General features: G+C 66.4%; 53 protein-coding genes and 3 pseudogenes (2 of these 56 only partly in view). 14 read left to right on the forward strand and 42 right to left on the reverse strand.

Annotation, left to right across the window (positions count from 1 at the left end; all coding sequences use genetic code 11):
- Window positions 1–229 carry the final stretch of a GH3 auxin-responsive promoter family protein gene (locus OJF58_RS17850; RefSeq protein ID WP_300779061.1) on the forward strand. Its footprint begins 1298 nt before the window's first position, so only the last 229 of its 1527 coding nucleotides appear in the window; the start codon falls outside the window, past its left edge; its stop codon occupies window positions 227–229.
- 34 nt (window positions 230–263) lie between these two features.
- Here the strand turns inward: OJF58_RS17850 and OJF58_RS17855 are convergent, their stop codons facing one another.
- Window positions 264–392: a hypothetical protein gene (locus OJF58_RS17855; RefSeq protein WP_300779062.1), complete on the reverse strand. Its 129-nt coding sequence runs from the start codon at window positions 390–392 to the stop codon at window positions 264–266.
- A gap of 203 nt (window positions 393–595) precedes the next feature.
- On the opposite strand from OJF58_RS17855, the gene OJF58_RS17860 reads away from it, so the two are divergent.
- The gene (locus tag OJF58_RS17860; protein ID WP_300779063.1) at window positions 596–1006 is read left to right on the forward strand and encodes a response regulator; all 411 of its coding nucleotides are present in this window, start codon (window positions 596–598) and stop codon (window positions 1004–1006) included.
- 184 nt (window positions 1007–1190) lie between these two features.
- On the opposite strand, the gene OJF58_RS17865 is transcribed toward OJF58_RS17860, so the two are convergent.
- Complete coding sequence (locus OJF58_RS17865) at window positions 1191–2129, reverse strand: serine/threonine-protein kinase (RefSeq protein ID WP_300779064.1); 939 nt, start codon at window positions 2127–2129, stop codon at window positions 1191–1193.
- A 177-nt stretch (window positions 2130–2306) separates the two neighbouring features.
- A complete protein-coding gene (locus tag OJF58_RS17870) occupies window positions 2307–3770 on the reverse strand; it encodes a hypothetical protein (RefSeq protein ID WP_300779065.1) in 1464 nt (487 codons plus the stop codon).
- A gap of 207 nt (window positions 3771–3977) precedes the next feature.
- Between OJF58_RS17870 and OJF58_RS17875 the strand changes: the two are divergent.
- Window positions 3978–4151: pseudogene (locus OJF58_RS17875) on the forward strand (transposase); the annotation flags it as partial.
- A 24-nt stretch (window positions 4152–4175) separates the two neighbouring features.
- On the opposite strand, the pseudogene OJF58_RS17880 reads toward OJF58_RS17875, so the two are convergent.
- The 3 genes and pseudogenes from OJF58_RS17880 to OJF58_RS17890 all read right to left on the reverse strand — a co-directional run.
- Window positions 4176–4300 (reverse strand): annotated as a pseudogene (locus tag OJF58_RS17880) (NAD(P)/FAD-dependent oxidoreductase); the annotation flags it as partial.
- An 85-nt stretch (window positions 4301–4385) separates the two neighbouring features.
- Window positions 4386–4859 (reverse strand): isoprenylcysteine carboxylmethyltransferase family protein, encoded by a 474-nt coding sequence (locus OJF58_RS17885; protein WP_300779066.1) that lies wholly within the window; start codon window positions 4857–4859, stop codon window positions 4386–4388.
- Between the two features lie 22 nt (window positions 4860–4881).
- Window positions 4882–5775 carry an NAD(P)/FAD-dependent oxidoreductase gene (locus OJF58_RS17890; protein WP_300779067.1) on the reverse strand — a complete coding sequence of 298 codons (894 nt, stop codon included), beginning with the start codon at window positions 5773–5775 and terminating at the stop codon, window positions 4882–4884.
- A 114-nt stretch (window positions 5776–5889) separates the two neighbouring features.
- Between OJF58_RS17890 and OJF58_RS17895 the strand changes: the two genes are divergently transcribed.
- Window positions 5890–6540: a TetR/AcrR family transcriptional regulator gene (locus OJF58_RS17895; protein ID WP_300779068.1), complete on the forward strand. Its 651-nt coding sequence runs from the start codon at window positions 5890–5892 to the stop codon at window positions 6538–6540.
- Window positions 6541–6674: 134 nt separating this feature from the next.
- Here OJF58_RS17895 and OJF58_RS17900 read toward each other — a convergent pair whose 3' ends face one another.
- From OJF58_RS17900 to OJF58_RS17920, 5 genes are all read right to left on the reverse strand, one after another.
- Window positions 6675–8123: a hypothetical protein gene (locus OJF58_RS17900; protein ID WP_300779069.1), complete on the reverse strand. Its 1449-nt coding sequence runs from the start codon at window positions 8121–8123 to the stop codon at window positions 6675–6677.
- A 128-nt stretch (window positions 8124–8251) separates the two neighbouring features.
- On the reverse strand, window positions 8252–10525 hold the full coding sequence (locus OJF58_RS17905; RefSeq protein ID WP_300779070.1) for a peptidoglycan-binding protein: 2274 nt from the start codon (window positions 10523–10525) through the stop codon (window positions 8252–8254).
- A gap of 181 nt (window positions 10526–10706) precedes the next feature.
- Window positions 10707–12632, reverse strand: a complete 1926-nt coding sequence (locus OJF58_RS17910; RefSeq protein WP_300779071.1) for a serine/threonine-protein kinase — start codon at window positions 12630–12632, stop codon at window positions 10707–10709.
- 206 nt (window positions 12633–12838) lie between these two features.
- Window positions 12839–13729: a hypothetical protein gene (locus tag OJF58_RS17915; protein ID WP_300779072.1), complete on the reverse strand. Its 891-nt coding sequence runs from the start codon at window positions 13727–13729 to the stop codon at window positions 12839–12841.
- 200 nt (window positions 13730–13929) lie between these two features.
- Window positions 13930–14154 (reverse strand): hypothetical protein, encoded by a 225-nt coding sequence (locus tag OJF58_RS17920; protein ID WP_300779073.1) that lies wholly within the window; start codon window positions 14152–14154, stop codon window positions 13930–13932.
- Window positions 14155–14591: 437 nt separating this feature from the next.
- On the opposite strand from OJF58_RS17920, the gene OJF58_RS17925 reads away from it, so the two are divergent.
- Complete coding sequence (locus OJF58_RS17925; RefSeq protein WP_300779074.1) at window positions 14592–15236, forward strand: hypothetical protein; 645 nt, start codon at window positions 14592–14594, stop codon at window positions 15234–15236.
- Between the two features lie 36 nt (window positions 15237–15272).
- Here the strand turns inward: OJF58_RS17925 and OJF58_RS17930 are convergent, their stop codons facing one another.
- From OJF58_RS17930 to OJF58_RS17940, 3 genes are all read right to left on the reverse strand, one after another.
- A complete protein-coding gene (locus OJF58_RS17930; protein ID WP_300779075.1) occupies window positions 15273–15611 on the reverse strand; it encodes a DUF1330 domain-containing protein in 339 nt (112 codons plus the stop codon).
- 311 nt (window positions 15612–15922) lie between these two features.
- Window positions 15923–16696: an ABC transporter ATP-binding protein gene (locus OJF58_RS17935; RefSeq protein WP_300779076.1), complete on the reverse strand. Its 774-nt coding sequence runs from the start codon at window positions 16694–16696 to the stop codon at window positions 15923–15925.
- Entirely contained in the window at window positions 16686–17558 is an 873-nt protein-coding gene (locus OJF58_RS17940; protein ID WP_300779077.1) for an ABC transporter permease, read from the reverse strand. The genes OJF58_RS17935 and OJF58_RS17940 overlap by 11 nt, the downstream gene beginning before the upstream one ends.
- A 214-nt stretch (window positions 17559–17772) precedes the next feature.
- Between OJF58_RS17940 and OJF58_RS17945 the strand changes: the two genes are divergently transcribed.
- On the forward strand, window positions 17773–18480 hold the full coding sequence (locus OJF58_RS17945) for a phosphatase PAP2 family protein (protein ID WP_300779078.1): 708 nt from the start codon (window positions 17773–17775) through the stop codon (window positions 18478–18480).
- A 58-nt stretch (window positions 18481–18538) separates the two neighbouring features.
- Window positions 18539–19303: an FkbM family methyltransferase gene (locus OJF58_RS17950; RefSeq protein WP_300779079.1), complete on the forward strand. Its 765-nt coding sequence runs from the start codon at window positions 18539–18541 to the stop codon at window positions 19301–19303.
- Here OJF58_RS17950 and OJF58_RS17955 read toward each other — a convergent pair.
- The gene (locus tag OJF58_RS17955) at window positions 19269–20492 is read right to left on the reverse strand and encodes a hypothetical protein (RefSeq protein ID WP_300779080.1); all 1224 of its coding nucleotides are present in this window, start codon (window positions 20490–20492) and stop codon (window positions 19269–19271) included. The genes OJF58_RS17950 and OJF58_RS17955 overlap by 35 nt on opposite strands.
- A 124-nt stretch (window positions 20493–20616) precedes the next feature.
- Between OJF58_RS17955 and OJF58_RS17960 the strand changes: the two genes are divergently transcribed.
- Genes OJF58_RS17960 through OJF58_RS17975 form a run of 4 tightly spaced genes read left to right on the forward strand, consistent with a single transcriptional unit; the run spans window position 20617 to window position 25308 of the window.
- Window positions 20617–21777, forward strand: coding sequence for a glycosyltransferase family 4 protein (locus OJF58_RS17960; protein WP_300779081.1), 1161 nt, complete (start codon window positions 20617–20619; stop codon window positions 21775–21777).
- A gap of 19 nt (window positions 21778–21796) precedes the next feature.
- Window positions 21797–22888, forward strand: coding sequence for a GDP-mannose 4,6-dehydratase (gene gmd / locus OJF58_RS17965; protein ID WP_300779082.1), 1092 nt, complete (start codon window positions 21797–21799; stop codon window positions 22886–22888).
- Window positions 22860–23822, forward strand: a complete 963-nt coding sequence (locus OJF58_RS17970) for a GDP-L-fucose synthase (protein WP_300779083.1) — start codon at window positions 22860–22862, stop codon at window positions 23820–23822. The genes gmd and OJF58_RS17970 overlap by 29 nt, the downstream gene beginning before the upstream one ends.
- Before the next feature lie 25 nt (window positions 23823–23847).
- Window positions 23848–25308 (forward strand): lipopolysaccharide biosynthesis protein, encoded by a 1461-nt coding sequence (locus tag OJF58_RS17975; RefSeq protein WP_300779084.1) that lies wholly within the window; start codon window positions 23848–23850, stop codon window positions 25306–25308.
- 12 nt (window positions 25309–25320) lie between these two features.
- Here the strand turns inward: OJF58_RS17975 and OJF58_RS17980 are convergent, their stop codons facing one another.
- Together OJF58_RS17980 and OJF58_RS17985 are read right to left on the reverse strand one after the other, a co-directional pair.
- Entirely contained in the window at window positions 25321–26169 is an 849-nt protein-coding gene (locus tag OJF58_RS17980) for an FkbM family methyltransferase (protein WP_300779085.1), read from the reverse strand.
- Window positions 26170–26380: 211 nt separating this feature from the next.
- Window positions 26381–27346: an acyltransferase gene (locus OJF58_RS17985; RefSeq protein WP_300779086.1), complete on the reverse strand. Its 966-nt coding sequence runs from the start codon at window positions 27344–27346 to the stop codon at window positions 26381–26383.
- A 238-nt stretch (window positions 27347–27584) separates the two neighbouring features.
- On the opposite strand from OJF58_RS17985, the gene OJF58_RS17990 reads away from it, so the two are divergent.
- Window positions 27585–28796 (forward strand): hypothetical protein, encoded by a 1212-nt coding sequence (locus tag OJF58_RS17990; RefSeq protein ID WP_300779087.1) that lies wholly within the window; start codon window positions 27585–27587, stop codon window positions 28794–28796.
- A gap of 31 nt (window positions 28797–28827) precedes the next feature.
- Here OJF58_RS17990 and OJF58_RS17995 read toward each other — a convergent pair whose 3' ends face one another.
- The 10 genes from OJF58_RS17995 to OJF58_RS18040 form a co-directional block, all read right to left on the reverse strand.
- Window positions 28828–30054: a glycosyltransferase family 4 protein gene (locus tag OJF58_RS17995; protein WP_300779088.1), complete on the reverse strand. Its 1227-nt coding sequence runs from the start codon at window positions 30052–30054 to the stop codon at window positions 28828–28830.
- A 122-nt stretch (window positions 30055–30176) separates the two neighbouring features.
- On the reverse strand, window positions 30177–31598 hold the full coding sequence (locus tag OJF58_RS18000) for a hypothetical protein (RefSeq protein WP_300779089.1): 1422 nt from the start codon (window positions 31596–31598) through the stop codon (window positions 30177–30179).
- On the reverse strand, window positions 31532–32728 hold the full coding sequence (locus OJF58_RS18005; RefSeq protein ID WP_300779090.1) for a glycosyltransferase: 1197 nt from the start codon (window positions 32726–32728) through the stop codon (window positions 31532–31534). The genes OJF58_RS18000 and OJF58_RS18005 overlap by 67 nt, the downstream gene beginning before the upstream one ends.
- A gap of 19 nt (window positions 32729–32747) precedes the next feature.
- Window positions 32748–34160 carry an undecaprenyl-phosphate glucose phosphotransferase gene (locus OJF58_RS18010; protein ID WP_300779091.1) on the reverse strand — a complete coding sequence of 471 codons (1413 nt, stop codon included), beginning with the start codon at window positions 34158–34160 and terminating at the stop codon, window positions 32748–32750.
- A 79-nt stretch (window positions 34161–34239) separates the two neighbouring features.
- A complete protein-coding gene (locus OJF58_RS18015; RefSeq protein ID WP_300779092.1) occupies window positions 34240–35490 on the reverse strand; it encodes a glycosyltransferase in 1251 nt (416 codons plus the stop codon).
- Between the two features lie 93 nt (window positions 35491–35583).
- Window positions 35584–37893 (reverse strand): polysaccharide biosynthesis tyrosine autokinase, encoded by a 2310-nt coding sequence (locus OJF58_RS18020; protein WP_300779093.1) that lies wholly within the window; start codon window positions 37891–37893, stop codon window positions 35584–35586.
- An 11-nt stretch (window positions 37894–37904) separates the two neighbouring features.
- Window positions 37905–38540, reverse strand: a complete 636-nt coding sequence (locus OJF58_RS18025; RefSeq protein ID WP_300779094.1) for a polysaccharide biosynthesis/export family protein — start codon at window positions 38538–38540, stop codon at window positions 37905–37907.
- Window positions 38541–38628: 88 nt separating this feature from the next.
- Entirely contained in the window at window positions 38629–40098 is a 1470-nt protein-coding gene (locus OJF58_RS18030; RefSeq protein ID WP_300779095.1) for a mannose-1-phosphate guanylyltransferase/mannose-6-phosphate isomerase, read from the reverse strand.
- Window positions 40099–40171: 73 nt separating this feature from the next.
- Window positions 40172–41560, reverse strand: a complete 1389-nt coding sequence (locus tag OJF58_RS18035) for a HAMP domain-containing sensor histidine kinase (protein WP_300779096.1) — start codon at window positions 41558–41560, stop codon at window positions 40172–40174.
- A gap of 121 nt (window positions 41561–41681) precedes the next feature.
- Window positions 41682–42497, reverse strand: a complete 816-nt coding sequence (locus tag OJF58_RS18040) for a response regulator transcription factor (protein ID WP_300779097.1) — start codon at window positions 42495–42497, stop codon at window positions 41682–41684.
- A gap of 167 nt (window positions 42498–42664) precedes the next feature.
- On the opposite strand from OJF58_RS18040, the gene OJF58_RS18045 reads away from it, so the two are divergent.
- Window positions 42665–43249, forward strand: coding sequence for a hypothetical protein (locus OJF58_RS18045; RefSeq protein ID WP_300779098.1), 585 nt, complete (start codon window positions 42665–42667; stop codon window positions 43247–43249).
- Here the strand turns inward: OJF58_RS18045 and OJF58_RS18050 are convergent.
- From OJF58_RS18050 to OJF58_RS18060, 3 genes are all read right to left on the reverse strand, one after another.
- On the reverse strand, window positions 43231–43815 hold the full coding sequence (locus tag OJF58_RS18050) for a glutathione S-transferase family protein (protein WP_300779099.1): 585 nt from the start codon (window positions 43813–43815) through the stop codon (window positions 43231–43233). The genes OJF58_RS18045 and OJF58_RS18050 overlap by 19 nt on opposite strands.
- A gap of 124 nt (window positions 43816–43939) precedes the next feature.
- Window positions 43940–44500 (reverse strand): VOC family protein, encoded by a 561-nt coding sequence (locus OJF58_RS18055; protein WP_300779100.1) that lies wholly within the window; start codon window positions 44498–44500, stop codon window positions 43940–43942.
- Window positions 44501–44512: 12 nt separating this feature from the next.
- Window positions 44513–45787: an MFS transporter gene (locus OJF58_RS18060; RefSeq protein ID WP_300779101.1), complete on the reverse strand. Its 1275-nt coding sequence runs from the start codon at window positions 45785–45787 to the stop codon at window positions 44513–44515.
- 135 nt (window positions 45788–45922) lie between these two features.
- Between OJF58_RS18060 and OJF58_RS18065 the strand changes: the two genes are divergently transcribed.
- Window positions 45923–47353, forward strand: a complete 1431-nt coding sequence (locus tag OJF58_RS18065) for an MFS transporter (RefSeq protein ID WP_300779102.1) — start codon at window positions 45923–45925, stop codon at window positions 47351–47353.
- A gap of 184 nt (window positions 47354–47537) precedes the next feature.
- Here OJF58_RS18065 and OJF58_RS18070 read toward each other — a convergent pair whose 3' ends face one another.
- The 12 genes and pseudogenes from OJF58_RS18070 to OJF58_RS18125 all read right to left on the reverse strand — a co-directional run.
- Entirely contained in the window at window positions 47538–48263 is a 726-nt protein-coding gene (locus OJF58_RS18070) for a glutathione S-transferase N-terminal domain-containing protein (RefSeq protein WP_300779103.1), read from the reverse strand.
- Window positions 48264–48340: 77 nt separating this feature from the next.
- A complete protein-coding gene (locus OJF58_RS18075) occupies window positions 48341–48670 on the reverse strand; it encodes a DUF3175 domain-containing protein (RefSeq protein WP_300779104.1) in 330 nt (109 codons plus the stop codon).
- Between the two features lie 34 nt (window positions 48671–48704).
- Complete coding sequence (locus OJF58_RS18080) at window positions 48705–49406, reverse strand: hypothetical protein (protein WP_300779105.1); 702 nt, start codon at window positions 49404–49406, stop codon at window positions 48705–48707.
- 120 nt (window positions 49407–49526) lie between these two features.
- Window positions 49527–50276 (reverse strand): alpha/beta fold hydrolase, encoded by a 750-nt coding sequence (locus OJF58_RS18085; RefSeq protein ID WP_300779106.1) that lies wholly within the window; start codon window positions 50274–50276, stop codon window positions 49527–49529.
- Window positions 50277–50362: 86 nt separating this feature from the next.
- Entirely contained in the window at window positions 50363–51415 is a 1053-nt protein-coding gene (locus OJF58_RS18090) for a phosphotransferase (RefSeq protein WP_300779107.1), read from the reverse strand.
- Window positions 51416–51494: 79 nt separating this feature from the next.
- Window positions 51495–51758 carry a hypothetical protein gene (locus OJF58_RS18095; protein ID WP_300779108.1) on the reverse strand — a complete coding sequence of 88 codons (264 nt, stop codon included), beginning with the start codon at window positions 51756–51758 and terminating at the stop codon, window positions 51495–51497.
- Between the two features lie 58 nt (window positions 51759–51816).
- Window positions 51817–52191, reverse strand: a complete 375-nt coding sequence (locus tag OJF58_RS18100) for a hypothetical protein (RefSeq protein ID WP_300779109.1) — start codon at window positions 52189–52191, stop codon at window positions 51817–51819.
- A 71-nt stretch (window positions 52192–52262) separates the two neighbouring features.
- Window positions 52263–52967, reverse strand: a complete 705-nt coding sequence (locus OJF58_RS18105; protein WP_300785317.1) for a glutaredoxin domain-containing protein — start codon at window positions 52965–52967, stop codon at window positions 52263–52265.
- A gap of 119 nt (window positions 52968–53086) precedes the next feature.
- Window positions 53087–53472, reverse strand: a pseudogene (locus OJF58_RS18110) (VOC family protein).
- 84 nt (window positions 53473–53556) lie between these two features.
- A complete protein-coding gene (locus OJF58_RS18115; protein WP_300779110.1) occupies window positions 53557–53703 on the reverse strand; it encodes a hypothetical protein in 147 nt (48 codons plus the stop codon).
- A gap of 7 nt (window positions 53704–53710) precedes the next feature.
- Window positions 53711–54634: a LysR family transcriptional regulator gene (locus tag OJF58_RS18120; RefSeq protein ID WP_300779111.1), complete on the reverse strand. Its 924-nt coding sequence runs from the start codon at window positions 54632–54634 to the stop codon at window positions 53711–53713.
- Between the two features lie 99 nt (window positions 54635–54733).
- Window positions 54734–56042, reverse strand: the 3' portion of a protein-coding gene (locus OJF58_RS18125) for an ABC transporter ATP-binding protein (protein ID WP_300779112.1). 2276 nt of this gene lie beyond the right edge of the window; the window shows 1309 of its 3585 coding nt (coding positions 2277–3585); its start codon lies beyond the right edge, outside the window; the stop codon is at window positions 54734–54736.

A 56042-nucleotide genomic window follows, 5' to 3' on the forward strand; every position in this document is an offset into this window, starting at 1 on the left:
CGGGCAGACGATCGACCGCACGCTCGCCGTCCTCAACCGCGACTATGCCGACCATCGCTGCGGCGACTTCGGCATGGGACCGCCGGAGCTGCGGGCCGTGCCGGCCGGCGGCTTCGCGCGCTGGATGAGGGCGCGCGGCAGGCTGGGCGGTCAGAACAAGGTGCCGCGCGTCTTCGCCGATCCCGCCGCCTTCGCGCGGGTCGTGGCCGAAATCACCGGCGGCGGCTGAAGCCCGGAACTGCGCTGCCGCGTGAAAGTCGACGTCACGGCGTGCCGATCAGCTTCTCGACGATCAGCCAGACGAACAGCCCGACCAGCAGGAAACAGGCGCAGGCCACGCCTGCACAGGCCAACTGGTCGATGGTGGGGTGTAGCACCGATCTTGGAATCACGGGCCACCTCCTGATGTCTGTACCGTCAAAGCATCATGGGCGCATCACGCCGCCGCTTCATGGCCGTTTGATGGACGATCCACGAATGCCTTTGGCCGAATCGCCACGACCGGCGAACGGGCGGGCATATGCAATTCACATGCAAATCGCGGGGGTGGTTGTGCATAACTCGAAAGCCTACGAGCAATAGGGCGACCTCCGCATTGCGGCCGGCCAGGCGGGCGCGCATCGTCGTTTGCATGGGTGGAGGGAAGAAACTGGCCGGCGTGCGGGTGCTGATCGTCGAGGACAATTTCCTCATCGCCGAGCAACTCAGCCGACTTGTTCAGGACGAGGGAGCAGAGGTCGTGGGGCCGGTCGCTACCTCGCAAATGGCGTGTGCGCTGATCCGCAGCCGACCGCTCGACGGCGCGCTTCTCGATGTCAGCCTGCAGTGGGAAGAGTCGACGCAGATCGCTTCGCTCCTCGAGGAGAGGCATGTTCCGTTCGTTGTCGTCACCGGTCACGAGCGCGAGTTCATCTCGGATCGCTTCCCGGCGGCGCCCTATGTCAGCAAGCCGTTCAGCGAGAAGAACCTGATTACGCTCGTGTCGGAGACATTCGTCGCCGCCTGACGGCTGTCGGGCGGCGGACAACCGCTTGGGTGAGGGGAAGGGCGATGGCGCCGGCGACAGATCAGTATGTCGCCGGCGCCGCTGTCGGCACAAGGTTGGGGTGTGTGTCGGGCAGCGCGTGCAAGGTGATCTTCCATCGCTGCGTTGGCCAGTGACCAATCGGAGAAGCGTGCTGCGCCGATGACTATCGTCGTGGCGTGACCGCCGCAGCGGCGGCCGTCCAGAGCCGGCTGAAGCGCGACTTGCTCGCCAGGCCGGATCGTGCGCCCGCCCTCGATCGCAGGAGCGCGCGCAAGACCCGGATCGATTGCGGCCGGTCGCCGGGATGGAGCGTGAGCGCCCGGTCGATGCCGGCGAGCATCTCGCGGGCGAAACCCGCCGGTGCCGCGACGGCCAGCGGTTCGTATCGATCGGACTGCAGCCGCCGGGCGGCATCGGGCGGCGCGCGGCCGGTGATGGCGTAGTGGATGGTGGCGGCCAGCGCATAGATGTCCGTGGCGGCGCTCGCCGGCTCGCCGCGCAACAGCTCGGGCGCTGCGTAGCCCGACGGAGGCGGCGGCGCCAGGCCGGGCAGCCGCTGCGCCATCGCAGCACGCGCATTGCCGAAATCTATCAAGGTGGGCCGGCCGATCAGATCGACCATCACGTTGGCGGGCCGGATGTCGCCATGGAGCAGGCCTTCGCCGTGCAGATGGGACAGCGCCTCGACGAGTGAGCTCAGCAGGCGCTCGACGGTTGCCGGGCGCATTATGCCGCCGGTGCGCACGCGCTGCTGGAGGCTGATGCCGGGCACGACGTTGAAGACGATGCAGGAGGTGCCATTGGCATCCAGCAGATCGATCGCGCGCGCGACGAACGGGACAGGCGGCAGGTCGCGAAGCCTCGCGCCTTCCTCGACGAAGCGCGTGCGCATCCAGTCGAGATCCGCTGCCGCCGACGAAGGCTCTGCGACCACGTTGATGCCGTCCGGCCTGAGCGCCAGCATCCACGGCAGGAATTCCTTGATGACGACGTCACGGCCCAGCGTACGGTCACGCGCGCAATAGGTGGGACCCAACGCGCCGCAACCGAGAAGGGACATGATCTCGTAGCGGCCGATAGTCTCGCCCGGCCACAGCGTCACGAAGGCGGCATCGCTTAGATGCCGCCTGCGGCCGGCCGGCTCGCTTGCCGCTGTCCGGGAAGAGCCGGGCGATGTGTCGGCACGGAGGGCGACCATTGCACATGACCATAAGTGGCCGCGGCAAGGCCGGCAGTGACAAAGCTGAGCTTTCCGCAGGCGGCCGGATGGCTGTCCGGATCACGATCGGTCGATGGCCGAGCGCCACGACGGCGCGCGGCGCTGGGGCGAATCGCCTGGCAGCGATCCGATGCGGGCCAGCCGGTCGCCGACGCCGGCAAAGCGCGCCTCGTGCGGACGCCGCGCAGGCTCCGCGGCACGTTCGTACAGGATGGCGGCCGCGGCGGCCATGAACAGCACGGCCCAGCAGGTCGGGCCGACATAGGCGCCCGCCGCCTGGCCGAGGATCGACCACACCAGCCAGCAGAAGGCGGCACTCGGCACGCCGAGCGTGAACAGCCAATAGGTGAGCGCCGCGCCGACGATGACGCCGAAGAACAGGCCGAGATAGATCCAGTGCAGCCAGAAGTAGTTGATCAGCAGCTCGGTCGCCGGCGAGACGATCTGCCACCCTGTCGAATAGGCGGGAGACTGCACGTAGATGTTGACGACGCGCTGCTCGATATAGGGCTCGCCGGTCAGGCCGGCACCCGCGATCGGAAAATCGCGTAGAATCTCCCGTCCGGCGATCGCCGGTCCCTGCACGCGGTAGAAGAAGCTGGGGTCGTTGCCGTTCGAGATCTCCTTCAGGCGCGCGGAGAAGATCGACTGGCCCAGTACGACAGAGGCGCCGAGGAAGACGAGCGCGACTGCGGCCACCCTGAAGAGCCTTGCAAAGTCCAGGCGGCCGTTGCGGCGGCTGGCCAGGAACATCATGTAAGGCAGGACCATCACCAGCATGAGCAGCAAGGTGGGACCCGGCATGGCGAAGATACCGAGGCCGACCATCGCGACATAGAGGAAGAGCTTCCAGCGCCAGCGGCTGACGACGAACCAGACGAAGGTGAAGATCGAGAAGCAGAAGGTGACGCTGGCCGGCTCGGAGGCGAAGAACTTGGGCCGGATGCGGTTGTAGAGCAGCATGTCGCGCAGGTCGTTCTCGTAGACGCCGCGCTGGTAGATCACCGCGCGCACCCGGTCGCTGACCTCGCGCAAGCCGGTATAGTCCTCGAGCAGGCAGCCGATCAGGATGATCACGGAGATCGTCAGGAACAGGCCCGCCACCTGGCTGCGGCGGGCCTGCACCAGGGTGAGGAACAGGGCATAGCCGATGGTGATCGAGTAGGTGAGCTGGATGAGGCCGTTCAGCCGTCGCGGCAGAAAGGCGAGGTCGGGCGCGACGAGGATCGACACGACATAGAGGAACAGGATGACGAGATAGCCGACGAAGGCCTTCTCGGTGATCTGATGGCGCCGCCGCCACAGCAGGATCAGGCCGGCCACGCCCGCCGGCATGGACGGGAACGGCACGCTGGCCGAGATCATGATCGTGTAGTGCGTGTACAGGCCGATCAGGAACACGCAGACCAGCCCCAGGTCCAACCAGCCGATGCCTTGCGCCTGCGCAGTGCCGGTGGAACCGGCCCTTGTCTCGAACCACTCCGCCTGGGCAATGCCTTGCCGGTAGTCCAGCGCACGCGCCATCCTCTGGGTCCTCTTCAGATCCCCGGTTCAATCTCCCGCTGTTGTCGATTCGGACCTGAATGACACGGACCGAACCCTTGGGGCCGGACCGACGTGACGACGACTAACGTCGGACGACCGACATCCGATGCGGCGCCGTCCGTGTCATTGATGTGGCGCGCGCGTGCACGGCTCGTGCAACTTATCAGCCAACAAGCGAGCTGACCGGTGCGTCGTTATGGATTGCGGGACGATCAATGGGATCGGATCAAGGACATGCTGCCGAGGCGCGAGGGCCATGTCGGGGTCACGGCCAGGAACAACCGGCTGTTCGTGGAAGCCGTGCTCTACCGATACCGAGCGGGCCTCCCATGGCGCGATCTGCCGGAGCGCTTTGGCGATCCGATCAAGATCCACACCCGCTTTTCCCGCCATCGCGCCGTGCGATGATGCTGTGGTGACCGAGGGCATGAGGGGGTTGGCGAGGTCGCCGGCGGCGTGGATGCCGGGCGGCTGGTTTTGCGGCGCTCGTCGACCTTGAGGGCGATGCCGCCGCGACGGCTCGACGAGACGCTCGCGGCAAGGAAGCCGGTGCTGGTTTATCAGAAGGCCCCGCAGGCGGCAGCGGCGGAATAGTCAGAGCCAGCGGCGAACCTCGGCCTTGTAGCGGCGGTAGTCGTCGCCGAACTTCGCTTCGAGATAGCGCTCCTCGCGGGCGATCACCTGCGTCTGGATCGCGATCAGCACCAACGGGAGCAAGGCGAAGGCGATCGGCCCGTCAAAGCCGATCGCAAGGCCGGCATAGACAAGCGCCATGCCGAGATACATGGGGTTGCGGGTCCACCGATAGGGACCGGTCGTTGCGATGAGGGTCGTTGGCTGCGACGGCGGAATGTTGGTGCCCAGCCGCCGAAACAGCCCCGCCGCCGCAAGCATCATCGCCGCGCCGGCAACGAACAGCAGCGCGCCCGTCGCGACCAGCAACCGCCAGTCGATGCCGAAAGAGCGCAGGGTGACGAACCGCTCCGCCGCCAGCCCCAACAGCAGCGCTCCCAGATAGACGAAGGGCGGAGGGAAGCGCACACCCGCGCTGTCTGATTCGACGGCCATGCTCATCCTCCAATCTTTGCTCTCAAACCAGCATCGACTGCTGGGCGAAGATACCCGCCATCGCGCCGTGCGATGATGCTGTGGTGACCGAGGGCATGAGGGGGTTGGCGAGGTCGCCGGCGGCGTAGATGCCCGGCATGCTGGTTTCGCGGCGCTCGTCGACCTTGAGGACGATGCCGTCGGGCCTATCGACCGTGGCGAGGCCAAGTGATTCATGCAGGCTTGCGGATGGCTTGTTGCGCGGATGGGAGAACAGGATGTCGACCGAAACCTTGGAGCCGGTATCGAGCTGGACGGTGGCCTTATGGCCCCCGTGATGGGCGATTCCGGTGATCCGGCCCTCGACGACAGGTATCTTGCGGCGCGCCAGATCGGCCCGGATATCGGGCGGAATGTCATGACCATCGGCGAAGACCGTCAACCTGTCGGTCCAATCGTGGTACAGCCTGACATAATTGCGCGACTGCGGGCCGGACCAGACGAGGCCCCAATGCTGGCCGGCGACTTCAAAGCCGTCGCAATAGGGGCAGGGCACGATGGACGTGCCCCAGCCTTGGGCAAAGCCCGGAACATCAGGCATCTGGTCGACGACGCCATAGCTCAGGATCAGGCGGCGCGCCCCAAGGCTTTCGCCATCGGCAGTGAGGACGGAAAAATCGTCGATGGCGCCGGAGACGCTGTCGGCCCGGGCATTGACCAGCCTGATCGTGGGATAGCGCGCCAGCTGCTGCCGCGCCTCGGCCAGGATGTCCAGCGGTGGCTTGTGATCGTGGCCGAGCAGACCATGCGAGTGGCCGGCGAAGCGGTTGCGCGGCAGGCCGGTATCGAGAACGGTGACCTTGCGGCGGGCACGGCCGAGCTGCAGGGCGCCGGCGAGACCGGCAAAGCTGCCGCCGATGATAATGACGTCATCCATGGTGATGGGCTCCGTTGGAGGACGGGTTGAAACCTACCCAATGGCTTGCATATTTTAGATACTACGTAGTATCGTAATGCAAGAATTAGGATACTGTCAAGGACTAGAATTGTCGTGAACAAAAAAAGACAGGGCCGGCGCGGCCGGCCCGCCAACGAGGCGCTTGGCCAAACGATCGTCGACGCCGCGAGCGAACTCTTTGTGGAATTGGGCTTTCAGGCGACGACATTGGACAAGGTCGCCCAGCGGGCGAAGATATCGAAGCTCAGCATCTATCGGCACTTCGAGAACAAGGAGGCGCTGTTCAGCGCGGCTATCGCGGCCGGCTGCCATCGGTTGTTTGCACCACAGGCCCTTCTTGAAGGTGTCGACGGCTCGGTCGAAGATCAGCTCATGGCGGTGGGAACATCCCTGCTTCGCACGCTGTTGCGCTCGGATGTCCGCAGTGTCGAAGCCATGGTCATGGCCGATAAGACGAATCAAAACTCGTTAAGCAAGCTCCACTACGAAGCCGGCCCCGCCCATGTCATCGCCCAAATCGAGGCCCTGTTGCGTCAGTTGCACGCGAAGGCGCTTCTGAACGTGCCCGATCCTCTCCGGTCCGCCCGCTTGTTTGCCGCGCTTTTCAAAGGAGCCGATCTCCTGATGATCGCGCGCTTCGATCAGGCGAGAGCAGAGGACGACATCGAAATCGAATCCTATTGCCGGTCGGCCGTCGCCATGTTCATCGCCGCGCACGGTGGCAACGACCACGCGGGCGGATAGCCTAGACGCCACAACGGCAGAGGCAATCCGTCGAGCAATACAGAATAGTCAAGCGAGCCTGAGGACCTTGGCCAGCCGCTACGGCATCAACCAGAAGACCGTATCCGCTCCAGCAAAATGCCGGGACTAAACATCTAGTCTTCGTGCGTCAGCAGCCGCGCGTCGTCGGTGGTGGTTCGCGGGCGCAGCACTTCCAGCCGAGCCTGGAGCGTGTCGAGAGTCGGCGCCGGCTGAAGCCGGACCTTCTCCGCCTCCACACGCTGATGCAGGACGGCGGCGGCGCCGGCCATGAACAGCACGGCCCAGCAGGCCGGCCCGACATAGGCGCCCGCCGCCTGGCCGAGGATCGACCACACCATCCAGCAGAAGGCGGCACTCGGCACGCCGAGCGCGTAGAGCCAGCCGGTAACGGCCACGACGATAATGCCGCCGAAGAACAGGCCGAGATAGATCCAGTGCAGCCAGAAATAGTTGATCAGCAGCTCGGTCGCCGGGGAGACGATCTGCCAGGCCGTCGAGTAGGCCGGCGATTGAGCGTAGATGTTGATCACGCGGTCCTCGACGAAGGGTTCCCCGGTCAGCCCCGCGCCGGTGATGGGAAACTCCTTCATGATCCCCAGCCCCGCGAGCGCCGGTCCCTGCACGCGGTAGAAGAAGCTGGGGTCGTTGCCGTTCGAGATCTCCTTCAGGCGCGCGGAGAAGATCGACTGGCCCAGTACGACAGAGGCGCCGAGGAAGACGAGCGCGACTGCGGCCACCCTGAAGAGCCTTGCAAAGTCCAGGCGGCCGTTGCGGCGGCTGGCCAGGAACATCATGTAAGGCAGGACCATCACCAGCATGAGCAGCAAGGTGGGACCCGGCATGGCGAAGATACCGAGGCCGACCATCGCGACATAGAGGAAGAGCTTCCAGCGCCAGCGGCTGACGACGAACCAGACGAAGGTGAAGATCGAGAAGCAGAAGGTGACGCTGGCCGGCTCGGAGGCGAAGAACTTGGGCCGGATGCGGTTGTAGAGCAGCATGTCGCGCAGGTCGTTCTCGTAGACGCCGCGCTGGTAGATCACCGCGCGCACCCGGTCGCTGACCTCGCGCAGGCCGGTATAGTCCTCGAGCAGGCAGCCGATCAGGATGATCACGGAGATCGTCAGGAACAGGCCCGCCACCTGGCTGCGGCGGGCCTGCACCAGGGTGAGGAACAGGGCATAGCCGATGGTGATCGAGTAGGTGAGCTGGATGAGGCCGTTCAGCCGTCGCGGCAGAAAGGCGAGGTCGGGCGCGACGAGGATCGACACGACATAGAGGAACAGGATGACGAGATAGCCGACGAAGGCCTTCTCGGTGATCTGATGGCGCCGCCGCCACAGCAGGATCAGGCCGGCCACGCCCGCCGGCATGGACGGGAACGGCACGCTGGCCGAGATCATGATCGTATAGTGCGTGTACAGGCCGATCAGGAACACGCAGACCAGCCCCAGGTCCAACCAGCCGATGCCGACTTTGCGTTCCGGGACGGCCGCATCGCTTGCCGCGTGGCTCCAATCGTGGGCTGGCGTCGCCTGCCATTCATACGGCGCGAAGGTCATGATCGATTCGTTTATCATCGCGATGACCGCATCGGCGGTGTTCTTGGTGTGGCGGGTCGCCTGTCATGCGTGATCGGCCTCGTCGCAGAAGGATTCATCCGGCGTCGCTTTGACGCAGTCGTGTCCCTTCAGGGTGTGGCGTCGATCGTAGGAGCGCCGCGTGTCGGCGTGACGACGGTGTCCTGATTGTCATCCGACTTTGCTGTGGCCGCGCTGCCGAGGAGCATCGGCACTTCCGGATCCGTCAGGAAGCCACTCGCGGGTCGTTTCTGCGCCTTTTGCCACGCCGCAATCATCTGCCGGGTGCGCGGACCGAAGCGACCGTCGGTACCCCATGTGTCGAAGCCCTGCGCGGTCAGCGCCGCCTGCAAGCGGCGGCGATCGGCCGGCGACAGGTTCAGGGCTGCTTCGCGTGCTTCGGCGCGCGTGGGTTCGAGCGTATCGTCATAGGCGCCGATTGCGCCCGAGGCGTTCTTGAAGAGCGCCTCGACCTGTGTCGCCGTGACGAAGCCGGTCGGCGCCTCCCCATGGCTCGCCTGCCAGACTGCGATCATCTGGCGCGTGCGCGGCCCGAAGATGCCGTCGATGTCGCCGGCATCGAATCCCAGCGAGGCGAGTGCCACCTGCACATGACGGCGGTCGAGCAGCGAAAGAGCCAGCGCCGCTTCGTCGGCCTCGGCGCGCTGCGGATCCTGCAGGGCGTCGAACTGGGCGATGGCTTGGGGCGGCGCGTTCTTGAGGATGGTGTCGATCTGTGCCGCCGTCAGAAAGCCGGTGGGCGGCTGTCTGCGGATGCGTTGCCAATCGGCGATCGCCTGGCGTGTTCGGCCGCCCATGGAGCCGTCGAAGCTGCCGACGTCGAAGCCGAGCGCATTGAGCGCGACTTGCACGTGCTGCCGCTCGAGCCGCGACAGGCGGAGCGCCGCCTCCGCCGCTTCCGCGGCCTTCAGATCGAGCGTCGCCACCTGGCGCCTGGCCTCCGCTTCGGCCTGCCGCTTTGCTTCGATATCCGCCTCGGCCTTTTGCTTGGCGGCCGCCGCTGCGTCGGCCTGGCGCTCGGCCTCGGCTTCGGCCTCGAGCTTCTTCAGAATGGCCTGCTCTTCCTGCCGTCGGCGGCGCAGCGCGGCGGCGGCAGCGTCGGCCTGCTCCTTCTTGCGCAGTTCCTCCTGTTGGCGCATTTCGTCCTCGACCGACGCGAGGGCAATCTTGTCGGCCTGGCGCTTGCGCCTGATCTCCTCGACCGCCGCCTGGCGCGCCTGCGCCTCGGCGCGCTCGAGCGCGAGCTTGGCGCTTTGGTCGAGTCCGGCGGGCCGGTGTGGCTTCGGCGGTGGGGAGAAGGCTTCGACGAGAAGCTTCGTCCCGCCGAGCAGGTGGACGCCGCCGGCGACCGCAACCCCGACGACGACCGCCGCCAAGGCTGTGATCCAGAAACGGGCCCCGCGGCCTGGTGCCAGGCGACGCGCTTCACGATAGAGCGCCTCCACTTGCGAGGGCGCCGTGGCCGCAAGCGCACGCACTCCTGCCGGCCAGAGCATTGCCTGCCATGCCGCGACCGACTGCGGGCGGTCGCCTGGAGCGAGCTCGAGCCCCCTGTCTATCCCGGCCAGCAGGGCGGGCGGGAAGTCCGGCAAGGCGAACGTGGCGAGCCGCCGGTAGCTGTCCCAGCGCAGCCTTTCGACTGCATCGGGCGGCGGACGTCCGACGATGGCGCAGTGGAACGTGGCGGCGAGACTGTAGATGTCGGTCCATGGTCCCGACGTATCGCTGCCGGGCCGCTCCGGCGCGGCATAGGCGGAGCGCGACCGAGCACGGGATGGCCGCGTCGCCACGGCCATTGCCGCTCGTGTACCGGCGACGTTGACGAGCGTTGGCCGGCCCGACATATCGAGCATGACGTTCGCCGGCGTGATGTCGCCGTGCAGGAGATTGGTATCGTGGAGCTGCTGCAGTGCCTCAAGCAGCGCCCGCATCAGGCGGTCGACCTCGTCTGGTCGCAGTGACTTGCCGCCGTGCAAACGATCGTCGAGCGAGATGCCGGCCACGAGGTCGAGGACGACGTAGAAGGTGCCGTTCGCTTCGACGAGGTCCACCACCCGCGTCAGGAAGGGCGCACGCTGCAGCGTTGAAAGGCTGCGTGCTTCCTCGACGAAGCGCTCGCGGGCGCCTTCGAGCTCCGCGGCGAGCTCGGGGGTGCGCGGCATCATGGCCATATCGTCGGACCGTACCGCCAGCGTCGCCGGCAAGAACTCTCTGACCAGGACGTCCCGCCCGAGCACGCTGTCGCGACCGCGGTAGGTCGGGCCAAGTGCCTCGTGACGCAGCAGTGCCACGATCTCGTAGCGTCCGACGGTCGCGCCAGCCGGCAGCGCGGCAGGCTCGGCCTCGACCGAAGCGCGCGCCACCTCGCGCTCAGGTCGCGATTGTCCCTGATCGCCGGACGGGCTGTCCCCCGGAATCGAAGCCTCGTCGGAAAGCGCCATGACGACGCGAGTGTACGAAGCCGATCCCGGGCTTCCAGCAACCCCTCGGTGACAAACCTAAGGCTAGGTGGTGACCGAACGGCGCCGGCAAGGGAGCGCGCCGCTATTCCTGCCGGGTGAGCGTCAGGCTGCCGGTCGGGTCTCCGCTGCTGTTGAAGATGAACTGGATCGTGTTACTGGCCATCTGGCCGTCGTAGTGGTGGTTCAACGGCTCGCATTGCAGAGTGTAGCCATTGACGTCGAGCGCCGCCGCGCCGTCGGGAGCGATCGACAGGGTGAAGCTGGCCGTGCCGCATCCATCGACCTTCCACCGGCCGGACCCTTTGCCGGCGGCGATGCGCACCGAGACGGGATGGTCGCCCGTCGAGATGGCCGCGGTGCCCACATACTGCCCGTCGAACGGATTGTCCTCCTTCGCCGTCTCCGCCGCTTTCTTCTGCTTGTCGTCGAAAGCAGCGACGGCGGCGGCGCCGTCCTTGAGCAGCGCCGCCTTCTGAACGGCGGTGAGAAAGCCGGTCGGCGCGTCGTTGCGATGCTTCTGCCAAGCGGCGATCATCTGGCGCGTGCGTGGCCCGAAAACACCGTCCACCCCGCGCGTATCGAAGCCGAGGCCGCCCAAGGCGGCCTGCAGATGCTGCCGGTCGCGCGGCGTGAGCTTGAGAGCAGCCTCCGCCGCCTGGGCGAGCTTGGGATCGGCGGCCTCGGCCTTGCGCCGGGCTTCGGCCGCCGCTTCCTGCTTCTTGCGAAATTCCGCTTCCATCTCCCGGCGAAGGGCCGCCTTCTCGGCTTCGATACGCTGACGCTCCGCCTCTGCCTCCCGCCGGGCTTCGGCCTCGGCGGCAGCCCGCTGCTGCGCGGCCTGCTCGGCACGCTGTCGTTCCAGGGCGGCGGCGCTGGGAGCGGCGGGCGCGACCGCTTCGGTCGGCCCTGCCGAGGGAATGGCGAAGAGGAAGTAGGTGAGGCCACCCAGTGCCAGCACCGACGCGGCGGCAACGCCAAGCCACTGCAGACGGCCGCGCGGCGATGCCGTTTCGGATGCTGGGCCGCCGCCGGCCGTCTCGTTCGAAGGCCGCGGACGCGGCGAGCGAAAGGCTGCGACGGACGGCGCTTCCGGCTGGCCGGTCGAGGTCGGCCACGCCGCCGCCTCCGGTTGGGCCGCCGCATTCGATCCGCCGAACTTTCCGGTGCGCCAAAGGATCGATCGCCACTGCGCAATCGACTGCGGCCGGTCGGCGACGCGCAGCGCGAGGCCCTTGTCGATGCCTTCCAGCATCGCGGGGGGGAAGCCCGCCGGCTTGAGCACGGCGAGCGGGTGGCAGCTGTCCTCCGGCAGCCGGTCGCGGGCGCCCGGCGGCTGGTGGCCGAGCACGGCATGGTAGAGCGTGGCGGCGAGGCCGTAGATGTCGGTCCATGGCCCTTGCCGGCCGCCGCTTATCTGCTCGGGCGCGGCATAGGCCGGGGTGAAAACCGACGTGGCGGGGGTGCGGGCGGCGCCGAAATCGATCAGCGTCGGCTTGCCGACTGCATCGAGGACGATGGTCGCAGGCGTGATGTCGCCGTGAAACACGCCGCGCGCGTGCACCCGCTCCAGGCTCTCGAGCAAGGGCCAGAGCATGCGGTCGAGATCGGCTTGGGTCAGGCGATCGCCTTCTCTCAGCCGATGCTCGAGCGTGACGCCCTGGACATGCTCCATGACGATATAGGCCGTCTCGTTGGCCTCGATGCAATCGAGCACGCGCACGACGCACGGGGCGAGCTGCAGGGCAGCCAGTATCCGGCCTTCGTTCAGGAAGTGTCGCCGGCCGCGGGCGAGCTCATCGGCCGCCTTGCCGGTGCGCGGCGCAACAGTCCCGTTCGCCTCGCGCCGCGCGAGGGCCGGCGGCAGGAACTCCTTGACCGTCACCTCGCGCCCCAGCCGCATGTCGCGGGCGCGATAGGTCAGGCCTACCGCGCCTCCGCCGAGGACCGCTTCGATCCGGTAGCGACCCACGACCTGTCCAGGCCGCAGTGCGACGTCGGCTTCGCGCACGCCCGGTCCTATCTCATCTGGAGGAGTCATTGCTGGCGGGAGTGTAATGAGCGGCCGTCGTGGTGCCAGCGGCGTTGCCGGATATCCCGTGACAAAGTTGGGTCAGGCCCATTCCAACCCCTTGTTCCACCGCGCCATTGCGTCGCGTCGGGGGTGGAGCGGTCGCCTGTGACAAGAAGCCGGCGCCGCTGCGGTCGGTCGCGCGGCTACCGCTCGCGCTCGGCCTCCCATGCCGCCAGGATCCCGGGCTGCCGCAGCGGCTCGAAGAGGCGAAGGAGGCTGGTGTAGTTGAACTCCAGCAGAGCCATGATCTCGGGGCGCTGGACATAGGCGGCCGCCACGATCACGCCGCCCTTGCGCCTCAGGCATCGGCCTTCGCGGACCAGCCGCGTCAGTCGCCGTCCGACGGTCGCCTCGCTGAGCTCCAGCATGGCGGCGATCGTGGCGGTGCTGGCGGGAACCTTGAGGGCATCCGGCATCAGCCCGGGGCTTACGACAGCGGACGGCAGGTCGGCCGTGTGCTCGGCATTCTCGCGCAGCGTCGCCAGCAGGATCAGCGCGGTCGTGAGATCGCCGATCGCGCGCACCAGCCCCGCCATCATGCGCAGAAAATGGCTGAAGGCGAGCCGGACGACGGTGCGGACCGGCGGCGTGCCCGCGAACGGCGGGATGCTCCTGTCCACCAGCTCCCCGAGGCAGCCATTGTTCCTGAGCTGCAGGTAGAGCGCCCGCGTCAGGCCGCAAATCTCCATCAGCGCGGCGTCGTTCTCGACACGGGCGACGACCCGCGTGGGAACGCGCACGCCGGACGCGTCGACCTCGCAAAGCCCTTTCTCGGCGAGCTGCCGGATGCGGCGCCGGATCGTCTCGAAGGCCATGCCGGTCTTCGCCGCCACCGCGCTGACGCTCACGGGCTGCCGCATCTCGTCGGGCGGCGGGGCGCCGAGCGTGCTGTAGCGGCAGGACAGATCCGGGTCGCTCGCCACGGCGGCGACATTGGCCTCGGCGATGGCGATCAGGATGATGCGATCGAGCGGATCGTCGCCAAAAGCCATCTCGGTCAGTATGTCGAGCAGCAGCGCATTGGACGCCCGCATTGCAGCCGCGATCCTCGACAAGGGAACAGCAGTCGTCATCGGCCGTTCGAAGACTCTCCAGCACCCAAATCGACAGAATATCACGAATTGTTGCCGGCGGCCCAAAGCAGGGCGAGGGAGGCCCCCTGACCGAGGATCAGCCCGCATCTCTGCGGCATGAAGCGTTCGTCAGTCGGTCGGCCGCCTGCATGTCGTGACTCTCACTGGTCGTTCTCGTCGCGGGCCTCGAGGAAGGCGTGACCGCGCGGAGTGAGCTCGACCATCCGGCCCTTGCGCGCGACATAGCCGAGGTCTGTCGCCTCCTCCCAGACCGGCAGGCGCGGGCAGGAGGTGCGCCAGCTCTCGAGGACGTCGGCCTGCGTGCGCGGCGCCTTGGCGATCCACTGGAGCAGGTCGCGGATCAGCGGCGTGAGGGTGTCGGTCATCGGCGCCTCCGGGATAATTGTCCGGCACAGTCTCTGTCCGCAGCGATCATCCTTCCAATATATGGATTGAGCGCGTCAGATATCTCTGTCGTATGGGGCGCCGCAACGCCGCCAGCAGAGACGGCTCACCGGATGGGTCCTGATGCTCCAGTCGAACGCCAGCCGGAGGCGCGATTTTGATGGTTTCTATTCACACGCAGTGCAACAGGCTCGTCAGTCCACGATCCTATTTGCACCTGCTTTGCGATATGCTACAAAGGCACACACTAATAACAAGAGTAGGCCATAGTTGCCGAAATCATTGATGGCTGGGGTGATTTTTCTGTGACCTCTGCTTTTACTTTCGTGACCCATCGGTTTTTCTGAAGTCTCGCAATTTCTCGTCCCGGGCCAACGGTTGCCCCATTTCGAATGCTCTTTGAACCAAAGGTATAGTCATGAAGCGCGATATTTTGTTGATTGAAGGCGACGACCAGCAGCGTGTCGCCATGGTGCGGGCGCTGTTGAAGGCCGGCTTCCGTGTCACTGTCTGCAGTTCGCTCGAAGAGGCGGACGAAGTCTTGCGCTACGTCGATTGTGCCGAAGCGGCGCCGGATACGGTTTTGTTCGGCAGCCGGCTGCCGCATCGCGCGACGGCGCGGTTCGAAAGGGCCTTGTTCGACCGGTTCGGCGCGGTCCGGGCCGTCCGGATGCCACGGCGCTATGAGCCGCAGGCGTTCGTCACCATGCTGTCCGGGGCTGCCGTCACGGCTCCACCGGTCGGTCTCAAGGAAAGCCAGGCCGCGGCGCGCGCACTGAGCGTGCTGCTGATCGAAGGCAACCGCAGTCATCGCGTCGCCATCGAGGACGGCCTGCGCCTGAACGGCGACGATGTCGTGGGCTGCGAGTCGGTCGGCGAAGCGGCGGTCGTGTTCGACCATTTCGTGGCGCGGGGATTGCCGGTCGATGCCGTGGTCTCGGCGACCGAAGCGCTGGATGCCGATGGTCTGCGCTTCTGCGCTTCCGCCACCAGCCGCATGCCCGATCTGCGCTGGATCTTCCTGAAGCAGCCGGCCCTCGTCGGCCAGCCCGCGATGCCGTAGGGCCCGACGGAAGGATAGCGGCCGGGAAGACCCGGTTCATTTCCGGCCAATCTCCTCGGGAGGCAAGCCTTCGACGGCGTAGATGCGGAAGTCGGCGGCATGATCGCCGCTATCCTTCACCTGCTTGTAGGCGGGCGAATTGAGCGCAGCTTCCGCCTTCGCGAGGCTGTCGAACCTGATGATCGAGATGTGCCTGGGGGGAACGCCGTAAAGCGACTCGGCCTTGCCGTCGCGGGCGATGAAGGTCCCGCCGGCGGCAACGAGGGCTTTGGCGGCGAACGGCAGGTAGCCCTTGTTGAACGATGCCACATCCATGACGTCGGCCTCGCTGACGACATAGGCCGGAGGCTTCGCGGCGGCGTGAAGGGCTTGCATGGCGCCGGCCCCGAGGGCCGAACCCGCAAGCAGAGACAACGCGACGCTGTGATACGTTTTCAAAGACCTCTCCGCTGCTCGATCTCGTCGCAGCGTCCCACTTTCCGACGCCTCTTGCCATATGGTCGAGGCGGCGGCACGAACGCGCGGTCACAGGTGGGACCCCAACAAGGTCACTGGCTCGTGGCGGAAGACAGCGGAAGGCTTTGTCCGCCGCGAGCCTTCCTTGACCGTTGCAAGCGCGGTGCGGCGCCGGCGAGGGTCGGGTGTGGGTCCTCCAGGCGCCGCCAACGGCGATCGCGCCGAGCCCTTCAGACTGCCGAGAATCGCTTCATGTCGTCGTGCTCGACGCGCAGCGCCTTGCCGTAGGCGCGGGCGACGTCCTGCGTATCGCCTTGCGCCCGCACGCGCCCGTCGTCGATCCACAAGGCATGATCGCACAGCCGTACGACCTCGGCCGTGGAGTGGCTGACGAAGAGAAGCGTGCCGCGTTTGCGGAAGCTGTCGATCCAGTCCGTGCACTTGCGCTGGAAGGCGGCGTCGCCCACCGCGAGCGCCTCGTCGACCACCAGGATCTCCGGATCGATGTGGGCGCAAATCGCGAAGGCAAGCCGCACGCGCATGCCGGCCGAATAGAGCTTGACCGGCTGGTTGATGAAGTCGCCGATGCTGGCGAACTCGGCGATCGAGTCCATCCGTGCCAGGATCTCGTGTCGTTTCAGCCCCAGCACTGCGCCGCCGATCAGCACGTTCTGCCGGCCCGTCGATTCCGAATCGAACGTGCCGCCGAGCGCCAGCACCGGCGCGATGCGGCCGTTGACCCAGATCTCGCCGCCCGTCGGTCGCAGCATGCCGCAGACGATCTGGAGCAGGGTGGACTTGCCGCAGCCGTTGCGCCCGAGGATGCCCACGGATTCGCCGCGGCGCACCTCGAAGCTGATGTCCTTCAGCGCCCAGAAGGAGCGGTAGTAGGTGCGCCAGGATCCGAACAGGACCTGCTTCATCCACTGCTGCTCGTTGGCGTAGAGACGATAGGCCTTGCTGAGATGGCGGGCGCGAATGACCACTTCGGGTTCAGATGACATCGGCGATGCTGTCCCGCTGCTTGCCGAAGAACCAGAAGCCGAAATAGAAGGTCACCACCGAGCAGAACAGGACCCACAGGCAGACCCACGGGTTGGGAAGCTGACCGAACACCACGAGATAGCGCAGGACCTCGATGAAGCCGGTCAGGACATTGACGTAGAAGACGAGCTTCAGGGTCGGCGAGAAGGTGTCGGTCGAGAAGAACACGGGTGTGGCGAACATCAGGAGCGGCGCCACGGTCATCATCAGATAGGCGGTGTCCCGGGTGAAGGCGCCCGCGGCCGAGAGCGTCCAGGTGAGGCCGATCAGGAAGGCGACGAACGGCACCAGCCAGAGCGGCAGCAGCAGTACGGTGAGATGCAGCGTGCCGCTCAGGGCGAACTGGGCGATCAGCATCAGCACGAGGCCGATCGTGGCATAGAACGTCGCGCGCAGCGTCGAGATGATCGGCAGCATCTCCGCCGGAAAGATGGTCTGCTTGATGAAATGCGCATATTCGTGCAGCAGCGATGGCGCGCGGTAAGCCATCTCGGTGAAAAGATTGAACGCGATCAGACCGCCGAAGATGAAGAGCGCATAGTCGAACTTGGAGGGCGACTGGCCGCCGCCGGGCAACGTCACCGGGCCGCCGGCAAAGGCGATGGTGTAGACGATGAGCGACAGCAGCGGGGCGGTGATCGCCCAGACCCAGCCCGCGGCCGATCCTTTGAACCGCTCCGCAAGCTCACGCCGCAGGACGGCGTCGATCAGATCACGGTGTCGCCAAGCCGAGGTGAAAGGGCTGGAAAGAAAATCGGCAAAGCGCGCAAGAATCGTTCGTTTCCCGGGCGCGACAGTCTTGCCATCAACTATGTGCAACAACGGCAATGCTACTCACCTCGCCGGAAGGGCCTCCGAAAGGCCGACCTATCTATAGTACCACGCCGGCGACGCAACTGTTTCGCTGTCCCTCTGCCAGACCGGCATAGGGTAGCGTTAAACGACCGACTATACGAAAGTGACGGTTTTCCGAGCATCGATGTTACAGTGGCACTGTGGCCGTCAGGTTACGGTTTCGTGACGGCCGGGGAGAGCAATGACGCACTGGCTGGACTGGGACCGCTATCTCCTGCTCTGGATCAACCATCCGGCCGGGCAGAACGCGGTCATCGACAAGTTCGTATACGACCTCAGCGATTCCAATTTGGTGAAGGGCGGAGTTTTCCTTGCGCTGTACTGGTGGCTCTGGTTCGACCGCAACGCCGTGCAGCGGCGCGACGTGGTGGTGGCACTGTTCGCCGCCATCACCACGGCCATCCTCTCGCGCGGCCTGCAGGTTGCGCTGCCGTTCCATCTGCGGCCACTGCATACGCCCGGGCTCGGCGTGCACGTGCCCCAGGGCGTCGATCCGTCGATCCTGAACACTTTCAGCTCCTTCCCCAGCGACCATTCGATGCTGTTCTTCGCACTGAGCGTGCCGCTCTGGCGGCGTTCACGCTGGCTCGGCGTGGCGGCGATGCTGTGGACGGTGCTCGTGATCGACCTGCCGCGAGTCTATCTCGGCTATCACTTTCCGAGCGATGTCATCGCCGGTGCCGTGCTGGGCGTCGTCGTGATGGTCGTTCTTTGCCGCCTGATCGGCCGCATGCGCCTTCCCGATCGGGTGGTCGGCTTCTCCAAGACGCATCCGGCCGCTTTCTATGGCGTCGCCTTCCTGGTCACCTTCGACCTTGGCATGCTTTTCGCCGATCTCCGGCATTTCATCCTCGATGTCGTGCACATCGCCAAGATGCTCGTGGCGTGACCGGAGAGCCGAGGAAAAACGCGCGCAAGAACACCGTGCTCTGGCAAATGCTCATGCGATGCTGAAGATCGTCAAGGATTCCGTGCTGAAGGTCAGTCGTGCATTGGGCTACGAGATCGTCCCCTTGCGCGAGGTGAAGGAGCGCGACTTTGCCCTTCATCTCCGGGCCCTGCTCGATTTCCTGAAGGTCGACTGCGTGCTCGACGTCGGCGCCAATGTCGGCCAGTACCACGACTTCCTGCGCGACAAGGTGCTGTACGGCGGTCCCATCGTCTCGTTCGAGCCGGTGAACCAGAACGTCGAGCTACTGCGCGAGCGCGCCCGGGCCGACGATACCTGGTACATCGAGGGCTATGCGCTGGGCGCCCGGGATGGCAGCCTTCCGATCAACGTCATGGTGTCGGGCCAGTTCAGCTCCTTCCTGCAGCCCGACAACAGCCGCCTGCACGACTATGATGGGCTGAACGTGCCGTGCCGTGTCGAGCATGTCCCGGTCCGGACGCTTGATCTTGTCGTGCCGGCGCTGCGGCGGAGGCTGGGCTTCGAGCGTCCCTATCTCAAGCTCGATACCCAGGGGTTCGACATGGAGGTTCTGCAGGGCGCGCGTAACACCCTGGGCGAGATGCGTGCGCTGCAGACCGAGGCCTCGGTCATCGGCATCTACAAAGGCATGCCGGGCTACATGGACACGATCCGCCATCTCAACGAGCGTGGCTTCGACATCACCGGTCTTTACCCGGTGAGCCGCGACCGCTCCCTGCGGCTCGTCGAATTCGACTGCGTGATGGTCAATCGCGCGGCGACCGCGGCAGCCCTTCCATGAGCGTGCAGAGCCGGGTCGCGTCGTCGCTGGCCACGAACATCTCCCGCGGCACGGCGCGCAGTCGGGCCCGTATGTGCTCGTAGTCGCCGATTGTCAGGGTCTCGAAGAAATGCACGAGCTGATCCTCGAGCGGCCGCTCGAAGGTGAAGCCGATGCGATGGCGCTCCAGCACGGAGCCCACCTCGAAGCTGCGCACGGCGAGGCAAGGCACGCCGAAATAGCCCGACTCGTAGAAGCGGCACGGCATCAGCCAGCGCGAATTGTGGTCCGTATGCTCGAGGTCGAGCGCCCAGGCAAAGTCGACGTCGCGGTAGAGGGCCGCCAGATCCTGGTGCGGCAGATAGGGGCCGCCGAACTCCATGTTGGGCAAGCGCGCGATGGCGGTGTGGAACTTCGCGGCATCGACCGTCGTGAGCGCGCCGCGGAACCTGAAGACGACGCGCCCCTTCAGCCGTTCGGCAAGCCGCGTCATGAGGTCGAACGTGCCCTGGCCGCGGATCAGGCCGAAATAGCCGACGACCCAGGGGCGGCCCCTCTCCCGCGCCGGCGCATCGGCGGCCGGCCGGTCGACCGCGGCGATGGAGGGATGAAGCTTGTTCTCGAGCAGGAACCACGGCCCGCGATATTTTTGCGTCGCCGCGTAGTACTGACGATGGAATGCGGGCGAGGAGAGCACGAGAAGCTTCACGCCGTGAAGGCACAGGCGCTCGATCCAGCGCAGCAGCATCGAGCCCGGGCTGCGTCCGGCGAGGAACGGCGGAATGTCGAGCACCTCGTAGACGATGGGCGCGCGGCTCAGTGCGACGAGCCGGGCGAACAGCGCCAGCACAAGCTGGTCGAGGTTGCGCGCATAGAAGACCGCCGCGCCCTTGACGCGGCGGCGATTGGCAAGAATGGCGGGCAAGGCGCCGATCATCGCGCGCAGCCGGTGCCAATACCGTCCGTCGACCGTGAGCCCGAGCGGCACGTACGGCCAGGTCGGCTCGTAGCCCGTGTTGTAACGCGTGCGGCGGAAGCCGAACACGGTGATATCGAAGCCGTGATCGATGAATTGCTGGATGCGCTTCAGCGTCGTGGCATCGCTTACTTCGGAGCAGAAGTAGAACAGCTTCTTCCTGAAGCTCACCGCTGACGCGGCGGCGCGATCCGGCACATCGTCATGCAACAGTTCGTCGACTGTCCCGAACATGCGTAGAGTATCGACGTTGAGCTTGCAGCGACGATGTGACCAATCTGTGGCGTTCGCACTTGCGAGAAAGGCGTCACAGGTTGATCACTTGCCCAAACAGCGGGCGCGATGTCTCTTGCCCGTCATGGACACGACGGTCCCACCCGACGCCGTGACGACCTCCCGCAAGCCTCGCTTCGAGCAAGTCGCGATCACTTCAGTCTTCGGCAATCCGCTCGAGCGGCGGACGTGGTCGGGGGCGCCTGCCAACGTGGCTTCCGGCCTCGCCCGCCTCGGCGTCGAGGTGAAGGCCATTCATCCACAGATCGGCAAGCTGACGAAACTCGGCATCGCCGCGGGCGACCTGCTGGCTGGCCGTGGCCGGCCGCGGAGCGGCGAGCAGGTGCTGCGCAGCCGGGCCACCCGCCGGCGACTCGCCGCCCGTGTCTCGGAGGCTGCGAGGAGTCTCGGCGTACATCACGTCCTGCACACGGGCACGCTCGACCTTCTGCCCGGGCTCGACGTCGATACCGGCATCCGGCACTACCTCTACTGCGATCACACTTGGGCGCTTGCGGTGGAACATCATGTGCATGCGCCTTACTACACGCGCCGTGCACGAGAGGCCTTCGAGCGGGCCGAGCGTGAGTCGCTTGACGGTGTCGCCCACGTATTCACCTTCGGTCGGTACGTGCGCGACAACATGATCTCCCACTACGGACTCTCGCCTGATCGTGTGACCGCGGTCGGCTCGGGCATGGGATCGATCGAGCCCTGGCACGGCAGCAAGGACTATTCCCGGCCGAAGCTCCTGTTCGTTGCCAAGCACCTGTTCCAGGCCAAGGGGGGACTTCTCCTGGTGGAGGCCTTCCGCCAGGCCCGTCGGCGCCGGCCCGATCTTACGCTCACGATCGTGGGCGATCAGCGTAGCCGGGCCCATGTGGAGAATTGCCCGGGCATCGAGTTGCGCGACCATCTGCCATGGGAAGAGCTGCAGCGGCTTTACCGCGACTCCACGCTGCTCGTGCAGCCGATGCTGAACGACCCGTGGGGACAGGTCTATCTCGAAGCGATGGTTTCGCGCACGCCGGTGATGGGCCTTGCCCGCAACGGCCTGCCGGAGCTGGTGGATGGCGGCCGGCACGGCTTCCTCGTCGACCGTGCCAGCCCCGACGCGCTGGCGGACGCCATCGTGGCCGCGCTCTCCGACCCCGGCCGGCTCGAGCGCATGGCCTCGGTTGCGCAGCGCCATGCGGTCCAGACATATTCCTGGGACCGTGTCGCCGAAAAAATCCTATTCTCCTGAGACAGGAAGGCTGCATTACATGTTCAAGCAAGCGGACAAGGTCGCTCTGATCAGCGGCATCACCGGCCAGGACGGGGCGTACCTGGCGGATTTCCTGCTGGGTCAGGGCTACATCGTCCATGGCATCAAGCGGCGATCCTCGTCACTGAACACCGAGCGCATCGATTATCTTTACCGCGACCGGCACGATGCGGGCGTGCGGCTGTTCCTACACTACGGTGACATGACCGACTCGACCAATCTGCTGCGGCTGATCGGCGAGGTCCGGCCGACGGAGGTCTACAACCTCGCGGCCCAGAGTCATGTGCAGGTGAGCTTCGAGACGCCGGAATACACGGCCAACACCGATGCGCTGGGTACGCTGCGCATGCTGGAGGCGATCCGCATCCTGCGCATGGAGGACCGGGTGCGGTTCTACCAGGCCTCGACCTCGGAGCTGTTCGGCAAGGTGCGCGAGACGCCGCAGCGGGAGCTGACGCCGTTCTATCCGCGCAGCCCTTATGCGGTGGCCAAGCTCTACGCCTACTGGATCACGGTGAACTACCGCGAGGCATACAACATGCACGCCTCGAACGGGATCCTGTTCAACCACGAGTCGCCGATCCGCGGCGAAACCTTCGTCACCCGCAAGATCACGCGGGCGGTCGCTGCGATCGAGCGCGGCATGCAGGAGAGACTTTACCTCGGCAACCTCGACGCCAAGCGTGACTGGGGCCATGCGCGGGACTATGTCGAGGGGATGTGGCGCATCCTGCAGCAGGACGAGGCGGACGACTATGTGCTCGCGACCGGCGAGACGCACACGGTGCGCGAGTTCGTGGAGCTGGCTTTCCGGCAGATCGACCGGCGCATCGAATGGCGCGGCAGCGGGGTCGACGAGACGGGGGTATGCACGCGCACGGGCAAGGTGCTGGTGGCGCTCGATCCGGCCTATTTCCGGCCGACCGAGGTCGACCTGCTGCTGGGCGACGCGAGCAAGGCGGCGGCCAAGCTGGGCTGGAAGCACCGCACCACCTTCCCGGAGCTGGTCGCCGAGATGGTCGAGGCCGACCGCCTGATCCTGCGCGCCACCGGAGCCCGTCATGAACCCGTCCTACACGCTGCGCAATAAGCGGGTCTGGGTCGCCGGGCACCGCGGCCTGGTGGGCAGCGCGCTGGTGCGTCGCCTGCAGGGCGAGGGCTGCGAGATCGTGACGGCGCCGCGCGAGTCGGTGGATCTGCGCCGGCCGGACCAGGTCGAGAAATGGATGCGCGACGTGCGCCCGCAGGCGGTGTTCCTGGCGGCGGCACGGGTGGGCGGTATCCATGCCAACAGCACGCGGCCTGCGGAGTTCATCTACGACAACCTCGCCATCGAGACCACGGTGGTCGAGGCCTGCCGCAAGACGGACGTGGAGAAGCTGCTGTTGATGGGCTCGTCCTGCATCTATCCGCGGCTGGCGCCCCAGCCGATCCCGGAGGACGCGCTGCTGACCGGGCCGCTGGAGCCCACCAACGAATGGTACGCCGTGGCCAAGATCGCCGGCATCAAGCTCGGCCAGGCCTATCGGCGGCAGCATGGCTGCGACTACATCTCGGTGATGCCGACCAACCTCTACGGCATCGGCGACAATTTCGACCGTCTGCAGAGCCACGTCGTGCCGGCGCTGATCCTGAAGGCGCACGAGGCCAAGCTGTCGCGCGCGCCGCACATCGAGGTATGGGGCACAGGTCAGGCGCGGCGCGAGCTTCTTTATGTCGACGATGCCGCCGACGGCATGGTCTTCCTGATGAAGAACTATTCCGACGAGGGGATCGTCAATATCGGGACCGGCCAGGACGTGCCGATCGCCGATCTCGCGCGCCTGGTGTGCGAGGCGGTGGGCTACCAGGGCACGCTGCGCTTCGACACGTCGCGGCCTGACGGCACACCGCGCAAGGTGGTGGATGTCGGCCGCATCAATGCGATGGGCTGGACCGCCAGGACCTCGCTAAAGGACGGGCTCGCGCTCACCTACCGCTGGTTCCTCGAGAATGTCGCTGCGGAAAAGCGCCGCGTCGCCTGACGCGGAGCTTGAGGTCGGTCATCTCGTGGCGGATGCCGGTCGCCGCTCGCGGCGCGGCGGCGCTGTCCTGCTTTCGGCCCAGGCTGTCCGTGTGCTCGGCCAGATCGGCACCTTGGTGGTGCTCGCGCGCCTGCTGCCGCCTTCGGCGTTCGGCCTGCTGGCGATGGTGGCGGCCATCGGGACGATCCTCGACCTCGTCAAGGAATTCGGCCTCTCCGCCGCGACCATCCAGAAGCACGACATCACGCAGGCGCAGGTTTCCGCGCTGTTCTGGATCAATTCCGGCATGGGTGCGGCGCTGGGCGGCGGGCTGTTTCTTGCCGCTCCGCTGCTCGCCGATTTCTACGGACAACCCGAGCTCACCGACGTCGCGCGCTGGATGTCGCTCGCCTTTGTCGCAAGCGGCCTCACGGTCCAGCACTGGGCGTTGCTGCGCCGCCAGATGCGGTTTGTCACCATCGCCGGTCTGGAGACGACGGGCGATTTCGTGAGCTTCGCCGCCGGCATCGGGCTTGCGCTCGCGGGCGCCGGCTACTGGGCGCTGGTGGTGCAGCGGTTGTGCGGACCGCTGCTGCTGCTGGCCGGGAGCTGGCTTTTGTGCCGCTGGCGGCCGGACCTCCCGCGTCCGACCGCAGGCGTGCGCGCGCTGCTCGGCTATGGCGCGTCGGTGACGGCCAGCCAGCTTGCGGTTGCCTTCGCGCGCAGCATCGACCAGATCCTGATCGGCTGGCTGTGGGGACCGGCGCTGCTCGGCCTCTACGAGCGCACGACCCGCCTGCTGATGATGCCGGTCAATGCCGTCGGTGCGCCGGTCTATGCGGCGGCGATGCCGGCGCTGAGCCGGCTGGTCGACCAGCCGGCGCGTTACCGCTCGCTGTTCGGCCAGGTGATGCAGAAGATCGCGCTTCTCACCATGCCCGCCTTTGCGTTATCGGCCGTCACCGCCGACTGGGTCGTCGGCATCCTGTTCGGTCCCTCCTGGGAGCAGGCGGTGCCGCTCGTCGTGCTGTTCAGCATCGCCGCGACCTCGCTCCCCGTGGCGCAATCGGCGGGCCTTCTTTATCTCACGCACGCACGGACCACGGAGATGCTGCGGTCAAATCTGATCGATGCCTCGCTCTGTGTCGTCTCCATCCTCGCCGGTCTGCACTGGGGTGTCGACGGCGTCGCCGCCTCGCTCGCCGCGGTCGGCGTGCTCGTCCGCATGCCGCTTGCCTTCTGGCTCGCGACGCGGCGCGGCCCGGTGCCGGTCGGGGTCATCTGGCGAGCGATCGCGCCGCCTGCCACCGCCGCACTCGCGGTCGCGGTTTCGGTGGGCGCCCTGCGCGAGTTCCTGCAGGCGCCGACGGTGGCGGCGCTGGCGGCAACGGTGGCCGTCGCACTGTCGGCGATGTCGCTGGCATTGCTGGCGTGGCCCGAGACGCGGCGCGAGATCCAGGCGCTCATGTCGTCGGGCAAGCTGCTGCGGCCCTCGGCCTCGGGCTGACCGTGATCTGGCTCAGAGACGGGCGAGGCGGTCGCGGATTGCCATCGTCGTCTCCGCCGGCTCGCCGGGCGGCAGGAAGACGAAATTGTTGACATAGTCGACAAGCGGTGCGCGCTCGTGCAGCATCGCGGTCATGTCCGGCATATCGGACCGCTTCTGCAGCGCGGCGGCAGAGAAGGTTTCGATGTCGTGCAGCCGGCCGGCATGCACGTAGTAGCCGCGATAGCCGAGGCCGGCGAGGAAGGCCACGGTGCGGGCCATACCGCCGGCTGACAGGCGTTCATCGATCTCGATCAGCAAGCGAGGCCGGCACCGCCGCAGTGTAGCGACCGCCCCCTCCAGAACCGCTTGCTCATGACCTTCGACGTCGATCTTGATGAAGCCGACAGTCCCCTTGTAGAGCTCGTCGAGCCGGGCCGTACGGACCCGGATGACATCGCGCATCGCATAGCCGGTCACTGCCGACAAGGCGATGCTGGAGCCGCCGCAGACTCTCACGCCGTCGATCACGGGAATGTAGAGCTCGACCTCGCCGGCACGGTCGGAGAGGGCGATGGGTTCGACGATCACGTCGTCTGCGAATTTTGTGCGGAGCAGGCGCGCGAACTCCGGCACCGGCTCGAAGGCGACGACGCACCTTGCATGGCGCCGCATGAAATGGACGTAGCCGCCGCAGTTGGCTCCGACATCGATCGCATCCTCGTCGCCCCGGCAGAAGAGATCGACGAGCCGCATTTCGATCTCGCCGTATTTCTGAAGATAGCGCGCCTCGCGCCAATTCAGCACCGCCTGCGGAAGCAGCGCTTGCACGGCGTGCTTGGTCTTGCGGAGAGAGACACCCTCGGCCATGGCAGCAACCATGTCCTCACCCCCACATCATCTTCCACGTGCGCACCGACAGTGTAAGGTCCCGATCATCGCATAGGAGAGATCTTTCTGCCCATGCGCCGATACAGAATACGCAGACTCCGCAACCCGAACGCGGTGCACGTGACGGCCTGCGGCCCCGAGACGCGACCCCAAATCCGCTCCCAGGCGCCCGGTGCCTGGCTCCCGACCGGCCGCACGTACCCTATGCGGTGCGGGCCACCGTGCGCGTAAGGTGGCGGCGCAGCCAGCTGTTGGTCGGCTTTTCGAGCGTCCAGTAGCAAATGACGGCAACAACGATGCTCACGATGATCGTGACGACCGAGGCTGCGATTGCCTTGACGGAGTAGGTCGTCAGCGGGACCAGCGCTTCCTCGACGGCGCGCACGACATAGGGATGCAGCAAGTAGAGCGAATAGCTGGCATCGCCGATCAGGATCACGACCGGGGCGACCCTCATCCGCCCTTCCAGGGACAGGGCGGATAGGACGAGGACGAACGAGAGCGGTCCACAGACAGCCACGTCGTAGAGCTTCGAGCCGGACGTGGTCTGCAAGGCCATCAGGCCGACGGATGCCACGGCGACGCCAAGCGCGAGCACGACCGGCACCGCCTTCAGCACCGCGAGCTTCCTGGAATAAAGGTAGAAGGCGACCATGCCGGCGACGAATTCCAGAAGCCTGGGATTGCACCAGAAGCTCCACGGCAGATCCAGATGGGCCACCTGGCCCAGCAGGGACAGTCCGGTCAACATGCTGGCGCACGCTATCGGCGCATGCTTCGGCCAGACGGCGAGGCACGCCCCGAACAGGACGTAGAAGAACATCTCATAGTTGAGCGTCCATCCCAGGAAGAGGATGGGCTGAACCATTCCCGTGGCGCGCTCGTACGGAATGAACAGCAATGATTTTACGGCGGCGGTCGCGGTCACCTCGGTGGATTGCAGGAGTGCGGGAAGAGTGATCGCCACGCCGATCATTGCGGCAGTCGCCACCCAGTAGAGCGGCACGATCCTGATGAGGCGCTTGGCCAGGAAATGGTCCGGCTGCCGGTCGGCGACATAGCAGACGATGAATCCGCTGATCACGAAGAAGATGTCGACACCGAAGTAGCCGACGCCTATCAGGCGAATGTGGAAGAACAGCACGCTCAGCGCGGCGATCGCTCTCAATCCCTGAATAGTTGCCAGTCTTGCCAATGCCCCCGCCGCCCCCGAACTGCTGACCCACATAACCACGATGATCACCGCCCGGAAAGGCATTCTGCCGTGACCATGCAGTGGCCGCGGCGCGGCGGTGAAGAGCGTGAGAGGGGCGTCAAATCACATAATTATGTCACGAGAGGGCTATTCCTTCTCCCGGTCGCATCTGTGAAGAAGGATAGCAGGGTTTCCGGCGAGCATCCCGGCGATGCGCGAGCTCTGCGGGCTGGTCGACGCATCGGGTCGGTCGAGAGCAGCGAGGGAGAGTCTTGTGGACCGGAACAGACGCGGTTTTGTCGGCGGAGCATCGGCGATTGCGCTGCTCGCGGGTTCGTCCGCCGCGCTGGCGCAGCAGAAGAACTCTGTCGCCGCCGATGCGGCAGCCCGGCCGAAAGCGGGCATGGCAAAACCGACCTCACGCGCTGAGCTGTCGGCCATCCTGCAGGCTGCGGCCGACTCGCAGACCGTCGCGGTGCTCGATCCGATGACTGACGTCACCGTCGACAAGACGGTCGAGATCGTCCAGCGCGTCTCGACCAATCAGCTATGGGGCGTCATCGGAAACGGCGCCAAGATCCGCTCTGCCATCCGCGACCGCGCGCCGGTCGTCAAGTATACGGTTCTGCCGGGTGAGCGGACCGAGACGTCCAGCCGGGGGCTGACGATCGAGACGCTCGACATCATCGGTTCACTGCACGACGGTCCCGGCCTGATGCTGCACGCGCCTTCCAGCAGGGGCGCGATCTACCGGGCGATCCTGCGCGACAACGCCACATCGAGCTCCGGCGGCCTCGGGGCGCTGCACATCAAGGGCGCGGTATTCGAGCTGCTCGTCGCGGGGCACGCGTCGGAGAACAACAGGCAGCACGGCGTCGCCATCGAGCACGACGACAAGGCGATCGTTTCCAACTGCATGATCCACGGCCTGAACAGCAGCCGGAACACCATGGCCGGCCTGTACACGGCATCGAATTCGGTCGACGTGGTTCAGGGCTCGTTCGTGAACAACGGCGATTCCGGCATCAACGCGCCCGTCGGCATCCGCTCGGTCGCGTTCGTCAACGGCGAGAACACCGGCCAGTTCGTCGTCCGCGTCGGCGGCTTCGCCAATCTGCACAACTGCGAAGCGTCGACCGACGGCAGGACCATCCAGCACGATGGTCTGACGGGCAAGCCCGCGGGCGCGCCGACCGAAGCGCTCGTCGACTATTGGGCCTTCAACCAGTATTCGAACGACCTCAAGCTGACCGGCGAATGCAAGGTGACCGCCTACGGCGGCGGAACGGGCTATCTGGCGCGGGTCAGGCAGGCTGCCGGCTCGTCAAGCGTCTGGCTCGAGCCTTGGATGGACAGGGAGCTGGTCAGGCGTACCCAGCGGAGCGACCGGTTGCCGCTCATCAAGCAGGTGACGGCGACATAGCGCGGCGTCGATCGAGCCGCCGGAACGGCGCTCAGGGACTTCGCTGAGCTCTGCCCGCCGCCCTGGCGAAGCTGGCTTCGAAGCGATCCGCGACGCTCGAGATGTCGAAGGCGCTCTCGGCATAGGCGCGCCCCGCCGCGCCAAGGTCGAAGCAGGCCTGCGATTGGCTGCGCAGACGGTCGGCGGCCGCGACGAAGGCCTGCCGGTCTCCTGCCGGGACGCAAAGCCCGGCGCCGGCCTTCTCGACCAGCCGCACCGAAAGATTGCTGGTCGGGGCGGACAGCAGGATGGGTCGGCCGCCGCAGAAGTAGCTCAGGACTTTCGACGGGACGGAGAACGGGCCCGCATCGTTCTCGAGCAGCGCGACCAGGACGTCGGCCGCGCCGAGAACGTCGGGAAAGACGTCCATCGGCTGCAAGGGGAGGAACAGAAGATTCGGCTTGGGCGCCGAGGCGTTGCGCGCCTTCAGGGCCTCGTAGCTGACGCCGGAGGCGGCGACCGCGATGACCACCTCGGGATCGTTCTCGAAACGCTCGGCAAGCGCCCACAGCAAGTCCGGATTGTGCTTCAGGGCCAGCGTGCCGGAGTAGAGAAAGACGAACTTGTCGGAAAGCCCGTGGCGCTCTGACCACGCATTGGTCTTCGGCCGCAGCGGCAGCGTATCGAGGGCGCCCCAGTTGGGGATGACATCGATCGCGTCATCCGATACGCCGAAGCTCCTGAGCGCCGGCTTGAAGTCGTCGCTGACGAGGACGATCCCGTCGCTTCGGCGCAACATGCTGGCTTCGAGATGCCTGTAGTAGCTGCCGATGGCGTGGCCGACGACGGGAATCTTCCGGCTCAGGATCTTCGCCGCCGCCAGGCTGTAGAAGTCCTGCATCCAGAACAGGAAGGCGGAGCCCGTCTGCCGGACGCCCTCGAGGATCGAGGCTTGCGCCTCGAGCGGCGTGTTTCCCGAAATCGTCACGTCGGGTGCGAACGCCGCAATCCTGCGGCTGGCGAGCTGGCCGTAAAGGACGTCCGCCTGACGCCTGCGGATCAGGTTCTGCTTGGAGTAGGCCCGGCCGATCGAGATGGGCTCGATGGAGAAGGTGCCGGGGTCATCCGGCAGCCGGCGTACATCGCCCTTGGGCCCCATGTCCTCGGCGAAGAAGAAGTGCCGCACTTCGTGACCACGCCGCGCCAGCTCGCGCGAGAGCGCGAACTGGAACGGATGGCCGCAATAGTCGTGAAGGGCGATCCTCTTCGGGCTGCGCATTCTTCGTCCTGACCGCGCTTCGCCTTGGGCCGTTTGTTCTCGCCGGCGGCGATCGGCCGTCGGTCCTCGAAAGCGGGCGCGAACCGCCAGTGTCTGCATGTTCGCGCTGGGCAACTTCACTGTCATGTCGGTCCTGCCAGACGGGAATAGCGGCGGGTGAACAGGGGGTGCGGCTGCGGCGCAGGGTAGGGGTTGCCGTCCCGCTTGTCCGGCTGGGCAACCAGGACGGTCGAAGCCGCCGCGATCAGCAGGACGGCCCATGTCTTGGGGCCGACATACGACCCCGAGGCCTGTCCCAGGATCGCCCATACGGCCCAGCAGTAAAGGACGCTGGTCGTGCCGAGCACACGGAGCCACCAGCTCAGCCCGATCACGGTGATCGTGCCCCATATCACGCCGAGATAGATCCAGTGCGTCCAGAAATAGTTGGTGAGAACGTCGGACACCTTGGGGATGCGCCAGGCGGACTGGAACTGGGCCGAGTTGTTGAACACCGTCATCACCCGATCGGCGATATACTGCTCGCCCGTGAGGCCTGACCCGGCCCACGGGTGCGTGTGGAGCATGTCGAAGGCAACCAGCATCGGGCCGGTGAAGCGGTAGAAGAAGCTCGCGTCCTGGCCGGACTGGAGCTGATGGAGTCGCTCGGCGAACACGCTCTGGCCGAGGACGACCGCGATCGCGAGCACCACCGCCGATACGGCAGTCGCTCCGATCAGCCTGCTCGCAGAGGCCCGGCCCGGGCCGCCCGACAGCAGGACGAGATAGGGGATGGCGAGCAGCAGCATGAGCATCAGCGTCGGTCCCGGCAGCACGATCAGCGCGAGGCCGAGCAGGCCGGCAAAGATCGGGTACTTGAAGCGCGACCGGCTGAGGACGAGCCAGACCGAGGAAAAGTGCGTGTAGGCAAAGGTGACGGCGGAGGGCTCGGAAGTGAACAGCTTGGGCCGGACGCGGCCGTAGAGAATCTCGTCGCGCAGGTCGGCGTCGTAGACGACGCGGGCATTGTAGATGTGCTCGCGCACGGTATCGCTTATCGTGCGCAGGCCACCATACTCCTCGAGCAGGCAGCCGACGATGATGGTGAGGCAGAAGGCCAGCAGGATGGAGGCGATCCGGTCGCGATCGCCATGGACCATCGTCAGGAAGATCGCGTAGCCGATCACCAGTGAATAGGTGAGCTGCAGGAGGCCGGTGAAGCGCTTGTCGAGGAAGGTCAGGTTTTCCGCCGACAGGATGGAGCCGACGAAGAGCGCGACGACCAGCAGGAGGCCCGCGATCTCCTTCGGCCGCATGTCGTTGCGGCGGCGCCACAGAAGCGCCAGCCCCGCGAAGCCCGACGGGGCGCAGGTGAGTGGGATCGTCGGCGTGATCATGAGCGCCACGCCGAGATAGAGCCCCAGCAGGTAGATCACGAAGAGAAAGGCGTCGAGCGCATCGAAGCGCCGCTGCCCGACTCCCAGGGCGACGGCCGAGCTCATGGAGCGGCGATGGCGGACAGGATCTGCCGGCCCCGGCTCGGCCAGTCGAAGCGATCGCGGCATACCGCGAAGGCGCGCTCCTGCAGGCGGTTCAGGAAGTCGACGTCGTCGATGGCGTCGACCACGCCCTGCGCCAGCGCCGCATGGTCGGGGAAGAGCATGACGCTGTCGTCGTGGATCAGCGGTACGCCGGCGAAGGAGCCCGAAAGAGCGAAGACGGGGATGCGATTGAAAACGTATTCCAGGACCTTGAGCTTGAAGCCGCCGCCGTTGCGCTCCGGCACGATGGCGATGCGCGCCTCGTCGAGGTACCGGTTGAGGTCGGCCACCGTGCCGGTGAAGCGCGTCGCCTGCGTCTTGCGCCGGAGCTGCCTCAGGAAACTCTCGTCGGCGCTGCCGACCGCCTGCAGCTCGACCTGCTGGCCGGCAAACAGCGGATCGGCCACGTCGACGAACTCCTCGAGGTTCATGCGCTTGGCGATCCAGTCGAACGAACCGACGATGATCGCCCGCCGCGGCAGCCTCGTCGAGATCCGCCGCTCGGCAAGGCGGCGACCGCTGTAGCCGGGTGTGATCACGCCCATCGGCTTGTCGTTGCGCCGGCGCCGGTAGAGCTGCAGGTCCTCCGGCGTGATGGCGGTGACGAAGTCGACCGAGTCGACCAGGTCGCGCTCGAGCCGCGAGACCTTGACCGCATCGAATCGCACGGCCTGGCGGCGCAGGAACGGCCGCTGGCTCTCGGCCACCTGCGCGCGCAGGCTCTCCTCGTGATTGTGCGAGACATAGATCAGCCGCGGTCGATCACGGCGACCGGCATAGTGATCGCGCACCTGGTCCAGCGCCCAGCCGACCGAGATGCCATCGAACACGATGCCGTCCCAGCCGCCTTTGTTCAGCAGGTCGCGCAGGGTGCGCCGCATCTCCGCCGTGCGCCCGCGATAGGCGATGTGCGGCAGCCACGATGCAAGGCTGCCCCAGCGCGACTGGCTTGGATCGAGCGGGTCGCTCGGCAGCCACCACACACCGTGCGCGTCGCGCGTCCCGTTGCAGCGCGACGACTCGGGCCGACGCAGGCCCAACACCTCGATCTCGCTGCCCGTCGCCGCCACCGACTCGATCAGCCCGCCCGAATAGACGTACTGTCCGTTGTGCTGCGGTTCGGGGTCGGCGAGCGTCAGCCACAGGCAACGCATCGGCCGATCCTTGGAGCGGTCAGAAGGCGTGCTGGCCGGTGAATCCGCCAAAGATCGTGCGGGCGATGATCTTGAGGTCGAGAAGGATCGACCAGTGCTCGATGTAGTAGAGGTCATGTTCGACACGCTTCTTGATCTGCTCGACGGTGTCGGTTTCGCCCCGCCAGCCGTTGACCTGGGCCCAGCCGGTGATGCCTGGCTTCACGCGATGACGGGCGTCGTAATACTTGACGGCATCCTGGTAGAGAAGGGTGCCGGCCTTGGCCGCGAGCGCATGCGGCCGCGGCCCCACGATCGACATCTCGCCGCGAACCACATTCAGGAATTGCGGCAGCTCGTCCAGACTGGTTCGACGCAGGAAAGCACCGACCCGCGTGATGCGCGGGTCGTTGCGGCGCGTGAGCTGCTCGGCGTTGGCGTCGGTCTGATCGGTGTACATGGTGCGGAATTTCAGGACATCGATCAGCGTGTTGTTGAAGCCGTAGCGCTTCTGCCGGAACAGGACCGGGCCGGGGCTGTCGAGCTTGATCAGGAGCGCGATCACCAGCAGAAGGGGCGCGATCGCTGTCAGGATGAGGCCTCCCAGCAGGCGATCCTCGATTTCCTTGGCGATCCAGCGCCAGTCGCGCAGCGGCCGGTCGATCACGTTGAGGAATGTATGACCGGCGATATGGCTGGCCGCCACCGTGCCCAGGCGCAGCCCGAACGAGTCCGGGCACAGCCGCACATCCACCGGCACCAGGCAGAGCCTGTTCAGCGTGTCAACGAGCTGACGATCGGCCGACAGCGGCAGGGCGACAATCACCGTGTCGATATGGTGCTCGCGTGCATCCTTCACCAGCTCGTCGACGGTGCCGCGGATCGGGTGGCCCATGCAGTGCTTGGGCAGGTCGGCCGCGCCGTCGTCGTAGACGCCGATGACGCGCAGGCCGCTGTCGCGACTTGCGAGATCGCGCAGCAGGCGTTGCCCGATCGGGCCGGCGCCGACGACCGCTACGGCGTCGCCGAGCCGGCCGGCCTGGCGCCAAGCGCGCATGCGCTGCCACAGGACGAAGCGGCCCGCGCCCATCAGCGCCAGTGCGCCGGCAAGCCAGGCCATCGCCCACGGGCCTTCCGCCGCCATCACCGGCTCGAACAGCCGCGTGGCGAGGAACAAGGCGGCGACGGTACAGGTCCAGCCGATCAGCAGCCGCGTCACCGCCGTCTCGAAGCGGGCAAAGACGGCGAAGCGATAGGCGCCGGCCAGGTGGAGGAAATTGACGCCGAGGATGGTGCCGAGCAGCACGACCAAGCCTGCCAGATGCCAGTCGACAGCGGGCGCCGCCCAGTGCACGGCGGCGACGCCGGCGCCCAAGATGGCGACGGCATCGAAGCCCGCGACCGAGCGCTTGACGATCGCCTCGGAAACGGTGGGGGTACCGTTACGGATCATGAAGAAGACCGCTCCTTTTAAGGCGATTCTCCCAATCCGGACGCCAGTGTGTTGTGATCAAAGTGCGACTAGAGACCGGTCACACCGAAAGCACGACCGATGCGAAGCGTTGTGGCGTTTGTGTGGCAACGAAGCGAGCGGCCGCCGGGAGGTCGATGAAGGTGGCCGGTCCGCGCTCGACCATGTGTGCGATCTCACTGGCAAGCTGGGCGGGATCGCACGAGTCCACGGACACGCCCAGGCGGTGCTCACGCGTCAGTCGGCCGACCAGGCCAAAGTCCTGTGCCAGGACCGGCCGTCCGTTGACCGCGGCCCACATCAGAACGCCGCTCGAGCCGACGAACTTCTGATAGGGCGCCAGGACGACGTCGCTTCGGCGCACGAGCGCCGCAAGCTCGCTCCTCTCCAGCCGGCGGTCGTCGATGCGCAGCCAGAGGTCGGGACGCTCCTGCATCAAGGCCTGGCGACGCTGCTCGAGGCGGGGGCGCAGCGACGGGTCCACCTTGCCCGCGAACAGGATGGCAATGCGCGAGGTGACCTCGGGCGGCAGCAGACGCAGTGCATCGAGCACGGCCAGCGGTCCCTTGCGCTCCGCCAGATAGCCGAACAGCAGGAAGCCGGTGCGACCGGCCGGCACGAAGTCGCCCTCGTTGTCGTTCGCCGTCGGCTTGGCCTCCGGCGGACAGGGTTCCGGCAGTGCCGACACCTTGTCGCCGTGTCGATAGTAGGTTCGCGCATAGACTGGGAAAAAAGGATCGAGCGTCAGGATCCGTTCCACGGCGCGATTGCGCAGCATCAGGGGATAGAGCACCGCCTTCTGAAGGTCGCGCAGCCGGTCGCCGATGGTCGGGCGGTAGGGGCCGATCTCGCGGTAGTGCACCGACGGCCGGAACAATACACCCGACAGGGCCTTGCCATGAGCCCCGAGGCCGAGCGCCAGCGGCAGCGTCAGAAGGTCGATCGAGAGGAAAAGACCATGCTGCGCACCGGTCTTGCTCAGGTACTTGCGCATGGTCCACCAGCGCCAGAAGCCTGCCCGCGCGAGCGGTCGCCCGATGCAGCGCCGCGCCTCCCGGGCCGGCAAGGGGACAATGCGGATGCGGTCCCGGGAGGAGCCTGGCAACAAACGTGCGAGCGGCCCGCACAGCCCTTCCGCGACCACCAGCCAGAGCTCGGCGCCGGTGCCCTCCGAGACGGCAAGACGCACTATCGCATCCAGCCATTCCAGCGTATGGCCCTCGGCTTCAGGCTCGAAGATCAGGATCTTCGGCGGTTCCCGTCGCGCGGTCGACGGGCTGGCGGTCGACGGGCTAGCGGCCGACCAGGGCATTAACCTGCCTCGCGCAATCGCCGGGGCGCCGCTTTCGGCCCCGGCCGCACATCGCGGGCCGGGAAGGAGGTACGCGACGCACCGCTCATGGCCTCAGCCGTAGGTCGCCTTGATCGGCCGTGAATACTCGTAAAACGGGTCGCGATGACCGTAGCGACGGTATTCCTTGGAGACGACGCGGGAGAGCACCACGCCGGCCACGTCACCCTGGGCATCGATGATCTGCTTCAGCGCCTCGACCACGGCATCCTGGCGCGTATGGCCCCATCGCACCACGAACACGGCCTTCTCGACGAGCCGTGACAGGGCGAGCACGTCGGCCGTCACCAGCGCGGGCGCGGTGTCCAGGATCACGAAGTCGTAGTGCGGCGTCAGCGCGTCGAGGAGCTGGCGCATGCGGTCGGAGCTCAGCAGATGGGCCTGGGCCGGGCTCCAGTTGCCGGACGGCAGGACGTCCACGCCGGACAGGGCATCGTGATGGATGAGGTCGTCCAGCACGACGGACTTGTCGCCCAGAAGGCTCGCCAGCCCGTCGCGATTGGAGCAGCGGAAGATCTGGTGCAAGCGCGGGCTGCGCCAGTCGCAGTCGATCAGCAGGATGCGGCGGCCATTGCTCGCCAGCAGGCGGCCGAGCGAAGCCACCATCACCGACTTGCCCTCGGCGGGCGTCGCCGAGCTGAACAGCATGGTTCGGGGCGAGGAAGCGGCCTGCGACAGCTCGACACCGATCTGCACGCGGCGCAGCGCCTCGCTGTAGGGCGATGTGGGATGACGCAGCACCTGCATGGCCGGCGGCACGCGGCCGGAAAGCTGCGGCACCATGGCGAGCACCGGCAGGCCGGTGAGCGCCTCGACCTGGTCGGCGCGCCGGAAGGTATGGTCGCCGCTCTCGCGCAGCAGCGCGATGGCCGAGCCGATCAGGAAGCCGCCGACCAGCCCGAGGAAGGCGATCAGCGCCTTGGGCGGGAAGGCGGGCGCCTCCGGCGGCGCCGCCGGCGACACGAGCTTGGCGTCGGCCTGCAGGATCGCATCGGCGCCATTGCTCTGCTTGGCGCGGTTCAGCATGGCCTCGAGGAGGTTGCGGTTCACGGTCGCGTCGCGCTCCAGCGCATCGAGCTGGATCGAGGCGGCATTGACCGTGCCCATCTTGTTCTTCAGGCGCTCGAAGTCCTGGCGCACGGCTTCGTAGCGGGCGTCGGCGGTGCGCGCCTCGCGGGCGAGCCCGTCGACCGTCTTGGCGATCTCGGCCGCGATCTTGGCCCGGGCGTTGGCGACCTCGGCCCGGGAGTTGATCATCGCAGGGTAGCGAGGCCCGTACATCGCCGACATCTCGGCCATGCGCCGCTCGGCGTCCGCCTCCTGCTGCTTGAGCGACTGGATCAGCGGCGACTTCAGCACGTCGGGCACGCTCTCGTTGCCGAGCCCACCCTTGCTCGCCGCCTGCGCCTCGGCGAGCCGCGAGTCGGCCTCGGCCTTGGCGGTCTGGGCAGCGATGAGCTGACTGTTGAGTTCGGTGAGCTGCTGGGCGGTGACGTTGCTGCCCGAGCTCTTGTAGAGGCCGTGCGTACGGCGATAGTCCTCGACCGCCTGGTCGGACTTGCGGACCTGCTCACGCAGCTCGTTGATGCGGTTCATCAGGAACTTGTCGACCTTGTCCATCGTCGCGACCTTCTCGGCGCGCTGATAGTCGAGGTAGGTCTTGGCCAGCGTATTGGCGATCGCCGCGGCCATGTTGGGGTCCTGCGAGTCGGCCTTGACGCTCAGAACGTAGGAGCGGCCGAGCAGCGAGACGTCGACGTGCGACAGCAGGATGTCGATCAGCCGGTTGTCGCGCTTGCTGAGCGCCTGGTCGGGCGGCGGCGCGCCCGGCGCCGGCTTGGAATGCAGCCCGCTCAGCCAGTTCTTGGCGCCCTCGGGCAGCCAGGCGCTCAGGCTGAAGTTGCGCGCCCAGAAGGACGGCTTCTGCAGCTCCGGATTGAAGTTCGGGTCGGAGGCGAGGTGAAGCTTGTCGATCACCTCCTTGGCGAGCGTGCGCGACTGCAGGACGAAGCCCTCGTTCTGCACACGCTCGGCGTCGGGATTTGTGTCGGTGATGATCGCCTCGGCGTTGAACACGCGCGGGCTCTGCACGCCCACCTGAACGCGCGCCTCGGCGACGTAGTAGGCCGGCAGAGACCAGGCAACCACGGCCGCGACGCCGCCCAGGATGACGGTACATGCCGCGATCATCCGCCGATGGCGCCACAGCTTGCGCATCGTCTCGAGCAGGCCCTCGTCGGGAGCAACCTGGGGCCGAAGGATCGGCACAGGCGCCGGCGCGGGTGCGGCGACGAAGCGTTCGGTGCTGGGCACCGCCCGCAGCGACGGACGCCGCTGCGGAAGACGGGGATAATCGTCAGGCATGTGTGCAACCATCAGAAGTAGCGCTCGCGAACGATGACCGTGTCGCCAGGCTGGATTTCACTCTCTTGCGTCGCCGCGACGCGCACGATCTGTCCGTTCACGCGCCGCTTGATGTAGAAGTTCGACATGTTCGCGCGATAGGTCGCGCCGCCCGCCGTGGCGACCGCCTCGAGCAGGGTAAGATCGGTGACGAACGGATAGCTGCCGGGCTTCTGCACCTCGCCGACGACGTAGAACGGCCGGCGCGTCGACACCTCGACGCTGACGCTCGGGTTGTGCATGTACTGCGGGTCGAGCTTGTTGGCGATGGCCTGCTGCAATTCGCGCGGGGTCATGCCGTTGGCGTCGACATTGCCGATCAACGGAAAGGCGAGGATGCCGTTGCCGTCGAGCTGGAACTCGCCGGTGAGGTTGGGCTGGCCGAACACGATGATGCGTGTGCGGTCGTTGGGCCCGAGCCGGTAGTCGGCGGCGCTCACACGGCCGCCGGTGCCGTTCGGCGCGAGATTGAGGCTCCCCGCCGCCGCCGAGTTGTCCGGCACGATCGGCGTCGGATCGTTGGTGCCGCAGGCGCCCAGCGCCAGCGTGGCGGCCGCGATGGCACAGCATCGCAGCAGCGAGTTGGTGGAAATTGAACCTGCCGACATAGTCTTTACCTCCAGGAGAACGGACGGGATACTCGAAACCCTAGGACGCACGGTGGATGAATCGTTGTGACCAATCCGGGACACTCGATCAGACGCGGCCGTAGGTATCTTCGATACGCACGATGTCGTCCTCGCCGAGATAGGGACCCGATTGCACCTCGATGAGCTGCAGCGGCACCTTCCCCGGGTTCTCGAGCCGGTGTTCCGTGCCGATCGGGATATAGACGGATTCGTTCTCGCGCACGAGCATGCGCTCCTCGCCGCGCTGCACCATGGCGGTCCCGTGGACCACGACCCAGTGCTCGGCGCGGTGATAGTGCTTCTGGAGGCTGAGCTTGGCCCCCGGCTTGACGGTGATGCGCTTGACCTGGAAGCGGGCGCCGGCGTCGACCGTCCGGTAGCTGCCCCAGGGGCGGTAGCCGGTCGTGTGCTGGTCGGGCTCGGTGCGATTGCGCTTGCGCAAGGCGGTCACGAGCCCGGACACCTTGGCCGCCGAATCGGCATCGGCCACCAGCACCGCATCGTCGGTCGCCACGACGACCACGTTGTCGACGCCGACGGCTGCGACCAGCTTGCCTTCGGAGCGGATGTAGGAATTCTTGACGTCCTGCGCGAGCACATCGCCGAGCAGGACGTTGCCATCGCCATCGGCATGGCCGATGCCGCGCAACGCGTGCCAGGAGCCGACGTCGCTCCAGGCCATGTCGACCGGCACCACGGCGGCGCGAGCGGTATGCTCCATGACCGCGTGGTCGATCGACAGTGACGGCGCCTCGGCGAAAGCGGCGCCGTCCAGTCGAAAGAACGCGAGGTCCTCGTGGCCGGCCTGGATGGCGCGCTCGCAGCAGTCGAGCATCGCCGGGTTGATGCGGCCGAGCTCGTCGAGATAGGACCGCGCCGACAGGAGGAAGATGCCGCTGTTCCAGTAGAACGCGCCGCTGTCCAGGAAGCGCCGGGCGGTGTCGAGGTCGGGCTTCTCGACGAAGCGATCGACCTCCAGCACGCCGTCGGCGCCGGCGAGCGGTTGTCCGGCATGAATGTAGCCGTAACCGGTGTCGGGCCGCGTCGGCTTCACGCCGAACGTGACGAGGCGTCCGGCCTGCGCCGCGGCCAGCCCCTGCATGACCGCCCGATGGAAGGCCGACGGGTCGGCGATGAGGTGGTCGGACGGCTGCACCAGCATCAGGGCGTCGGGGTCGCGCATCAGCAGCCAGAGGGCGGCGGCGGCGATCGCGGGGCCGGTGTTGCGGGCGTGCGGTTCGAGCAGGATGGCCTGGGGCGCGATGCTCACCTGCCGAAGCTGGTCGTCGACCAGGAAGCGGTGCTCCTCGTTGCAGATCAGCAAAGGCGAGGCAAAGCCCACATCGGTCAGGTTGCGGGCCGCCGTCTCCTGCAGGAGCGTGCGCTCGGAGACCAGCGGAAGGAGCTGCTTGGGGTACGCGGCGCGCGAAAGCGGCCACAGCCGCGTGCCGGCGCCGCCCGACAGGATCACGGGATGGATCTGCGCCGATCCTTGCTGCTGAAACTTCGCGAGGCCGGTGTCGGTAAGTGCGTCCATGGCGCGAAGCTATGAAGCGACGCGCATCACGGCCAGTGATCAAATTGTGCTTTGCACTAAAGCCTTTGGCGCATTATTCGCCGATGCGTGGCAACACGATGGCAATGGCGAGACCGCCGCCGATTCGATTGGTGGCGCGCACCTGGCCGCCCAGCGCCTCGATATTGCGCCTGACCATCCAGAGACCAAGGCCGGAATGCGGCTGGCGCTCGCCGTCGGCGCGGTTGGGCCGGGAGGAAAAGTAGCGCTCGAAGATGCGCTCGATCTTGTCGTCGGGAATGCCCGGCCCCTCGTCGTCGACCTGCAGCTCGACCCAGCGGTGGCCCTGCGTCAGGGTAAGCACGATGGTGCCGCCGCGCGGCGAGAAGCTGGTCGCGTTCTCCAGCACGTTCTGGAGCACGATCTCGAGCATGCCCTTGCCCGCCTGCACCCACACGTCGTCGTCGAGCCGGCGGATCAGGCGGATGTCGTTGGCGGCCATGATTTCGCGGAAATTGAGCGTCGCCTCGCCCACGATCTGGGTGATGTTGGTGGGAACGCGCGGCGCCTCGATCAGGTCGGCGGTGTTGGTGTCGAAGCGCTGGGCGGCGACCACGAGGCCCAGCAGCCGTGCGAGCGAGGAATCGATGATCTCGAGCGCGCGACGGGCGCGCGTGTCGTCCTGCGGGACCGCGCGCCGCACGGGGCTCAACGACGACTGGATGGCGGCGATCGGCGTCTTGAGCGAGTGGGCATTGTCCTCGGCCGACTGGCGGATCTGCTGCGACAGGCGCTTGAGGTCGAGCACCAGCTTGTCGAAGCCGCGCGCCACGCTCGCGAGTTCGGGCACGACGTTGCGCTGGCTGAAGGCGTAGTCGCCGATTCGGCCCTGACCGATCTCGTTGGCGACGTCGCGGAAGCGGCGGAGGCTGAGCCAGATGCTGACCGCGGCCAGCACGGCCAGCACAGCCAGCACCAGATAGATGATCGCGGCCACCCGTACGGCGCGGGTCTCCCAGTAGGGTCGGCCGATCGAGGTGTTGAGGAATTCCGAGGTCGTGTGTGTCGAAGTCAGGACCCAGCAGCCATTCCTGGCCTTGATCGGGATGATCGAGGTGAGAAGTTCGACCTTGCCGTTGGGCTGGGTGTAGCGGATTTCGTCCGAGGTCTCCCACATGCAGGCCTCGCCGAGCCGCTTCAGGATGCCGCGATGGGCGAGCTCCTCGAGCTCGGGGGCCACTTCGTCCGGCCGGATCGCGGGCGAGGAGGCGACGAAGTAGAAGCCGACGTTCGCCTGCTCCTGTCCGGGCTGGGCCAGCGGCTGAAGCATCAGCTTCAGCACCGTCCCGTCGCTGGTGTATTTCGCGAGCTCGTCGTTCAGTGCCGCTCCCGCCGCCGCGTCGGTCTTGCGCAGAACCGGCGCCAGCGCATAGCCGATCAGCTTGCTGCGATCCTGGATGGCGCGCGTGACAAGGTCACGCATCTGCCGGTCGGCACTCTCGAACTGACCATAGAGGACAATGGGAAGGGCGATGAAGATGCCGACCAGGGCGACGAGCTTGAGGGTGAGGGATGCGCCGAACTGGCGCGCGGTGTCACGCCAGCTACGACGTGGAAGCCGAGGAGCCTCCCCAGCGGTAACCGAATGAGGGGTAGTTCTCGATGGCGTCGAAGCTGGGATCGACGAGTCGGAACTTGTTTCGTATTCGCTTGATCGATGAACGGACATTGGTTCTATAGCCATGTTCGCCGCTCCCAGCGATAAAGCCCACGTGATGCATGCAGTCGTAGACCGCACGGTAGGTCACGTGGTGGCCGATATTCGACGCGAGCAGCCGCACGATGTTAAATTCGGTAAGAGTTAAATTGACGTCGGTATCATCCCAAAATGCACGGCTGACGCGAGGTTTCAGCATCAGACGGCCGCAGTGAAGCGTCTCGTCGACCGTCAGCTCACGCGGCCGCTTCGATGATTCTACTATAAGACGCAGGCGTTTGGCGAGAATTGGCACGCCCCGTGCCTTGTCGACGAAGTCGAGGGCGCCGCGGTCGAAGGCGAGATTCTCGTGGCTGGGAGAGGTGCGGCCGGTGAGGAACACGACCGGCAGGAGGATGCCCTCGCGCCGGAGCCTGGGCAACAGGTCGATGCCCGCCAGTGAAGGCAGACCCCAGTCCAGCACGATCACGTCGGCGGCCATCTTGCCCTCGGCGATCGAGGCCAGCATCGCGGCGCCGTCGGCAAAGCTCGTGACGTCGAAGCCGAAATCCATCAATTCCGCAGAGGCCGCTTCACGGAAATCGTCGTCGTCATCGACAAGGATGAGGCGAACGCGCTCGGCCGTCGCGGCGTCATCCGCCGGATTGGCCGTGGGCCCGGAGTTGGGCCAAGCAGGCGCGATTTCCTTCATCGGTGTTGTCATCGCTCTTAACCTCGTAAGCAAGAGTTCCGAATTGGCGCGTCCGGACATCCGGGAAGAGCTGAACGTCGAGCGTGCAGTTCCCTTCGCGATAACGCCAGGTCTTCCCTGGCGCGCGTTCCTCCACGGTGGTCGGGGGGCCGAACAGAGCGCGAACCTCGCTCTCGCTCTTGCCGATCAGATTGACCGGCGGAGCGCTGGCAATCTCCTTCGACGGTTCGGGCGTGCTTTCCGTCGTGGGGGCAGTCGTTGCCGTCGTGGCCGATTGGCTCGACGATGCTGCCTGGTTCGTGGGGGTTGCGGCGGGTTTGGCCGGAGCCGGTCTTGCCGCCGGCCGTTTTGCCGGCGGCTTGGAGGAAGCAGACGACACGAGCCTGTTGAGGTCGTCCCGTGCGCTTCGGGCCACGTCGCAGCCCGACAGGAGCAACAAGCCAATCGCTAGGGTCTGCACGCACAGACTCTTCCTCGTCATCCTGTTGCTCTTTCCCCGCATGCCCGCCATTCCGGAAAACGCTGCCAATGGCAATGCGGTTGCCAACTCGCAAGGCGCGAGCCAACTCGCCGCAGGCCGACGGTGGTTTCCGGTCCCGAAGTTTTGTCTCAATGTTGCGCTGCGGCAACATCTCAACCATCGAACCCGACGCTATCACAAAAAGGCCACGGCCTCCGCCATTGTGCACAGTGCGGGCACACTTGACACAATTTCGCCCGAATGGCAGGGGCGAGTTTCTTTCGGCTACGGTGGAAGCTCATAACCGATGGCGGCTTCGGCTCGGATCGTGCGTTGCACGGCCGGACGGACCATCATTCGATCATGGTGCGCGAAAAGATTCCCGAGCGAGCCCGCCGGCGGCTGCAGCGAACGCGCCATGCGCCAGAACAGCCGGAAGAGATGCATGTCGACAATCGAGTAGTCGTCGAGCGCCCATTCCTTCGTCCCCAACCGCCGGTCGGCGATCTGCCAGACCTCGTTGGCATGGGCGAGACCCTGGCGGCGCGCCGGATGCAGCGTCGAGGCGATGAACGACATCCATGACACCGCATGAGCCTCGGCCTCGATGCCGGCGGGCAGGAGCTTCGCCTCCGGATAACGCCTGGCGAGGTAGAAGAGGCAACCCGCGACCTCGGTCAGCGGCCGGCCGTCGACCAGGAGCGTCGGTACCTTGCCGGCCGGATTGACCTGCAGGAAGGCGGGCGTGCGCGTTTCCTTGCGCTCGAACGAGAGTGGCCGCGCCTCGAACGGCACCCCGATCTCGTGCAGCGCGATGTGCACCGCCATCGAGCTGCTGCCCGGCGCGAGATAGAGGACGAGTGAGGTCATTGGAGTTTCCCAAGGATATCGGCGTGCGCCGCTGACAAGAAACAAGAGCAGGCACTCGGCCTTGCCAACTTGTTCATTCATGAGGGTCTGACCTTGGTGGTGGCGACCCCGGTATGCCTTTCTGCTACCGCCGGCGCAGCAGATCCTCTTCGGGCAGGCCCGCCTCGTAGTCGGCCAGCATCTTGTCGGCGTCGAACAGGACGCCGATCGGATTCCGCACGAAGGGCTCGGTCCGGAAGTAGGCTGCGGCTTCCTGCTTGGTATGGAAGGCATCGACCTGCAGCTCGACCTGGTTACCGTCGGGATCCTTGTAATACATCGACACGGTCGGGCCGTGGTTGATGGTGCGCACCGGCAGGATGCCCTCTGCCTTCAGTCGGCGATAGGTCGCAAGAAGCTGGCCGAGATCGCCGAAGCTGTAGGCGACATGCGACAGCCCGCAGGCATCGTCCGGCGGCGCCTTCAGGCCCTGCATCTGGATGAAGGCGACGCGGTGGTGCTCGTCGTCGTAGGTGACGAAGGAAATGTACTCGTTCTCGAACACCGGATGGGCAGCGAGCACCGTGCAGTACCAGTCGACCAGCGCCTTCTTGTTCGCCGTGCGCAGCACGAAGTGGGCGAACAGCGACGGTGCGATAGGCCTGCTATCGAGCGGGCGGCGGAGCCGGTCGGTGTCGGAGTCCATGCGGCGCCTCCATCAGCGGATGCTCACCGGCCTTCCCGGCTGGCGCGGCAGGAAGGCCGTCAACAGGCCCAAGCATAGCAGGAACGGCGTTACCTGATAGACCGTGTCGATGCTCGTCATGTCGGCGATCTTGCCCAAGGCGGCGGCGCCGAGGCCTCCCAGGCCGAACGAGAAGCCGAAGAACATGCCTCCGACCAGCCCGACCCGGCCCGGCATCAACTCCTGCGCATAGACCAGGATGGCGGGGAAGGCCGAGGCCATGATCATCGCGACCGTGACCGCGAGCACTCCGGTCCAGAACAGGTTGGCATGCGGAAGGATCAGCGCCACCGGCAGCGCACCCAGGATCGAGAACCAGATCACCGGAATGCGGCCGATCTTGTCGCCGACCCAGCCGCCCATCAGCGTACCCATCACGATGCCGATCATGAAGGCGAAGAGGTAGAACTGCGCCGCCTGCACTGAGAGGTGGAACTTGCTGATCAGGTAGAAGGTGTAATAGGAGCCGAGGCTTGCCTGATAGACGTTCTTGGAGAATAGCAGCATCACCAGCAGCCCCACCGTGACGATCACGCGGCCCTTCGAGAGGCCGTGCGGCGGTGCCGCAGCGGAGATCTTTCCCTTGGCCCGGACGGCGGGTTGGCCGGCGGCGCGCCGCGCGCGATACCAATGGCCGACCTGGAACAGGACGGTCATGGCGACAAGCGCCGCGGCGCAGAACCAGACGATGCTTCCCTGCCCACGCGGCACGACGATGAAGGCCGCCAGCAGCGGACCCGACGCCTGACCGAGATTGCCGCCGACCTGGAACAGCGACTGGGCGAGGCCGTAGCGTCCGCCGGCGGCCATGCGCGCCACACGCGAGGCCTCGGGATGGAACACCGACGAGCCCATGCCGATCAGCGCCGCCGAGACGAGGATCATCGGGTAGGAGTGCGCGCGCGACATCATCAGCAGCCCGACCAGCGTGAAGCCCATGCCGGCCATCAGCGAGTAGGGCTGGGGCTTCCTGTCGGTGTACATGCCGACGACCGGCTGCAGCATCGACGCGGTGAACTGGAAGGCGAGCGTGATGAAGCCGACCTGGCTGAACGACAGCGCGTAGTTGCTCTTCAGGATGGGATAGATCGCCGGCACCAGCGACTGCATCATGTCGTTCAGCAGGTGGCAGAAGCTGAGCGACAGGATGACGGCGAAGGTCGTGCTGTCGGCCGCGGCCTGGTCGGCCAGAGACGCCCGCTCGGTCGCGATAGGGGCGGCTCCGGCCGCCATCGTATCGTCGGTCATACTAGCATACTAAAATGCAACCGGCGCCTCGACCACCGCGCAGATGCAGACCAGCCCTGCGCGAGGGGCGCGCGATGCGACTCGCGTGCCGACGATGACGCAACGTCTGCAATGGCGTAGCGTTGTCGGCGACCGATGGCGCTCCAAGGCATCCCCACTGACGTTCCGGCGCGGCTCGATCGACTGCCCTGGAGCGCCTTCCACCGGCTGGTCGTGATCGCGCTCGGCATCACCTGGATCCTCGACGGGCTCGAGGTCACGCTGGCGGGCTCCGTGGCCGCGGCATTGCAGACCAGTCCGCGCTTGCATCTGACCGCGGAGCAGGTCGGCCTCACCGGCAGTGCCTATCTCGCCGGCGCGGTCCTGGGCGCTCTTTACTTCGGCCATCTCACCGACCGTCTCGGCCGCAAGAAGCTGTTCAATGTCACGCTCGGCGTTTATCTGCTGGCGACGGCGGCGACGGCCTTCTCGTGGAACTTCGAAAGCTTCCTGTTCTTCCGCTTCCTCACTGGGGCGGGCATCGGCGGCGAATACTCGGCCATCAACTCGGCGATCCAGGAGTTGATCCCGGCGCGCCTGCGCGGCCGCACCGATCTCGCGATCAACGGCAGCTTCTGGGTGGGTGCGGCCCTGGGCGCGATCGTGTCGGTGCCGCTGCTCGATCCAAACCTGTTCGGACCCGATCTCGGCTGGCGTATCGCCTTCGGCAGCGGCGCGGTGCTGGGTCTCGTCATCCTCTATCTGCGGCAGTTCCTGCCCGAGAGCCCGCGCTGGCTGATGATCCACGGCAAGGAGGGCGAGGCGAGCCGCGTCGTCGACGAGATCGAGGCGCGGGTGAGGGCGAGTGTCGGCGGCCCGCTGCCGGCGGTGAAGGCGGGGCTCCATCTCGGTGCGCCCCATCGGCTGACGATGGCCTCGGTCGCGCGCACCCTGCTGCGCGCCTACCCCGGCCGCACCGCGCTCGGCATCGTGCTGATGGCTTCGCAAGCCTTCGTCTACAACGCGATCTTCTTCACCTACGCATTGGTGCTCACCAAGTTCTACGACGTCGCCGCCGATCGCGTCGGGCTGCACATCCTGCCCTTCGCAGTGGGCAATTTCCTGGGACCGGTGCTCCTCGGTCCGCTCTTCGACACGCTCGGCCGCAAGCCGATGATCGCGCTCACCTACAGCATCGCCGGTCTGCTGCTCGCGGCGACCGCGTGGCTGTTCAGCGCCGGCCTGCTCGATGCCACGACCCAGACCGTCCTGTGGAGCATCGTCTTCTTCTTTGCCTCGGCCGCCGCGAGCGCCGCCTACCTCACGGTAGGCGAGAGCTTCCCGCTCGAGGTCCGGGCGCTCACCATCGCTCTGTTCTACGCCTTCGGCACGCTTTTGGGCGGCGTCGGCGGACCGTGGCTGTTCGGCGTCCTGATCGAGGGCGAGGGACGGGGCGGAATCGTCTGGGGCTACGCTCTCGGTGCAGCCCTGATGGTGGTCGCGGCGTTGGTGGAACTGAAGCTTGGCGTAAGAGCGGAAGGCAAGTCGCTCGAGGACGTGGCGCCGCCGCTGTCGTCCTCGGATTGAGTCTCCCCCCATATCGTGGCAGGGCTATCGCATTTCGCGAAAAGCCGGTTGCAAGAAACGGTGTCATCGGGAGCGAAGCGAAGGATCTTTTGCGACACCGATCAAAGATCCCTCACTGCGCTCGGGATGACACGGCGGGATTGCCCGTCAGGGAGAGAGGCGAGGGGGAACGCACGCTCTCTGCTTAAGCCGGCACCGGGATGGCGCGCTGGTTGTAGAGCAGCTTGCGGATGCGGGCCTGCTCCTCGGGCGGAAGCTTGGTGACGTCGCTCGAAAGGTCGCTGCCGACCGCCATGCCCTTCTGCACGGCCGGGCGCGCGCCGATCTCCTCGAACCAGTGCTTGAAGTGCTTGAATTCCTCGATGTCCTGGCCCTGACCCTTCCAGTTCACGGTCCATGGATAGCAGATCATGTCCGCGATCGTGTACTGGTCGCCCGCGAGATACTTGTGGCGATAGAGCCGGTTGTTCAACACACCGTAAAGCCGGTTGACCTCGTCGGTGAAGCGGCGGATCGCGTAGGTCTGGTCGCCATGCTGCTTCTGGTCGAGCCGGCGGAAGTGGCCGCATTCGCCGGTCTTCGGCCCCTGGTTGGCCATCTGCCACATGACCCACTGGTTCACGTCGTAGCGCGTGCGCAGGTCTTGCGGATAGAACTTCCCGGCCTTCTCGGCGATGTACATCATGATCGCGCCCGACTCGAACACCGTGATCGGTGCGCCGCCGCCTTTCGGCTCGTGATCGACCATCACCGGCATGCGGTGATTGGGATTCATCTCGAGGAACGCCTTGTCGAACTGATCGCCCTTCTGGATGTTCACGGCGACGATCCTGTAAGGCAGGCCGCACTCCTCCAGCAGGATGGTGACCTTCTTGCCGTTGGGCGTGGGCCAGTAGTGCAGATCGATCATGGTAGCTCCTCCATCGGTTGGCGGAGCTTAGCGCAACACCGGCGCTGCTGCAGCGCCACGAACAGTCGTCTGTCCGCTCAGGCTGCCTTCTTGGCCTTGAAAAGCTTGCGCAGCTCGTCCTTCGCCTTGTCGAGCGTGCGACGCCGCCGTGCGGGCAGGTTCTTGCCGGCCCGGTTGATGTAGAAAGTCAGCATCGACATCGCCGAGCGCAGGGGCGCGGACTTGCGGCGGTGGCTGCGTTCGGCCGAGCGCTTCAGCGAGGCTGCGATCTCGCGTGCGCTGCGCTTGTTGAACACGCCGCCTTCGAGATCGAGCGCGTTGCTGGTGCGCGTCACGCGCGCCGACCATTTGCGGTTCCCGGAGGACCGGCGGGACGGACGTCGCGACGGGCGTCGTCTGGCTGCCATGACGAAGAAACGCTGCGCGCCGGCCGGTCGTTGCCTAACGTGCGACGATGAAACGGGAGAAGGGGCCGCGCTGGTCGGCCGGCAGGAGCGGCGGCGCGGCGTCGATCTTGAGCTCCACCTCGCAGCTCGCATCGTTCGAGAGCGTGGCGAAATTGTCGAGCTTGTCGAAGTCGGACTTGGCGAAGCCCGCCTCGCGCAGCATGTCGCGGACCTTGTCGCGCGAGGCGACGGGCTGGGGACTGCCGCTGCGGCCGCTGCGATAGGCGGCCTCCATCGCGACCAGCACGTTGCGGAAGAGCCGCCGGCCCTCGGCATCGAGCTTGTCGGGGCGCGAGATGCCGCCGATCGCGAATTCTCGGCAGGCGGGTGGATCGGCCTTCTGCAGGTGCTTCACCAGCTCGACCCGCGCGGCCATCGCCGCCACCACGCTCGCATCGTCGGCGTTGCGCAGGACGGGCGCGATGACGTCGCGGCGCAGTTCGCCCACGATCTGCAGCGGCCGCGTCGGGCCGCCGGTCGTGGGATTGCGCGCCTCCTCGCGCAATGCCTCGCGCAGCCGGTCCTCGAATTCCGGATGGTCGGCGATGGCGAGGCCCATGAGCGGCATGCGGCGCAGATCAGCGAGCGCCTTCTCGGTCGGGCTGAATTCCTGGTAGACGGCATAGCCGCCCCAGATCGCCACGCCCAGCACGATCAGCGCCACCGCGATCGACGTTGCAAGTTTACGGCGTTTCACGGCTGAAGCATTACAGAAGGCCGGCCGGTGAGGCCAGCCTGCACGGCGCAAACGACGCATCCCTCTTTGGACCGCGCATCCTGCGCGCTCCGTGAGCCAAAAGTTTGCCGCCGTGCGATCCTACTTCGGCGTGTTCTTATCCAGGAAAGCGCGCACGCGTTTGATCGATTCCTGCAGATGGGTCGGGCCACGCCAGTCTTTCTGGACCTCGATATCGGGTGCGAGAGCGGCGATCTCCTCGCTGGTCCTGGGCGGATGCGGCTTGTCGGTGCCGGGCTGGAGGAAGAGTGGCGTGCGGCAGGCCTTCACGAAATCGCGCGTCACCGAGAAGACGAAGTCGCCGCCGAACATGTTGTGGCCGAAGGCGTCGATCGTCTCCTGCGTGATCGACGGATCGCGCGCCCGCACCGTTTCGCCATAGCCCTTGACGGCAGCGTCCCAGACGTCGCGGTTTTCCCACAGGCCGATCGGGTTCTGCAGCACCGCGGCGGCGATGCGCGCGGGATCGTGCTCGATCGCCTCGAAGCAGTAGCTGCCGCCGATGCAGCCGCCCATCACATGGAACTTGCCGAAGCCCAGATGATCCATCAGCGCGAAATGGTCGTCGGCAAAAGTGTGCCAGCCGTGGTCGGGTCGCACCTCGGCGACCGATTTGCCGGCATTGCGCTGATCCATGCCGATCACCGTGAACTTGTCGGCGAGCGCGACCATCGGGTTCATCCAGGCGGCGGGCTGGCCGGGATTGGCAGGGCTCGCTTTCCAGTAGGCGAGCTGCGACTTCAGCCCGCCCGGCGCATAGAGCAGGACCGGAAAGCCCTGGCCATGGACCTCGTAGTAGAGCTCGGCGTCGGCGCGCTTGAACATCGGCATGGCAGTCCTCCCGGATCGCACGATCAGTTGACCGATTCGTCTCGACCGGAGTCAAGGAACTCCCGTCTCGTCGCGGAACGCCCCGGTCAGGAGACCAGGCTCCAGGCAAGCTCGGCGCGCTCGCGCGGTGCCTTGCTCACCTTGATCGAATCCGGATTGGACGAATTGCCGGCAAGGCCGCGGCGGTAGACGCCTTGCGCGATGGCGGCGAGACGGAACAGTGAGAAAGCGAGATAGTAGTTCCAGTGCTGGATGCGCTCGCGACCGGTGCGCCGGCAGTAGGCCGCCACGTAGTCGTCCTCGGTCGGCAGGCCGAGCTTGCCGAGATCGACGTTGGCAAAGCCGTGCGGCGGCTCGCCGAGATGATAGCCGATGCAGTTGTAGGCGAGATCGCAAAGAGGATGGCCGAGCGTGGACAGCTCCCAGTCGAGCACGGCGACGATGCGCGGCTCGACCGGATGGACGATCAGGTTGCCCAGCCGATAGTCGCCGTGGACGATGGTCGTCGGATCCTCGGCCGGGATGTTCTCGGGCAGCCAGGCGATCAGCTTGTCCATGGCCGGGATGTTCTCGGTCTTGAGCTCGGCATACTGCCGGCTCCAGCGCGAGAGCTGGCGGGCGATATACTGGCCGCTGCGACCGTAGTCGCCCAGGCCGACCGCGACGGGATCGACCTTGTGCAGGCGAGCCAGCACGTCGTTCATGGAATCGAAGATCGCCGCCCGTTCCTCGGCGGTGCAGCCGGGCATCGACGGATCGGTGAGGATGCGGCCCTCCACGCAGCTCATGAGATAGAACATCTGGCCGATCACCGACTTGTCGGCACAAAGCAGATGGGCCGGCGCGACCGGCACGTCTGTCGCCGCCAGCGCCGAGATCACGCGGAATTCGCGGTCGACCTGGTGTGCCGAGGCGACGAGCTTGCCTGGCGGTTTCTTGCGCAGCACGAAGTCCCCGCGCCGGCCGTTCACCATCTCGGCCGACAAAAAGAAAGTCGGGTTGGAATGGCCGGAGTCGAACTGGTGCACCTCGAGCCCGCCGCGATAGCCGGCGAGATGGCCGCGCAGGTAGCGGTCGAGCGAGGCCACGTCGAAACGATGGCGCTCCATGACCGGAACGGTCTTGGCATAGATGGGCATGGCGCACCGACACTAGGGCGCGCGCGAGGAAAGGCAATTTTGAAGGAGAGCTGCGCTCCGCCGTGAGGAACAGCCGGCGCTAGCGGCGGCGGCGCGTGGCTGCGAAATAGAGCGCGACGCCGAGCAGGGCATAGAAGCCGCCGATGATCGCCCAGGCCCCGGCCGGATCGACCTCGCGCTCGAGCACCGCGAAGGCTGCTTGCGTGAAGCAGACCAAGGCGAACACGCCGCCGGCGAAGGCGGCGACGACGAACAGCGCGCGCGTCAGCGCGTCGGTCGCCGCGTCACGCAGGTTGCGGGCGGCGATGGCGCTGGTGGCGAGGCGGAGAAGGGGGCCGATCATCGTGGAAAGCGCCCCCGGCGAGGGGGCGCTACGGGAGGCTGGCCTTGCCGCGGCCGGACTAGTGCCGCCGACAAAGGTACCCCGCGAGGAAGCCGATGCCGGCGATGGCGGCGAGCGTGCCGAACGGCCGCTCCTGGACCGTCTCGATCAGCGAGTCGGACGCCTTCTCGCGCAGCTCGGCCGACCTCTTGGCCAGCGCGTCCATGCGGTCGCGGGCGGTCTCGCCATACTCGTCGATGAAGTTCTGCGCGGCCTCGATCACGGCGTCGATCGCCTGCTTGCTCTTGCTCTCGACGGCGCCCAGCACGCGACTTGCACCGTCACTGGTCTCGCTTTCCATCGCCGCCGACAGCTTCTTGAGCTGCGCCTTCAAGGCATTGATTTCCTTGACCAGATCCTTGTTGGTGGAAGCGGCTAGACCGTTGGCGCGCATGGATAGTCCTCCGGGCTGCGAGGTTATTCCTGCGCACATAACGCTGCAGAGGGCCAGAAGTTTCCTGAGTTTCAGCCGTCCCAGACGTTTTGCGGCATCGGCAGCTTCGCGAAGTCGGCCACTGCCAGCGGCGTTCCATGCACGATGCCTTCCTTGTCCAGCAGCATCATGTATTGCCGGACGTGCTGGCCGCAGTGCCAGGTCGTGCGCTCCATCAGCTCGTGCAGCGACTGCGGACCGTAATAGGTGTCGAGCATCTTGCCGGGCGAGATGTCGCCTTCCGCCCACCAGTCGGCGAAATGTCGACGCACCTTCACTCCATAGGCGACCAGCGTCGCGGCGTCGGCATCGGCCGCGGGCTCCTCGCGGAACATGGTCTGGACCAGCTTTATTCCCCGGTTGGCGCCCAGGAAGGCGTCGACCACCCGGAAGAGATGGAAGGCGAGGGTGCGGTAGCTGCGCGGCCGCCCAGGGACGTGGGTGCCGAGGCGGTCGTAGGGCATGAGCGGGATCAGCTCCAGCGCTGCGCCCATGAACTTGTCGACCCGCTCGGCCAGCTCCTTCGTCGAAAGCTGCGGGCCTGAATTCTCGTTCAGGCCGAGGAAGTCGACGATTTGCTTGGTGCTCTGGCCGAACGTGAATTTGGTCCCGCGGGCGAGCACCGGCACCGAGCGCACGCCGAGTCGTTGCAGCTCGGCCATGCCTTCCGGGTCTTCAAGCACATTCACCGAAACGAAGTCGATCCCACGGACCGATAGAAACTCCTTGAGTCTCAGGCAGCTCGTTCAACCGGGCTGCCAGAACACCTTCAGCGGGAGATTGGTCTCAGCCGACATCGAGCCTCCATTGGCATGCGCGCCGAGCCTACGCCCCGCGATGCATTCCAACAAGTCTCTCACGCCGGCTTGTGACAGACGATGCAGACCTTGTTGCCGTCGGGATCGCGCACATAGGCGCCGTAATAGTTCGGATGATAGTGCGTGCGCAGGCCGGGCTGGCCTTCATCGCGGCCGCCGGCGGCCATGGCCGCCGCATGGGCCTTGTCGACCGCTGTGCGGTCGGATGCCTCGAGGCCGATCGTGATGCCGTTGCCGGCCGTCGCCGCCTTCTTGTCGAGCGGCCGCACGATCCAGAGCTGCGGCCGCCCGTCCGACCGACCGTAAGCCACCGCCTCCGGATAATCGGCATGGCGCACCAGCCGCAGCGCGGCCGTGACGCCGTCGTAGAAACGCTTCGCGCGGGGGGGATGTCGTTGCTGCCGACTGTGACATGGCTGAACATGACGATGCTTCCCTTTCTTTGGCTTCTGCTCCGACGCGGCGTGCTTCGGTCCGGAACGTCATGATGCGCGAAGGCTGCGTTGCATCAAGACCGTATCGACCCATCGGCCGCCGGTGTGCGCCGCCTCGCGGCAACACCGATGTCGCGCAGCAGGCGATCGTCGAGCCCGCGCAGCGTGTCGAGCCGGCGGCGGCGTGAGAGCGGCGAGGCGCCGAGATAGGCATTCTGCACGATGCGGCTAGGCGCGCACGCACTTGCCCTCGCTGAAGCCGGAGGCGGCGCGGCGCAGCGCCGACACGGTTTCGCGCAGGCCGCGGTGCAGCGGCTTGTCGCGGCGCATCACCAGCCCGATCTTGCGCGACAGCCTGGGTGAAAGCGACTGCACCAGGAGGTTGGAGGCCTTGTAGGCGCCGTCGACGGCCATGCGCGGGACGACGCCGCAGCCGAGCCCCGCGCCGACCAGTTCCTTGATCGCCTCGACGCTGTCCAGCTCCATGGCGGGCTTCACCAGGAAGCCGGCCTCGGCAAACCAGTCGTCGACGATGCGCCGCGTCTGCGAGCCCGCTTCGTGCAGCACGATCGGATGGCGCGCCAGCACGGCGGGCGTCACCGCCTTGGGCAGCATGCCGCCCTTGCGCGGCGACAGCACCACGAACTCGTCGTCGAACAGCGGCGTCACCTCGAACATGCGGCCGGGAGCCGGTAGCGTCACCAGGCCGAGATCGAGCGTGTTCTCCTCGACCTGCTTCAGGATGTCGACCGAGTTGCCGGTGTTGACGATCACCTCCAGCGAGGTGAACTGGCGCCGCAGCTCACGCAGCACCGGCGGCAGGAAATGGATGCAGGCCGTGGCGCCCGTGCCGATGCGTACGCGGCTGATCGAGCCCTCGACGTAGGGTGCGATCGCGTCGTGCGCCGCCGTCGTCGCCTCGAAGATGCGGCGCGCATGCAGCAGCAGCTCGGCGCCGGCCGGCGTCGGCGTCGCGCGCTTGCCCACCCGCTCGATCAGCCGCACGCCCAGCCGCTTCTCGAGCTGGCGGATCTGCAGGCTCACCGCCGGCTGGGTGAGGTTGAGCCGGTCCGCCGTGGCCGAAAAGCTGCCGAGCTCGATCACCTGGGTGAAGGTGTCGAGATGATCGAGGTTGAGGTTGCGCGGTCTCAAAGTATTCCTTATGATCTGCATAAGGCAGAAAAGGAATATTAATATACAAAGTTTGCCCGAGGCGCGCGACCGCCGAAATCCAGGAGCAGGCTGCAGGCGTCACGAGGCGGCCGGTGCGTAGGCGACGGCGAGCTGGCGGGAGACGAGGCGGGCATAGAGACCGCCTTTCGCCAGCAGCGAGGCATGCGTGCCGGTCTCGGCGACGCGGCCCTCGTCCAGCACCACGATGAGGTCGGCGCCGCGCACCGTCGAGAGCCGATGGGCGATGACGATGGTGGTGCGGTCGGCCTGCAGGAGATCGAGCGCGCGGCGCACCGCCTGCTCGTTCACCGCGTCGAGATGCGAGGTCGCCTCGTCGAGCACCAGGATCGGCGCGTCCTTCAGGAAGGCGCGGGCGATGGCGACGCGCTGACGCTGGCCGCCGCTGAGACTCATGCCGCGCTCGCCCACCGGCGAATCGAGGCCGTCGGGCAGCGTCGCCACCAGCTCGGCGAGCGAGGCATGCTCGATTGCGGCTTGCAACTCGGCCTCCGAGGCGTCCGGGCGGGCGATCAGGATGTTGGCGCGCAGCGTGTCGTTGAAAAGATAGGTGTCCTGCGCCACGAGCGCGATCAGCCGGCGCAGCTCGTCGAGCCTGTAGTCCCTGAGATCGGCGCCGTTCAGCGTGATGCGGCCCTGCTCGGGATCCCAGAAGCGCATCAGGAGCTGCGCCGTGGTCGTCTTGCCTGCGCCCGACGTGCCGACCAGGGCCACCGTCTTGCCGGCGGGGATGGTGAAGCTCACGTCGGCGAGCGCGCGGCGATTCTGGCCGGGGTAGGTGAAGCTCACGCGCTCCAGCGCGAGCGACGCGGCTCCCCTCCTCGGCGGCACGCCCGGGCCATCGCGCACCGGGATCGGCTCGTTGGCCAGCGCATAGACGCGCCGGGTGGCGCCCAGCGTGTCGGCGAGCTGGCGGCCGATCTGGGCGATCTCCGACACCGGCAGGAAGGCCGCCATGGCGAGGATGGTGAGAAGCGGCAGCAGGCCGGGATCGACCGCCCCCCCGGTGGAGAGGATGGCGCCGGTCACGACCACGGCGAGGCCGCCCAGGCCCGTCATCACCTCGAGCAGGCTGTGCTGCAGGGTGAGCTCGCGGAAGAACGGCAGGCGCAGGTCGATATGCCGCTGCGTAAGCTCGTTCAGGCGATCGCCGCGCCGGCTCTCCTGCTGGAAGGCCACGATCTCGCCCAGCCCCTGCACGGAGTCGACGGCGAAGGCGCCGAGCTCGCCGGCCGCTTCCCGTGCCTGCGAGCCGAGACGATCGACGCGCTTGCGCATCAGGAAGGGGCTGAGCCCCACCGCGAGCAGGAACGGCAGCAGCGCGAGCGCGAGCCAGCCGCTCGCCGAGGCCAGCACGACGATCACGACG

The sequence above is a fragment of the Enhydrobacter sp. genome, from assembly GCF_030246845.1.
Taxonomy (GTDB): Bacteria; Pseudomonadota; Alphaproteobacteria; order Reyranellales; family Reyranellaceae; genus Reyranella.

What these genes read in the sequence shown, in the direction of transcription:
- OJF58_RS18075 (WP_300779104.1), bottom strand. Translation starts at nt 48,670, where the DNA reads ATGGCAGCCAGACGACGCCCGTCGCGACGTCCGTCCCGCCGGTCCTCC.
- OJF58_RS17890 (WP_300779067.1), bottom strand. Translation starts at nt 5,775, where the DNA reads ATGGATGACGTCATTATCATCGGCGGCAGCTTTGCCGGTCTCGCCGGC.
- OJF58_RS17980 (WP_300779085.1), bottom strand. Translation starts at nt 26,169, where the DNA reads ATGGTTGCTGCCATGGCCGAGGGTGTCTCTCTCCGCAAGACCAAGCAC.
- OJF58_RS18070 (WP_300779103.1), bottom strand. Translation starts at nt 48,263, where the DNA reads ATGATCGATCTGCACTACTGGCCCACGCCCAACGGCAAGAAGGTCACC.
- OJF58_RS17915 (WP_300779072.1), bottom strand. Translation starts at nt 13,729, where the DNA reads ATGCGGGCGTCCAATGCGCTGCTGCTCGACATACTGACCGAGATGGCT.
- OJF58_RS18020 (WP_300779093.1), bottom strand. Translation starts at nt 37,893, where the DNA reads ATGCCTGACGATTATCCCCGTCTTCCGCAGCGGCGTCCGTCGCTGCGG.
- OJF58_RS18095 (WP_300779108.1), bottom strand. Translation starts at nt 51,758, where the DNA reads ATGATCGGCCCCCTTCTCCGCCTCGCCACCAGCGCCATCGCCGCCCGC.
- OJF58_RS18000 (WP_300779089.1), bottom strand. Translation starts at nt 31,598, where the DNA reads ATGCCGCGATCGCTTCGACTGGCCGAGCCGGGGCCGGCAGATCCTGTC.
- OJF58_RS18065 (WP_300779102.1), top strand. Translation starts at nt 45,923, where the DNA reads ATGGCGCTCCAAGGCATCCCCACTGACGTTCCGGCGCGGCTCGATCGA.
- OJF58_RS18090 (WP_300779107.1), bottom strand. Translation starts at nt 51,415, where the DNA reads ATGCCCATCTATGCCAAGACCGTTCCGGTCATGGAGCGCCATCGTTTC.
- OJF58_RS18040 (WP_300779097.1), bottom strand. Translation starts at nt 42,497, where the DNA reads ATGACAACACCGATGAAGGAAATCGCGCCTGCTTGGCCCAACTCCGGG.
- OJF58_RS18055 (WP_300779100.1), bottom strand. Translation starts at nt 44,500, where the DNA reads ATGGACTCCGACACCGACCGGCTCCGCCGCCCGCTCGATAGCAGGCCT.
- OJF58_RS17870 (WP_300779065.1), bottom strand. Translation starts at nt 3,770, where the DNA reads ATGGCGCGTGCGCTGGACTACCGGCAAGGCATTGCCCAGGCGGAGTGG.
- OJF58_RS17970 (WP_300779083.1), top strand. Translation starts at nt 22,860, where the DNA reads ATGAACCCGTCCTACACGCTGCGCAATAAGCGGGTCTGGGTCGCCGGG.
- OJF58_RS17935 (WP_300779076.1), bottom strand. Translation starts at nt 16,696, where the DNA reads ATGTCATCTGAACCCGAAGTGGTCATTCGCGCCCGCCATCTCAGCAAG.
- OJF58_RS18050 (WP_300779099.1), bottom strand. Translation starts at nt 43,815, where the DNA reads ATGACCTCACTCGTCCTCTATCTCGCGCCGGGCAGCAGCTCGATGGCG.
- OJF58_RS18025 (WP_300779094.1), bottom strand. Translation starts at nt 38,540, where the DNA reads ATGTCGGCAGGTTCAATTTCCACCAACTCGCTGCTGCGATGCTGTGCC.
- OJF58_RS18005 (WP_300779090.1), bottom strand. Translation starts at nt 32,728, where the DNA reads ATGCGTTGCCTGTGGCTGACGCTCGCCGACCCCGAACCGCAGCACAAC.
- OJF58_RS17885 (WP_300779066.1), bottom strand. Translation starts at nt 4,859, where the DNA reads ATGGCCGTCGAATCAGACAGCGCGGGTGTGCGCTTCCCTCCGCCCTTC.
- gmd (WP_300779082.1), top strand. Translation starts at nt 21,797, where the DNA reads ATGTTCAAGCAAGCGGACAAGGTCGCTCTGATCAGCGGCATCACCGGC.
- OJF58_RS17930 (WP_300779075.1), bottom strand. Translation starts at nt 15,611, where the DNA reads ATGCAAGCCCTTCACGCCGCCGCGAAGCCTCCGGCCTATGTCGTCAGC.
- OJF58_RS17900 (WP_300779069.1), bottom strand. Translation starts at nt 8,123, where the DNA reads ATGACCTTCGCGCCGTATGAATGGCAGGCGACGCCAGCCCACGATTGG.
- OJF58_RS17945 (WP_300779078.1), top strand. Translation starts at nt 17,773, where the DNA reads ATGACGCACTGGCTGGACTGGGACCGCTATCTCCTGCTCTGGATCAAC.
- OJF58_RS17920 (WP_300779073.1), bottom strand. Translation starts at nt 14,154, where the DNA reads ATGACCGACACCCTCACGCCGCTGATCCGCGACCTGCTCCAGTGGATC.
- OJF58_RS17955 (WP_300779080.1), bottom strand. Translation starts at nt 20,492, where the DNA reads ATGTTCGGGACAGTCGACGAACTGTTGCATGACGATGTGCCGGATCGC.
- OJF58_RS18060 (WP_300779101.1), bottom strand. Translation starts at nt 45,787, where the DNA reads ATGACCGACGATACGATGGCGGCCGGAGCCGCCCCTATCGCGACCGAG.
- OJF58_RS18010 (WP_300779091.1), bottom strand. Translation starts at nt 34,160, where the DNA reads ATGATCCGTAACGGTACCCCCACCGTTTCCGAGGCGATCGTCAAGCGC.
- OJF58_RS17925 (WP_300779074.1), top strand. Translation starts at nt 14,592, where the DNA reads ATGAAGCGCGATATTTTGTTGATTGAAGGCGACGACCAGCAGCGTGTC.
- OJF58_RS18085 (WP_300779106.1), bottom strand. Translation starts at nt 50,276, where the DNA reads ATGCCGATGTTCAAGCGCGCCGACGCCGAGCTCTACTACGAGGTCCAT.
- OJF58_RS18035 (WP_300779096.1), bottom strand. Translation starts at nt 41,560, where the DNA reads ATGCGTGACCTTGTCACGCGCGCCATCCAGGATCGCAGCAAGCTGATC.
- OJF58_RS17995 (WP_300779088.1), bottom strand. Translation starts at nt 30,054, where the DNA reads ATGCGCAGCCCGAAGAGGATCGCCCTTCACGACTATTGCGGCCATCCG.
- OJF58_RS18100 (WP_300779109.1), bottom strand. Translation starts at nt 52,191, where the DNA reads ATGCGCGCCAACGGTCTAGCCGCTTCCACCAACAAGGATCTGGTCAAG.
- OJF58_RS18030 (WP_300779095.1), bottom strand. Translation starts at nt 40,098, where the DNA reads ATGGACGCACTTACCGACACCGGCCTCGCGAAGTTTCAGCAGCAAGGA.
- OJF58_RS17960 (WP_300779081.1), top strand. Translation starts at nt 20,617, where the DNA reads ATGGACACGACGGTCCCACCCGACGCCGTGACGACCTCCCGCAAGCCT.
- OJF58_RS17950 (WP_300779079.1), top strand. Translation starts at nt 18,539, where the DNA reads ATGCTGAAGATCGTCAAGGATTCCGTGCTGAAGGTCAGTCGTGCATTG.
- OJF58_RS17990 (WP_300779087.1), top strand. Translation starts at nt 27,585, where the DNA reads ATGCGCGAGCTCTGCGGGCTGGTCGACGCATCGGGTCGGTCGAGAGCA.
- OJF58_RS18015 (WP_300779092.1), bottom strand. Translation starts at nt 35,490, where the DNA reads ATGCCCTGGTCGGCCGCTAGCCCGTCGACCGCCAGCCCGTCGACCGCG.